Source organism: Acidovorax sp. Leaf160, assembly GCF_001424265.1.
Taxonomy (GTDB): domain Bacteria; phylum Pseudomonadota; class Gammaproteobacteria; order Burkholderiales; family Burkholderiaceae_C; genus Paracidovorax.
Genome location: NZ_LMOV01000011.1, coordinates 1 through 56,129, shown reverse-complemented (window position 1 = coordinate 56,129; position 56,129 = coordinate 1). Strand labels below are relative to the sequence as shown.

The window sequence follows — 56,129 nt, the reverse complement described above, 5'->3', positions numbered from 1 at the left end:
GTCCATCAGGGTCAGGTACGGCGCAGCGAAGCTCCATTCTTCGTCGCTGACATCTGTCGGGTAGGGCTTGCGGGGCATCTGCAAACTCTACCCTTGGCTTCGTGATCAGGGAGCAAAGTTCATAACACGCTCTATGCCCAGCAGCGGGGCTGCGCCGGCTTCGTGATTGACGGTGCGGTGCGTGACACCGCCGCTTTCGAGGCAGCGGATTTCCCTTGCTACGCCCGGGGCGTGAGCCACCGGGGGCCCTACAAGCTCGGGCCCGGAGCCATCAACGTGCCGGTGACGGTCGCAGGCCAGGTGGTGCTGCCAGGCGACCTGCTGGTGGGCGACGAAGACGGGGTGGTCAGTTTTGCTGCGGACGACGCGCCCGCACTCCTGCAGGCGGCACTGCGCACGGCAGCACACGAATCGGCTGTGAAAGCCGAGATCGCCAATGGTCAGGTGCGGCAATCCTGGCTCGACAAGGTGCTGGTCCCGGCGGGCCTGGCCGGCACACCCTCGCCATGACGCCACCGACCGCAACCCATTCCAACCAGCACCGGAGACACCAGATGCCCTCTCACCGACACACCCCAGTTTCCCGCCGCACCGCCCTGGCCTGCGCGCTGCTGGCCTCGCTGGCAGCCGCGCTGCCGGCCCAGGCCGCCGACTATCCGACCGAGCGCCCGATCCGGCTGGTCGTGCCGTGGGCACCGGGCGGCGCGACCGATGCCATCGCGCGGGTGCTGGCGGTTCCGCTGGGGCAGGCGCTGGGCCAGTCCGTGGTCGTGGACAACCGCCCCGGCGCGGGCGGCAACATCGGCACGGGCCAGTTCGTGCGCGAGAAGCCGGACGGCTACACGCTGGTGATGGCCACCAGCTCCACCAATGCGGTGAACCCGCACCTCTACAGCAAGCTGCCGTTCGACCCTGCGAAGGACTTCACGCCGGTGGCCTTTGTGGCGTCGGTGCCCAATGTGCTGGTCGTGCGGGCCGCGTCGCCCTACAAGACGCTGGCCGAGCTGCTGGCGGCGGCACGCGCCCAACCGGGCAAGCTCTCGTACGGCTCGGCGGGCAACGGCTCGTCGCAGCATCTGGCGGGCTCGATGCTGGTTCGCGCCACGCAGGTGCAGATGACGCACGTTCCCTACAAGGGGAGCGGGCCGGCTGCGAGCGACCTGATGGCCGGGCACCTGGACATGATGCTGGACACCGGCTCGCTGCCCCACGTGCAGGGCGGCACGCTGCGGGCGCTGGCGGTCGCGTCCAGGAAGCGCATGGCTGCCCTGCCCGAGGTACCCACCTTCGAGGAAGCCGGCGTGACGGGAGGCATCCAGGCCTCGGCCTGGTACGGTGTCATGGCGCCCGCAGGCCTGCCCAAAGAGATCATCCTGCGGCTCAACCGGGAGATCAACAAGCTCCTCCAGCAGCCAGCGGTCGCACGGCATCTGCAGGAGTTCGGTGCCGAAACCAACCCGGGTACGCCCGAGCAGTTCCAGGCGTTCGCCGCCAGCGAAGTGGCGCGCTACCAGGCCATCGTGAAGGAATCGGGCGCGAAGCTGGAGTGAGGCAGAGCAGGGGCAGGAGCAGGAGCAGCAGCAGCACGGCAGCGCGACAGCGTTGCCGGGTACGGCGCCGCGCAGCCATCGCTGCCTGCCTCGGTCACACCTCCAGCCACTCCTTGCGCACGTAGGTGTTGGCACGCAGGTCGGCGGGCGTGCCTTCGAACACGATGCTGCCGTGGCCCATGACCAGCGCCCGGTCGGAGATGGTCATGGCGATGGTGAGCTTCTGCTCGATCAGCAGCACGGACACCCCGCGCGACTTGATCTTGACCAGGTACTCCGCCACCAGCTCGACGATCTTGGGCGCGAGGCCCTCGGTGGGCTCGTCGATGATGATGAGTTCCGGGTCGCCCATCAGCGTGCGGCACAGGGTGAGCATCTGCTGCTCGCCCCCTGACATGACGCCGGCCTCGGTGTGTTGCCGCTCCTTGAGGCGCGGGAACATCTCGTACATGTCGTCGAAGCTCCAGCGGCTGCCGCGGCCATTGCCTTTCTGGCCCAGCAGCAGGTTCTGGTGCACGGTCAGGTGCGGAAAGATGTCGCGGCTCTCGGGCACGTAGCCGATGCCGCGGTGTGCGATCTCGTAGGCCTTGCGGCCCTGCAGGCTCTCGCCCTTCCAGGACAGGCCCCCTTCCCAGTGCACCAGGCCCATGATGGCCTTGGCGGTGGTCGAGCGGCCCGATCCATTGCGCCCCAGCAGCGCGACGATCTCGCCAGGCTGCACGTTGAACGAGACGCCATGCAGCACGTGGCTCTTGCCGTAGTACCCGTGCAAATTGTCGATGTGAAGCATTCAGTGGCCCCCTTCCTGCTGCGCGGCGATGACCGAGCCGAGGTACGCCTCCTGGACCCGGGGGTTGGCGCGCACAGCCTCGGGGGTGTCGTAGGCGATCACCTCGCCGTAGACCACCACGGCGATCTTGTCGGCCAGGCCGAAGACGACTCCCATGTCGTGCTCCACGGTCAGCAGCGTGCGGCCCACGGTCACTTCCTTGATGAGGTGGATGAAGCGGGTGGTTTCGCTCTTGCTCATGCCGGCGGTCGGCTCGTCCAGCAGGATGACGTTGGCGCCGCCGGCGATGGTGATGCCGATCTCCAGCGCACGCTGCTCCGCGTAGGTGAGGTTCATCGCGAGCGTGTCGCGCTTCTTGTCCAGGCGGATCTGCTGCATGAGCTGCTCCGCCCGTGCGTTCGCGTCGTCCAGCCGGGAGAGGAACTTGAGGAAGGTGTAGCGGTAGCCCAGGCTCCACAGCACCCCGCAGCGCAGGTTCTCGAAAACGCTGAGCTTGGGGAAGATGTTGGTGATCTGGAAGCTGCGCGACAGCCCCATGCGGTTGATTTCGTACGGCGCCTTGCCGTCGATGCGCTGGCCGTTCAGCAGCACTTCGCCGCTGGTGGCACCGAAGCGCCCGCTGATGAGGTTGAAGAGCGTGGACTTGCCCGCGCCGTTCGGGCCGATGATGGCCACCCGCTCGCCCGGCGCAACGGACAGGTTGGCGCCGCGGATGATCTCGGTCTTGCCGAAGCTCTTGCGCAGGTCGCGCAATTCGAGCGCCGGGGTGGCCGCCCGCGCATCGGCGGCGGGCTGGCCCGTGGTGCGGCGCGTGTCGGCGGTCATGGTCAGGTCGTCGCGGTTCATTCAGGCGCCCTCCCCGCGCTTCACGGCATGTTCGATCTCCTCCTGGATCACGCTCCAGCGGCGTACGAAGCGGCGGCGGCACATTTCGAAAAGGCCGATGCCGACCAGGAACAGCAGCCCCGCCCCCGCCCAGGTGCCGAAGGCACGCGCGTTGAGCGTGAAGCCCATGAACGGCAGGTTCGGGCCCAGTGCGGCATTGAGCTGCAGGTGGTAGGTCATCTCGACCATGGCGGCCGCCCCCAGCAGCGCCAGCAGCGCGGTGGCAGTGAGCGCCATGTAGGACGGCAGCAGCTGCTTGAGCTTGCCGAAGCGCGCAAGGCGCAGGTTCATCATGATCAGGCTGGCGATGCCGCCGGGCGCATACATCACCATGAAGAGGAAGGCGAGGCCCAGGTAGAGCAACCAGGCCTTCGACAGCTCGGACAGCAGCACCGAGGCCAGCACCAGCAGCACGGCGCCGATGATGGGGCCGAAGAAGAAGGTCGCGCCGCCCAGGAAGGTGAACAGCAGGTAGCCGCCCGAGCGCACCACGCTCACGCTGTCGGCCGCCGTGACGATCTCGAAGTTGATGGCCGCCAGGCCGCCCCCCACGCCCGCGAAGAAGCCCGCGATGATGAAGGCGTAGTAGCGCACGCGCTGGGTGTTGTAGCCGATGAACTCGACCCGCTCGGGGTTGTCCCGCACCGCATTCAGCATGCGGCCGAGCGGCGTGCCGGTGAACGCGAACATCAGCGCCGTGCAGATGAAGCAGTAGACGGCAATCAGGTAGTAGACCTGGATGGCCGGCCCGAAGCTGATGCCGAAGAAAGACTTGCCGTACACCCGGTCGGTGGTGATGCCGCCTTCACCGCCGAAGAACTCGGGGAACATCAGCGCCATGGAGGCCACCAGCTCGCCAATGCCCAGCGTGATCATGGCGAAGGTGGTGCCCGACTTCTTGGTGGTGACGAAGCCCAGCAGCACGGCGAAGAACAAGCCCGCCAGGCCGCCCACCAGCGGTATCAGCACCAGGGGGATCGGCAGCGCGCCCTTACCCGCCAGGTTCATCGCATGGATGGCGATGAACGATCCCAGCCCCGTGTAGACGGCATGGCCGAAGCTCAGCATGCCGCCCTGGCCCAGCAGGATGTTGTAGGACAGGCAGATGATGATGAGATAGCCGACCTGTGCCAGCATGGTCAGCGCCAGGCTGCTGGTGAAGATCCAGGGCGCGGCGATCAGCGCGAGCGCGAAGGCGGTCCAGATGACGAACCGGCCCACGTTCAGGGGCTTGAAGCGGTGGTAGCGCACGTCCGCAGGCTCGGCTACCGGGCGGGTCGAAGGCGTGGAAGGCGTGGAAGGGGATGGGTTGTAGCTCATTCGTCAGTCCTCCCGGGTACCCAGCAGGCCCTTGGGGCGGAAGATCAGGATCAGCACCAGGAAGAGGTACGGAAGAATCGGAGCGATCTGCGAGATGGTGAGCTTGAGCACCGGCCAGCCGAAGGTCTGCTCGGTGACCTGGACGCCGAAGCGGGCGAAGGCATGTACCAGCGAGTAGTCGAGCGCGACGGCGAAGGTCTGCACCAGGCCGATGAGCAGCGAGGCGATGAACGCCCCCGCGAGCGAGCCCATGCCGCCGACCACCACCACGACGAAAATGATGGAGCCGACCGACGCCGCCATGGCGGGCTCGGTGATGTAGGTGTTGCCGCCGATGACGCCGGCCAGCCCCGCCAGAGCGCAGCCCCCGCCGAACACCAGCATGAACACGCGCGGCACGTTGTGGCCCAGCGCCTCGACCATGTCCGGATGCTTCAGCGCCGCCTGGATGACCAGCCCGATGCGGGTGCGGGTGAGGAGCAGCCACACCGACACGAGCATCAGCAGCGCCACCAGCATGATGAAGGAGCGCGACTTGGGGAACTGGGTGCCGTAGAGCGTGAACAGCGGCCCCTGCAGCTGGCTGGGCAAGGCATAGGGCACCGTGGAGCGGCCCCAGATGAGCTGCACCAGCTCCAGGATGAGGTAGGAGAGACCGAACGTGACCAGCAGCTCGGGCACATGGCCGAACTTGTGCACGCGCCGCAGCGCGAAGCGCTCGAAGGCTGCGCCCATGGCACCGATCAGCAGCGGCGAGATCACGAGCGCCGGCCAGAAGCCGATCACGCCCGAGATCGAATACGCCAGGTAGGCCCCCAGCATGTAGAAGCTGGTGTGGGCGAAGTTGAGCACGCCCATCATGCTGAAGATGAGCGTCAGCCCCGAACTCAACATGAACAGCAGCAAGCCGTAGCTCACGCCGTTCAGCAACGAGATGACGAAAAACTCAAGGTTCATCGGAGAGATCGGAGGCTGAGGTGAAAAAAAGGCCCGAAGCGAGTCGGGCCCCGAATGGCTGAACGCAGTGTTCGTGTCAGGCGGGTCGCCTGACCTGCATCAGGATGGCCGCTTCATCTGGCACGAGGTGGGCGTGCTGGCGACGTAGGGCTCGTAGTACTTCACCGGAACGAAGGTGTAGCCGGTGTTCTCCGCATCGTTCGGGTACTTGCCGCCGGCCTTCTCCCACTTCGACACGAAGAGGCCCTGCTGCAGCTGGTGGTCGCTCTTGCGCATCTCGACCTCGCCATTGAAGCTGTTGAACTTCATGCCTTCCATCACCGCCGCCACCTTGACGGGGTCGGTGGACTTGGCCTTGACGAAGCTGTTGTCCAGGATGGCGAAGGCGTGGTAGACGGCGCCTGTGTACATGTCGTCGTTGAACTTGGCCTTGTAGTCCTTGACGATGCGGCCGATGTCGCCCGGCAGGTTCAGGTGGTTGTACGACACCATGTACACCCGGTTGGCGGACGCCGCGCCCATGGCCGTGGGGCTGCCGGTCACGCCGCCGTAGTAGGTGTAGAAGTTGACGTTGTTCAGGCCCGCATCGTTGGCGGCCTTGATGAGCAGCGCCAGATCGGAACCCCAGTTGCCGGTGATCACGGTGTCGGCGCCCGACTGCTTGATCTTGGCGATGTAGGGCGCGAAGTCGCGCACCTGCGCCAGCGGGTGCAGGTCGTCGCCCACGATCTGGACGTCGGGCCGCTTGCGCGCCAGGTTCTCCTTGGCGTACTTCGCAACCTGCTGGCCGTGCGAGTAGTTCTGGTTGATCAGGTAGACCTTCTTCACCTCGGGCACGTCCTTGATGAAGGTGGTCATCGCTTCCATCTTCATCGACGTGTCGGCATCGAGGCGGAAGTGCCAGTAGCTGCACTTGCTGTTGGTGAGGTCCGGGTCCACCGCGGCATAGTTCAGGAAGACGACTTCCTTGCCGGGGTTGCGGGCGTTGTGCTTTTCCAGGGCGTCCATGATGGCCAGCGCCGGGCCGGAGCCGTTGCCCTGCACCACGTAGCGTGCGCCCTGGTCCATCGCGGAGCGCAGCGCGCTGGTGGTTTCCTGTGGGCTCAGCTTGTTGTCGATGCCGATGATCTCGAACTTCACGCCCGAGGCGTTCTTCTTGCTGAACTCGTCGGCGATGAACTGGAAGCTCTTCAGCTGGTTGGTGCCGACCGCCGCCATCAGGCCGGACAGTGGGTCCAGCCAGGCGATCTTGACGGTTTCGCCCTTCTGGGCGAATGCGCCGCCAGCGCTCACCAAAAGGACGGATGCTGCTATTGATCTGATAGCGAAACCCATGGTCTGTCTCCTTTGTAAGGTCATCTCGTTGCCAACACGTTGCAGCGTATCGGCAAGGACCACGGTTCGTTTCAGGGAATGCCCGTAGCCGCTATCGCCCAAGCGACTACGGGCCGTGCGCGCGGTCAAAGACCTGGCAGTCGATAGTCGTTCAGTTGCTCGCGCAGCCGGGTCTTCAGCATCTTGCCGGTGGCCCCGATCGGGATGGCGTCGACGAACACCACGTCGTCCGGGATCTGCCACTTGGCCGTCTTGCCCTCGTAGAACTGCAGCAGCTCTTCCCGCGTGACCTCGGCGCCGGGCTTGCGCACCACCGCCACGATGGGCCGCTCGTCCCACTTGGGGTGCGGCATGCCCACGCAGGCGGCCATGGCCACGGCCGGGTGGCCCATGGCGATGTTCTCGATGTCGATCGAGCTGATCCACTCGCCGCCGGACTTGATCACGTCCTTGCTGCGGTCGGTGATCTGCATGAAGCCGTCCTCGTCGATGGTGGCCACGTCGCCCGTGGGAAACCAGCCGATGCCGTGCTCGTCCGGCACCAGCGGGTCGCCGCCCTCGCTCTTGAAATAGCTGGCGACGATCCACGGCCCCTTGACCAGCAGGTCGCCATAGGTCTTGCCGTCCCAGGCCAGCTCGCGGCCGCTGCCGTCCACGATCTTCATGTCCACGCCGAAGATGGCGCGGCCCTGCTTGCGCAGGATGTCCATCTGCGCTTCCTTGGGCAGCCTGAGGTGCTTGTTCTTGAGCGTGGTCAGCGTGCCCAGCGGGCTCATCTCCGTCATGCCCCAGGCGTGCAGCACGCGCACGCCGTAGTCGTCCTGGAAGGTCTGGATCATGGCCGGCGGGCAGGCGGAGCCGCCGATCACCGTGCGGTTGAGCGTGGAGAACCGCAGCCCGCCGGCCTTCATGTGGCCCAGCAGCATCTGCCACACGGTGGGCACGCCGGCCGCGAAGGTCACGCCCTCGGCTTCGATCAGCTCGTAGACCGACTTGCCATCGAGCGCCGGCCCGGGAAACACCAGCTTGCAACCGGTGAGCGGCGCGGAATACGGAATGCCCCAGGCATTGACGTGGAACATGGGCACCACGGGCAGCACCGCGTCGCGCGCCGAGAGGCACATGACGTCGGGCAGCGCGGCCGCATAGGCGTGCAGCGTGCTGGAACGGTGGCTGTAGAGCGCCGCCTTGGGGTTGCCCGTGGTGCCGCTGGTGTAGCACATGCCGCAGGCCGTGTTCTCGTCGAAGCGGGGCCAGGCATAGTCGGACTTCTGGGCGCCGATGAGCGTTTCGTAGCTGACCAGGCCCGGCACGCCGCTGTCCTGCGGCAGCCGGTCGGCGTCGCACAACGCGACCCAATGGCGCACCGTGGGGCAGCGGGCATGCACCGCCTGCACGAGTGGCAGGAAGGTCAGGTCAAAGCACAGCACCTGGTCTTCGGCGTGGTTGACGATCCAGGCGATCTGGTCAGGATGCAGCCGCGGGTTGATGGTGTGCATCACACGCTCGGAGCCGCTCACACCGAAGTACATCTCCAGATGCCGATAGCCGTTCCACGCCAGGCTGGCGACGCGGTCGCCCGCCTGCAGGCCCAGCCCGTCCAACGCGTTGGCGAGCTGCTTGGCACGCGCCGACAGGGCGCGGTAGGTCGTGCGGTGGATGTCGCCTTCCACACGGCGCGACACGATCTCGGCGTCGCCGTGGTGGCGCTCGGCGAATTCGATCAATGTCGACACCAGCAATGGTTGGTTCTGCATCAGTCCCAGCATGTACATGTCTCCTTGGATGAAGTGGATCGTTGTGACCGGAGCATCCTACCGTGCGCCTAACTGCTTTCTCTCGGTGATAGCCCGAGCCGTGCAAGGGCTGGTGCGGCGGCTGTCGCGCAGCGGACAAACCGGCCGCCCGAAGTCCCTGCCACCGTCTGGAGATCGCCCGTGCGAGACAATCCGCCGATGCCTTCCCATCCCACGATCGCAGAGGCCGCGCCCTCGTCCGGCCTGCGCTGGCACAACGGGTTCGCCGCCCTCGGCTCCGCCTTCTTCACCGAGTTGCAGCCCACGCCGCTGCCGGCGACCTACCTGGTCGCCACGAGCGAGAGCGCCGCCCGGTGGCTGGGTGTCTCGCCGCCCTGGCTGCGGTCCGAAGCCGCACTGCAGGTGCTGAGCGGCAATGCCACCCTTGCGGGCATGCGGCCGCTGGCGTCGGTGTACAGCGGCCATCAGTTCGGGGTGTGGGCGGGGCAGCTGGGTGACGGGCGCGCCATCCTGCTGGGTGAGACCGATGCCGGCATCGAAGTGCAGCTCAAGGGCGCCGGGCGCACGCCCTATTCCCGCGGTGGCGACGGCCGTGCGGTGCTGCGCTCGTCGATCCGCGAGTTCCTCTGCAGCGAGGCCATGCATGCGCTGGGCGTGCCCACGACCCGGGCGCTCAGCCTGACCGGCTCCCCCGCCCCCGTGTACCGGGAGGAAGCGGAAACGGCAGCGGTCGTCACCCGGTTGGCGCCCAGCTTCATCCGGTTCGGGCATTTCGAGCATTTCGCTTCGAGCGGCCGGCAGGCCGAACTGCAGCAGCTGGCGGATTACGTCATCGACCGCTACTACCCCGAATGCCGCAGCGCCGAGGCCACGGCCCACCTGGGCGGCAATGCCTATGCGGCCCTGCTGCAGGCAGTGAGCGAACGCACGGCCGCCCTGCTGGCGCAGTGGCAGGCCGTGGGTTTCTGCCACGGCGTGATGAACACCGACAACATGAGCATCCTGGGGTTGACCATCGACTACGGCCCCTTCCAGTTCCTCGACGCGTTCGTGCCGGGCCATATCTGCAACCACAGCGACCACCAGGGCCGTTACGCGTTCAACCGGCAGCCCAACGTGGCTTACTGGAATCTCTTTTGTCTCGGCCAGGCGCTGATGCCCCTCATCGGCGACACGGCGCATGCCCAGGCCGCACTGGAGTCGTACAAAACCGTTTTCCCGGCCCGGTTCCTCGCCCGCATGCGCGACAAGCTGGGCCTGCTCCAGCCCGGCCCCGGCACGGATGCCGACCAGAGCGACGGCGCCCTCGTCGACGCGCTGCTGCAGCTGCTGGCCCAGGGCGGCGTGGACTGGACCATCTTCTGGCGGCGGCTCTCGCAGGCGCGCGCCTCAGGCGACTACGAAGCCGCGGGCGATCTGTTCCTCGACCGCGATGGATGGAAGCGCTGGCTGCTATCTTTCAAGGAGCGCTCGGACCCTACGGATCAAGCCCTTGCGGCCGACCTGATGCTGAAGGCCAACCCCAAGTTCGTGCTGCGCAACCACCTGGGCGAAGAGGCCATCCGCGCCGCCACACGGGGCGACTTCACGGTGCTGCACACCTTGCAGTCCCTGTTGGAGCGCCCATTTGAGGAACACGCCGGCCAAGACGCCCACTGGGCCGACTTCCCGCCCGACTGGGCATCCACCATCGAGATCAGCTGCTCATCATGACCTTCTCCGTCGAAAAAACAGATGCCGAATGGCAAGCCCTGCTGAAAGACAAGGGCGCAGAGCCCGCCGCCTACCAGGTCACCCGCCACGCGGCGACCGAGCGGCCCTTCACCGGCAAGTACGAAGCGCACTGGGCCGACGGCAGCTACCACTGCGTGTGCTGCGGCGCCAAGCTGTTCGACTCGGACACCAAGTTTGACGCCGGCTGCGGCTGGCCCAGCTTTTCGCAGGCCGTGCCGGGTGCCATCGAGGAAATCGTGGACCGCAGCCATGGCATGGTTCGCACCGAAACCGTTTGTGCACAATGCGGGGCGCACCTGGGCCATGTCTTCGAAGACGGCCCGGCGCCCACCGGCCTGCGCTACTGCATGAACTCGGCGTCGCTCGACTTCGAGCCGCCCGAGGCTCGCTGAGGGCCCCACCGCAGCGCGCACCGGCAGGCCTTCACGCCCCGGCACCGAACCTTCGCCTCCGCCTTTCATGAAACTGCTGATCGACTTCTTCCCCATCATCCTGTTCTTCGTGGCCTTCAAGGTGTGGGGCATCTTCACGGCCACGGCCGTGACCATCGCCTCGTCGGTGGTGCAGATCGCCTACCTGCGCATCCGCCACGGCAAGGTCGAACCCATGCAATGGGTGAGCCTGGGGGTGATCGTGGTGTTCGGCGGCGCCACGCTGCTGTCTCACAGCGAGACCTTCATCAAGTGGAAGCCGACGGTGCTGTACTGGCTGATGGGCGCGGCGTTGATCCTCGGCCAGCTGATCTTCCGCAAGAACCTCATCCGCTCCGTGATGGGTGCCCAGATGCAGCTGCCCGACGCGGCATGGCGCACGCTGCAATGGAGCTGGGCCGGCTTCTTCGCGGCCATGGGGCTGATCAACCTGTGGGTGGCCTATACCTTCGACACCGACACCTGGGTCAACTTCAAGCTCTTTGGCGGCATGGGCCTGATGGTGGTCTTCGTCGTGGCGCAGGCGTTCTACATCAGCCGGTTCCTGAAGGAAGGCGAGAGCGAGACCCCGGGCGGGCCCGACGCATCCCGCAGCGTGGCGGCCGCCCCGAAGGACGCGCAGCCATGAGCGACCCCACGCCCGCCATGCCGCACGACATGCCGCCCGTCACCGCAGCGGCCATGCAGGCCCGCCTTGCGGAGGCATTGACCCCGACCCACCTGGAAGTGCTGGACGAAAGCGCCGCCCATGCGGGCCATGTCGGGGCCAACGGCACCGGCTTCGGCACCCATTTCCGCGTGCGCATCGCGTCACCTTTCTTTACGGGACGTACACGGGTGGCGCAGCACCGCCTTGTGTATGATGCGCTGCGGCTTTTCATTGACCAGGGCGCCCACGCCATCGCCATTGAAATCGTCTGATCTGCCCCTTGTCGGGCTGGCGGCCTTCCGCGCCGCGACCAACTTCCTTTTTGTGGATATGCGAATGAAGAAAAAGCTCTTGTCAGGCCTCGTGGCCGCAGCTCTGCTGGGCACCGTGGTTCTGCCGGTCTCTGCGCAAAACATCGCCGTCGTGAACGGCAAGGCCGTTCCCAAGGAACGTGCCGACGCGCTGAGGCAGCAGGTTGAGCGCTCGGGACGTCCCGTGACGCCCGAAGTCGAAGGCCAGATCAAGGAAGAAGTCATCGCCCGCGAGATCTTCATGCAGGAAGCGCAAAAGCGCGGCCTGGAAGGCTCTCCCGACTTCAAGGCGAACATGGAAATCGCCCGCCAGACCATCCTGATCCGTCAGCTGTTCGAAGACTTCCAGAAGAACAATCCCGTCACCGACGCCGAGATCAAGGCCGAGTACGACAAGTACGTCGCCGCCAACACCGGTAAGGAATACAAGGCCAGCCATATCCTGGTGGAGAAGGAAGATGAGGCCAAGGCCATCATCGCTTCCATCAAGAAGGGGGCTAAGTTCGGCGACATCGCCAAGAAGCAGTCGAAGGACCCTGGATCCGGCGCCCGCGGCGGCGACCTGGACTGGGCCAACGCCAGCACCTACGTTCCTGAATTCACCGAAGCCCTCATCAAGCTGAACAAGGGCCAGATGACGCAGACGCCGGTGAAGAGCCAGTTCGGCTGGCACGTCATCCGCCTGGACGACGTTCGCGAAGCACAGCTGCCGAAGCTGGAAGAAGTGAAGCCACAGATCGCTCAGCAGATGCAGCAGCAGAAGCTGATGAAGTTCCAGGAAGAGCTGCGCACCAAGGCCAAGGTCGAGTAATCAATCGCCCGGGCCTGCCCACCGCCCATCGCGGCGGCGGCGCTCCTCCTCATCAAAAGCGGCCATCGGCCGCTTTTTTCGTTTCAGGCCACTGGCGGGTGGCTCGACCGCATCATGCGCGTCGGGCACGTCGGGCGCATCGGGCACACCCCGACAGGCTGTTGCTCCATGTCCGGGGCCGCCCCGTCTTCGCGGCGTGGCTCGCCCAATGAAAAAACCCGGCGGGACGTGCCGTCCGGCCGGGTTGCATCAGCGGCCGGTCAACGACCGGCGCTGCTCGCCCATCAGTTCAGAGGGGTCTTCTTGCCGTCCTTGTACACGTACAGCGTGATGGCGGGGTTCTTCATTTCGCCGTTGGGTTCGAAGGCGATGTTCGCGGTCACACCCTTGTAGTTGGCCTTGGCCAGCTCAGGAATGTAGACCTTCGGATCCCACGAACCAGCACGCTTCATGGCATCGACCAGCAGCATGGTGGCGTCGTAGGTGTAGGGGCTGTACACCTGGAACTGGTTGGGGTACTTGGCGTCGTACTTGGCCTTCCAGGCCGTGCCGCCAGGCATCTTGGCCAGCGAGGCGCCGCCTTCGGCGCAAACCACGTTGCCGAGCGTCTTGGCGCCGGCAGCCAGTCGGGCGATTTCGGCCGTGCAGATGCCGTCGCCGCCGAAGTACTTCACGTTGGCCATGCCCAGCTGTTCCATCTGGCGCAGCATCGGGCCGGCCTGGGGGTCCATGCCGCCGAAGAACACGCCATCGGGGTTCTTGGCCTTGATGGCAGTCAGGATGGCCATGAAGTCGGTGGCCTTGTCGGTGGTGAACTGCTCGTCGACGACCTTGATGCCCTTTTCAGCGGCGATCTTCTTGAACACCGATGCGACGCCCTGGCCGTAGGCGGTACGGTCGTCGATGATGGCCACGTTCTTGAGCTTCAGCGTGTCGGCAGCGTAGGCAGCCAGGCCTGCACCCAGCGCGTTGTCGTTGGCGATGATGCGGAAGGTGGTCTTGTAGCCAGGCTTGGTCAGGTTGGGGTTGGTGGCCGCGCCGGTGACGTGCGGAATGCCGCAGTCGTTGTACACCTTCGATGCGGGGATGGTGGTGCCCGAATTCAGGTGACCCACCACGCCAGCGACCTTGGCGTCGCACAGCTTCTGCGCAGCGGCCGTGCCCTGCTTCGGATCAGCCGCATCGTCTTCCGCCTGGAGTTCAAACTTGACCTTCTTGCCACCGATGGTCACGCCCTGGGCATTCAGTTCCTCGACGGCCATGCGAGCGCCGTTTTCGTTGTCTTTGCCATAGTGGGCCTGAGCACCAGAAACCGGGCCGACGTGGCCAATTTTCACCACTTCTTGGGCGGTGGCCATTCCAGCGACCGCAGCGATAGCAGCGGCGACGGTCAGTTTCAACTTCAATTGCATATGGATCTCCATTAAGGGGTAGGCGCTGAGAAATTTGGTTGTGTCCCAACGCAGGCGAACATATCGCAATTTACGGGCCAGATCACTAGGGAACACGCGCAGGAGCGTCCGAAATCACAGGGAAATACCCTGTCAACTCAATGCGGCGTGGAGCCGTCCGCGGAGAGCTCTTCGGCCACGGCCTCGTACACCGCGTGGCGGACCACCGACTCGACCTCTTCGCGCAGGCGCGGCACCATCGAGCGGGTCTGTTCCTGCACCACCGTGGCGATCGCCTCGCGCAGGCGCTGGTCCAGCACCACGTCCACCCGCTGCATCACGCGGTGGACGATGTATTCCTCGATGCCGGCAGGCAGTGCCGTGGCAGGCGCCGCCGCCTGCGCTGGCCGGGCCGGCGTCTCCACAGGCATGGGTGCCATGGCCCGTGCCGGGGCGGGCGCAGGAAGCGGGCTGGCCGCCCAGGTCGAGGCTGGCGTCACAGGCGCGGCGAAGGACGGAGAGCGCTGGACCCGGTCCTCCACCGACGGCGCAAGCCGATCCTCCGCCAATGCCGCGGGAGACTCCGCGCCAGTGGGACGCGCGGAGGCTGGCGTCGGCGTCGGAGTTGGCGCCGGCACAGGCGCTGACCGCACAGCCTCCGGCACCGCCGGCTGATCCAGCCGCACCACTTCGGTGAGCGTCGGCACGAATCTGGGAGGGCCCTTCGGGGGCGGCGGCGTCGGGGTCATCAGGCGCCTTTCAGGACCAGGTCGTGGCGCACGATCTGGTAGCCGCGCGCAGCGTAGTGCCGCCAGCGGTCACGTGCTGCCTGACGGTCCTGCTCGTCGATGCTGCTCACGACTTCGATCAGCTTGGAAAAGCGGCTGAATGCAGGCGGCACTACCGCGCCCATGTTCAGCAGCACGTCACTGTGCGGGGCGGCGCCTGCATCCCGCGCCAGCAGCACGGGCGATGCACGCTGGGTGTCTTCGTCGGCGTCGTCGCGGCAGTGGGCGACGAAGTCGGTCGCGCCCATCGCCCAGAGCATGCGATCGAGTGGCTCCAGCACCTCATCCGGCCCGGTGATGACCAGCCGCGCATCGCCCCGGCTCACCTTGCGGGCGAACCGGCAGGCGTACGCCAGCTTGTCGGGCGCATTGAAGTGGAAGGCGATCTCGGTCATGGTGCCCCGCCCGCCTCAACGAGCGGCAGAGCGCGCGGGCTTGCTGCCCGCCGCAGCGGCAGCCGCAGCCGCAGCCGTGCGCCGGCCTGCGGCCTTGGGGCCTGCTGCGGCCGGTGTGCGCGCCACGTCCAGCAGGTAGTGCATCAGCAGGCCGACGGGCCGGCCCGTGCCGCCCTTGGCCGCCCCGCCCTTCCAGGCCGTGCCGGCGATGTCCAGATGCGCCCAGGGCGTGTCGCCAACAAAGCGCTGGAGGAACTTGGCTGCGGTGATGGCGCCACCGGCGCGGCCGCCCACGTTGCCCAGGTCGGCGAAGTTGCTCTTCAGGCTGTCGGCGTATTCGTCGTCCAGCGGCATGCGCCAGCAGGGGTCGAGCGCCGCGTCGCCCGCCTGCTCCAGCTGGCGGGCCAGGCCTTCGTCGGTGGCAAAGAGGCCGCTGCGCAGGCCGCCCAGGGCCACCACGCAGGCACCCGTCAGGGTGGCGATGTCCACCAGGGCGGTCGGCCTGAAGCGGGCCGCATAGGTCAGCGCGTCGCACAGCACCAGCCGGCCTTCGGCGTCGGTGTTGAGCACCTCCACCGTCAGCCCGTTCATAGTGGTCACCACGTCGCCCGGCTTGACCGCGCGGCCATCGGGCATGTTCTCGCAGGCCGGGATGAGGCCGACGACGTTGATCGCGGGCTTCAGTTCGGCCAGCGCCTTGAAGACGCCCAGCACGCTGGCCGCACCGCCCATGTCGAACTTCATCTCGTCCATCTCAGCGGCCGGCTTGATGGAAATGCCGCCGGTGTCGAAGGTGATGCCCTTGCCCACCAGCACGACCGGGGCGACGCCCTTGCCCGCGCCGTTGTAGTGCAGTTCGATGAATCGCAGCGGCTCTTCCGAACCACGCGCCACCGCCAGGAACGAGCCCATGCCCAGGCGGGCGACTTCGGCCGGGCCGTGGACCTTGCACTGCATGTTGGGCGCCTTGGCCAGCGCCTTGGCCGCTTCGGCCAGCAGCGTCGGGGTGGCATGGTTGGCGGGGCGGTTGGCCCATTCGCGGGCGAATTCCACCCCGACGGCGACACCGCTGCCGCGCAGGAACGCCTCGCGCGCGGCAGCGGCATCCGGCACGCCCAGCGTCACCCGGGCCAGCACGCGGGGTTCGGCCTTGGACTTGGTGGCGGTGTAGGCGTAGCTTGCGTCCGCCAGCGCCATCACGGCAGCGCACACGGCGTCAGGCTGGGCGGCTCCGGCAAAGACGATGGCCGCACGCTTGACCTGGGGAGTCTTCAGTGCGGCGGCGCAGCCCTGCAGCGCCTGGCGCACATGGCGGGGGCTTCCATTGCCGGCTCCGGCCAGCACCAGGCGGCGGGCGGTCACCGCGGGCGCCTGGTAGAGCGACAGGTGCTTGCCGGGCTTGGTGTCCAGGTCGGCCTGCTTGAGCGCATGCGCCACCAGGGTGGAGAGCGCATCGGAGCCGGGCCTGAAGCCTTCCGGGACGAGCACGACCAGCAGGTCGCACTTCTCGGCAGCGGCGGTGGCAAGGGGCAGGGTCTTCAGTTCGAAGTTCATAATCGGCGTTTTCCTTCGAGCCCATGTTATTCGATTCATCCATCCGCAAGGAGCTGGCACGCAGCTTCGGGGCCACGCTGGTGGTGCTCGTCACCGTGGTCATGACGATGATGCTGATCCGCACGCTGGGCCAAGCCGCCCGCGGCAGCGTCAATCCGTCCGACGTCATGCTGGTGATGGGTTTCACGGTGCTGGGGCAGTTGTCCACCATCCTCACGCTCAGCCTGTTCGTGGCAACGGTCAGCACGCTGTCGCGCATGTACCGCGACAGCGAGATGGTGATCTGGTTCGCCAGCGGCCGCGGCCTGCTGAGCCTGCTCAAGCCCCTGTTGCGCTTTGCCTGGCCGGTGATGCTGGTGGTGGCCGCGCTGTCGCTGGCCATCTGGCCCTGGGCCAACCGGCAGGTGCAGGAGCTGCGCGCGCAGTACGAGCAGCGCAGCGACATCGACCGCGTGGCGCCGGGTGAATTCCAGGAATCGGCCAACGGCTCGCGCGTGTTCTTCATCGACCGTGCGACGTCCGACGCAGGCGAGGCCTCCAATGTGTTCATCGCGACGAACGAGCACAACCGCGAGACGGTCACCTCCGCCCGCAGCGCGCGCCTGGAAGTGCGCAACAACGAACGGCTGGTGTTGCTGAGCGACGGCCAGCGGCTGGAGAACACGCTCGACAAGCCCTCCATCAAGGTCAGCGACTTCGAGGAGTACGGCACCCGCATCGGCTCCGCGTCCTCCCGGTCTTCGGACGAATCCGCCGTCAAGACGCAGGACACGCTCGATCTGCTCAAGGAGCCCACGCCCGTCAACATGGCGGAGCTGGGCTGGCGGCTCGGGCTGGCGCTGGCGGCGCTCAACTTCGTCGTGCTGGGCCTGGCCATCGCCGTGGTCAACCCCCGGGCCGGACGCAGCGGCAGCATGGTCTTCGCCCTGTTCGCGTTCATCACCTACTACAACCTCATGACCGTGGGCCAGAGCTGGGTGGCCGTCGGGCGCCTGGGCGTCGGGCCTTTCATGCTGATGCTGCACGGCGGCACGCTGGCCTTCGGCGTGGTCCTGCTGGCCTGGCGCCACAACCACTGGTCCCTGCGCACGCTGCTGGCGGGCCGCCGTCGTCCATGAAAACCATCCGCCGACTCATCTACCGCGAAGCGGCCACCGGCGTGGCCTTCGTCACCCTCGCCTTCCTCGCGCTGTTCTTCTTCTTCGACATGGTGGACGAGCTGCGCTGGGTGGGCCGCGCCAGCGAGGCAGGCTACACGCTCTCCTATGCGCTGCTCTACGTCGCGCTCAGCCTGCCTGCCCACCTCTACGAGCTGCTGCCCATCACCGTGCTGATCGGCACCATCTTCGTGATGGCGCGGCTGGCGCAGAGTTCGGAATTCACCATCATGCGCACCAGCGGGCTGGGGCCCTGGCGCGCGCTGCGCACGCTGCTGGTGCTGGGTTGCGCGTTCGTCATCGTCACGTTCGCGGTGGGCGACTATCTGGCCCCGCTCAGCGACCGCGCGGCGCAGTTGGTGAAAGCCCGCCGCACGGGCCAGATCAGTGCCGGGGCCACCGGTGCCTGGCTGAAGGAGCGCCAGGGCGACCATTCGGTGGCAGTGAACGTGCGCGCGCTCGACCCCAATGGCCACATGCGCAACGTGCGGGTGTTCGAGTTCGACGCCCAGGGCCGCGTCGCCTCCACGGTGCAGGCGGAACGCGGCGAGTTCGCGCCCGAAGGCGACGGCTGGAACCTGGAAGGCGTGCGGCGCAACGTCTTCCACCACGGCAACGCCTCGCCCGGCGCGCCGACGTCCGCCTCCGGAGCGGGCGCCGCCGCGCCCCGGGTGGAGCGGCTTCAGGAGCCGAACTACCGCTGGCCCACGCGCATCAGCACCGACATGGTGGCGGCCTCGCTGCTCAAGCCCGACAAGATGGCCACCATCGACCTGTTCCAGTACATCCGCCACCTGGAGGCCAACGGCCAGTCGGCGCAGAAGTACGAGATCGAGTTCTGGCGCAAGGTGTTCTACCCGCTCAGCTGCCTGGTGATGGTGGTGCTGTCGCTGCCGTTCGCCTACCTGCATTTCCGCTCGGGCGGCATCGCCGCGTATGTCTTCGGCGGGGTGATGGCGGGCATCAGCTTCTTCCTGCTCAACAATGTATTCGGCTATGCGGGCAACCTGCAGAACTGGTCTCCCTGGCTCACGGCGGCAGCGCCGGGGCTGATCTATTCCCTTCTTTCACTCGGCGCCTTCGGCTGGCTGGTGCTCAGGCGATGACCCCCATGGAATCCTCTTCTCACGACGGCGTAGTCCTCTTCGCCCACGGCTCCCGCGACCCGCTGTGGAGCCAGCCCATGGAAGCCGTCGCCGCCCGGATCGCGGCAGACAGGCCGGCCCTGGCAGTCGCCTGCGCGTACCTGGAACTCAGCGAGCCCGACCTTCCCACCACGGTGGCCCGCATGGCGCGGGCCGGCGTGCGCCGCATCACCATCGTGCCGATGTTCCTCGGGACCGGCCGGCATGCCCGCGAGGACCTTCCGGCCCTCGTGCAGGCGCTGCGCACCGATCACCCCGGGCTGCAGTTCCACGTGCAGCAGGCGATTGGCGAGGACGAGCGCATGACGGCCCTGATGGCCGAGATCGCCGCGACGCCCTTCGCTTGAACCCGCGTCGGACGACGTTGGCAGGCGGTGAGCTTAGAAGTCTGCAGCATAATGTTGCGACTTTTTAGCCGCAATCAGATATGAACCTGCACCAGTTCCGCTTCGTTCAGGAAGCCGCCCGCCGCAACCTGAACCTGACCGAGGCCGCCAAGGCGCTGCACACGTCGCAGCCCGGCGTCTCCAAGGCCATCATCGAACTGGAAGACGAGCTGGGCGTGGACATCTTCGCGCGCCACGGCAAGCGGCTCAAGCGCATCACCGAGCCCGGCCAGCATGTGCTCAAGAGCATCGAGCTGATCATGCGGGAAGTGGGCAACCTCAAGCGCATCGGCGAGCAGTTCAGCGCGCAGGACAGCGGCACCCTCAGCATCGCCACCACCCACACGCAGGCCCGCTACGTGCTGCCGATGCCGGTGGCCAGGCTGCGCGAGGCCTATCCCAAGGTCAACATCAGCCTGCACCAGGCGACGCCGCACGAGGTGGCGCGCATGGTGATCGACGAGGTGGCCGAGATCGGCATGGCCACCGAATCGCTCGCCGATTACCCCGACCTGGTGACACTGCCCTGCTATGAGTGGCAGCACGTGCTGGTCATACCCACCCACCACCCGCTGGCGCAGAAGGAGCGCATCGGGCTGGACGACATCGCGCACGAGTCGCTCATCACCTACCACCCCTCGTTCACCGGCCGGGGCAAGATCGACCAGGCATTCGCCGCGCGCAAGCTGCAGCCGCGCATCGTGCTGGAGGCCATCGACTCCGACGTGATCAAGACCTATGTGCGGCTGGGGCTGGGCGTGGGCATCGTGGCCGAAATGGCGATGCGCGACGATCCGCTCAACGACCTGGTGGTGCGCCCCGTGGGCCATCTCTTCGGCCAGAGCGTGGCCCGGGTGGCGTTCAAGCGCGGCGCCTACCTGCGCAATTTCGTCTACAAGTTCGCCGAACTGCTGAGCGACCGGCTCAACCGTGAACTGATCTCCCGCGCCATGACCGGCCACGTCAACGACTACGAACTCTGACAGCGCGCCGGCGTGCCCGGCATGCCGCCCGCTCCAGCTCCCTTCGGCCCAGCTTCCTCCGCTCCCGCTTTTTCAGCGTCCCATGAACCCCATGCACCACGCCGCATCACCCTCGCCCCGCACGCCCGCCGTGCCCACCAAGCTCCCGCAGGTCGGCACCACCATCTTTTCCGTGATGTCCGCACTGGCGCTGGAACATGGCGCGGTGAACCTGGGCCAGGGCTTTCCGGATTTCGCCTGCGACCCGGCCCTGGTCGATGCGGTGACCCAAGCCATGCAGGCCGGCCACAACCAGTATCCGCCCATGCCAGGCGTGCCGGCGCTGCGCCAGGCCGTGGCCCGCAAAATCGAAGCGCTGCACGGCCGCGCCTACGACGCGAACACGGAGATCACCATCACCGCCGGCGCGACGCAGGCGATCCTGACGGCCATCCTCGCCACCGTGCGGCCGGGTGACGAGGTCATCGTGCTGGAGCCCTGCTACGACAGCTACGTGCCCAACATCGAACTGGCGGGCGGCACCGTGGTGCGCGTGCCGCTCACGCCCGGCACGTTCCGCCCCAATTTCGACGCCATCGGCGCCGCGCTGTCGGCGCGCACCCGCGCCATCATCGTCAACACGCCGCACAACCCCAGCGCCACCATCTGGTCCGACCAGGACATGCTGACGCTGCAGGAACTTCTGGCCCCCACCGACGTGCTCCTGATCAGCGACGAGGTCTACGAGCACATGGTGTTCGACGGCGTGGAGCACCAGAGCGCGGCGCGCTTTCCTGGCCTGGCGGCCCGCGCCTTCATCGTGTCCAGCTTCGGCAAGACCTTCCACGTCACCGGCTGGAAGGTCGGCAGCGTGGCCGCGCCTGCCCCGCTGATGGCCGAATTCCGCAAGGTGCACCAGTTCAACGTGTTCACCGTCAACACGCCCATGCAATACGGGCTGGCCGCCTATCTGCACAACCCGGCCCCCTATCTGCAGCTGCCGGCCTTCTACCAGGCCAAGCGCGACCTGTTCCGCCAGGGCCTGGCGGGCTCGCGCCTCCAGCTGCTGCCCAGCACCGGCAGCTACTTCCAGTGCGTGGACATCTCCGCCGTCAGCGACCTGAGCGAGGCCGACTTCTGCCAGTGGCTGACGCGCGAGATCGGCGTGGCAGCGATACCGCTGTCGGCTTTCTACGGCGACGGATTCGATCAGCGCGTGGTGCGTTTCTGCTTCGCCAAGCAGGATGCGACGCTCAGCGAGGCACTGGTGCGGCTGCGCCGCCTGTAGGCAGCCACAGCAGCCACGGCGGCGGCACTGCCGCAGCGCGGCACGGCACGGCGCTGAGCCGGGGGTCAGAGCAGCACGATGTCGTACTGCTCCTGCGCCATGGCGCCTTCCGCCTGCAATGAAATGGGCTTGCCGATGAAGTCCGACAGCCCCGCCAGATGCTGGCTCTCCTCGTCGAGAAACAGTTCCACCACGTGCGGCGACGCGATCACGCGGAATTCGCGCGGATTGAACTGCCGCGCCTCGCGCAGGATCTCGCGCAGCACGTCATAGCACACGCTGCGCGCGGTCTTCACCTGGCCAGAGCCCTGGCAGTGCTTGCAGGGCTCGCACAGCATGTGCGCCAGCGACTCGCGGGTGCGCTTGCGGGTCATCTCCACCAGCCCCAGTTGCGAGAATCCGCCCGACATGGTCTTCACCCGGTCGCGCGACAGCTGCTTGCGGAACTCGGCCAGCACCGCTTCCTGGTGGTCTTCCCGCGCCATGTCGATGAAGTCGGCAATGATGATGCCGCCCAGGTTGCGCAGCCGCAGTTGCCGGGCAATGGCGCCGGCCGCCTCCAGGTTGGTGCGGAAGATCGTGTCGTCGAAATTGCGGGCGCCCACATAGCCGCCCGTGTTCACGTCCACCGTGGTCAGCGCCTCGGTCTGGTCGATGATGAGATAGCCGCCGGACTTGAGATCCACCCGCCGGCCCAGCGCCCGCGCGACCTCCTCGTCGATGGCGTAGAGGTCGAAGATGGGCCGCTCGCCCCGGTAGAGCTGCAGCTTGGGCACCGCCGCGGGCATGAATTCGCGGCCGAAGGCCTGCAGCGCCGCGAACTGTTCTCGCGAGTCAAGCCGGATGCTGGTGGTCTCTTCGCCCACCAGGTCGCGCAGCACGCGCTGCAGCAGGCTCAGGTCCTGGTGCAGCAGCGAGGTGGCGGGCAGCCGCAGCGCGGCCTGCTTGATGCGCGCCCAGGTCTTGCGCAGGTAGGTGATGTCCTCGGCCAGCTCGGCATCGGTCGAATCCTCGCCATTGGTGCGCAGGATGAAGCCGCCGCCCGCGCCGCCGCCGTGCGCCTTGTCGGCCACCAGCGCCTGCAGGCGCGCGCGCAGGGCGTCGCGCTCGGCAGCCGGAATCTTCTGCGATATGCCGATGTGGTCGTCCTGCGGCAGAAACACCAGCAGCCGGCCCGCCACACTGATCTGCGTGGAGAGCCGCGCGCCCTTGGTACCGATGGGATCCTTGATGACCTGCACCATGATCGACTGGCCCTCGAACACCTGCTTCTCGATGGGTACGGGCGGCTCGCCCTTGCGCGCGAACATCGGCGCCTCGCCGCCCTCCTGCCGCTGCCACACGTCGGCCACGTGCAGAAAGGCGGCGCGCTCCAGGCCGATGTCGATGAAGGCGGACTGCATGCCCGGCAGCACGCGGGAGACCTTGCCCAGGTACACGTTGCCGACCAGCCCGCGCTCCAGCGTGCGCTCCACGTGCAGTTCCTGCACGGCGCCGTGTTCGACGACGGCCACGCGGGTTTCCTGGGGCGACCAGTTGATGAGAATGTCTTGTTGCATGGTCGGAAGGGAAAGCACCGGCAGCCGCCGGGGGGAAAGTTCAGACGGCGAAGCCGGCTTCGCGCAGCAGTTGCGCCGTCTCGTACAGGGGCAGGCCCATGATGCCCGAATAGCTGCCGGCCAGGTGTTCCACGTGCGCGGCCACGCGGCCCTGGATGCCGTAGGCGCCCGCCTTGCCGAGCGGCTCGCCGCTGGCGACGTAGGCGTCGATCTGCGCCGGCGTCATGGGCGCGAAACGCACCGTGGACACCGACAGCGCCGCCCTCCGCCGCCCGGCCGACTGCAGGGCCACGGCCGTCAGCACCTGGTGCTCGCGTCCGGCGAGCTCGGCCAGCATGCGTGCGGCATCGGCAGCGTCGTCCGGCTTGCCGAAGATGCGGCCCGCCAGCGCCACCGTGGTGTCGGAGCACAGAATGGGCGCTGCCGCCAGCCCGCGCCGGGCGTGCCGCGCCACGGCGGCCTCCAGCTTCAGGCCGGTGACGCGCTGGACGTAGGCGTCGGGCGCCTCACCCGGCAGCACGGCCTCGATGGCTTCGGCGTCTTCCGGCAGGTCGCCGTCGGCATTGGGCAGCAGCAATTCGGTGCGCACACCGATCTGCTCGAGCAGCTGCCGGCGGCGCGGGCTCTGGGATGCGAGATAGAGGAAGTCGGCCATGGCTCTGGATTTGGGGGTCAAAACAGCCTCTCGCGCCCGTCTATCCAACGCATTCAGCTATTAAATTTATAGCAAACCGGCGAGCACCTTCAGGTCGAGGCGCCCAACCGACGGCCGCTCATTCCCGGTGATACGGGTGGCCGGCGTTGACGGACCATGCGCGGTAGAGCTGTTCGATCAGCAGCACGCGAACCATGGCGTGCGGCAGCGTCAGGTCGGACAGGCGGATGCGCTCGTGCGCCGCCTGCCGGAAGGCAGGCTCCAGGCCGTCCGGCCCGCCGATGACCAGCGCCACGTCGTCGCCGCTCAGCTGCCAGTCCTTCAGCCGTTGGGCCAGCGCCTTGGTGGTCAGGTTCGTGCCGCGCTCATCGAGCACCACCACGCGCATGCCGCGCGGAATGGCGGCCTCGATGCGCTCGCGCTCGGCAGCGTAGAGAGTCTCCAGCGTCTTGGAGCCGCGCGGCTCGGTCTTCACGGCCTTGAGCTCGACCTTCAGCTCGGGCGGAAACCGCTTGGCATAGTCGTCGTAGGCCGTTTGCGCCCAGTCGGGCACGCGCTGGCCCACGGCCACGATCAGCAGCTTCATCGGTGCTCGGCCCGTGCCTGGAGGTCAGTCAGGACTTGCGGGCTGGAGCCTTCTTGGCGGGCGCCCGGGCCGGTGCCTTGGCCGCGGCGCGGGGCGCCGAGCGTGCGCCCGTCTTGGCGGGGGCGGCCTTCTTGGCGGCCGGCTTCACGACCAGGGTCTTGATGGGCTTGGCTGCCGTGTTGGCGGGGGCCTTCGCTGCCGGTTTGGCTGCCGTTTTTGCGGCGGTCTTGGCGGCGGTCTTCACCGGCGCGCGGCTGGAGGCAGCGGCCTTCTTGGCAGGGGCCTTGGCCGTCGTCTTGGCGGCAGCAGTGGTGGTCTTGCGGCCCGCAGCCGGTGCGGCCTCTGCCGTCGCCGCCTTGGCCTTGGACACGCCGGGCTTGCGGGCCGGCTGCTCGGGCTTGGCGGCCACGGCAGCCTTCTTGCGCTTGGGCTTGTCGCCGCCCTCCGCCACGGCGGGCTTGGGCGCGCCCAGCTTCAGGCGCACGGGCTTGTCGCCCCAGATCTCTTCCAGGCGGTAGTACTGGCGGATGGCGGGCTGCATGATGTGCGCCACGGCCGCGCCGCAGTCGACGATGATCCACTCGCCGTTGTCTTCACCTTCGATGCGCGGCTTCGGGAAGCCGGCCTCGCGCACGGCGTCGCGCACGCTGGAAGCCAGCGCCTTGGTCTGCCGGTTGGAGGTGCCCGATGCCACGATCACGCGCTCGAACAGCGGCGACAGGTGCTCGGTGTTGAACACCTGCACGTCTTGCGCCTTGACGTCCTCCAGGCCATCGACGATGGCGCGCTGGAGCTTGGTGACGTCTTTCTTGGCGGCGGTTTCCGATTGGCTGGAGGTGGTCATCAGGCTGTGTTCAGTGAAGAAGGAAATGTATTTATAGCGGGCTGGCGGGACGTCGGCCAGTAGGACCGATCCCTGCACGTGCCGGCGCCGGGCGCCGGAGCCAGTGCCTTTTGCGCTCCCGGCGCAATGGCATCAGGCGGTTGCAGCTATCAAAATTATAGTTGATGGCCTTCGGCGGCCTCGATCCAGTCGCGGCGCTGCAGGAACCGGGCGGTCAGTTCGGCCTCGGGAGATCCTGCCGGGTCCTCGCGCTGGTAGGCCCAGGCGGCCAGCGGCGGCATCGACAACAGGATGGATTCGGTGCGCCCGCCCGACTGCAGGCCGAAGTGGGTGCCGCGGTCCCACACCAGGTTGAACTCGACGTAGCGGCCCCGGCGGTAGAGCTGGAATTCGCGTTCGCGCTCCCCGTACGGCAGCCCCTGGCGGCGCTCCACGATGGGCAGGTAGGCACCCAGGAAGGCGTCACCCACCGACTGCATCATCGCCAGGCTGGCGTCGAAGCCCGGCTCCGAGAAATCGTCGAAGAAGATGCCGCCGACCCCCCGCTGCTCGCCCCGGTGCCTGAGGAAGAAGTAGTCGTCGCACCATGCCTTGAAGCGCGGGTACTTGTCGGCTCCGAAAGCGGCCAGCGCGGCCCGGCAGCTGCGGTGGAAATGCACCGCGTCCTCGTCGAAGCCGTAGATGGGCGTCAGATCCATGCCGCCGCCGAACCAGCAGACCGGCGCCGCGCCGGGGTGGCCGGCGGCGATCATGCGCACATTCATGTGCACGGTCGGCACATAGGGGTTGCGCGGGTGGAACACCAGCGACACGCCCATGGCCTCGAACGGCGCGCCGGCCAGCTCGGGCCGATGCGCGGTGGCCGAGGGTGGCAGGCGCGGCCCGCGCACGTGCGAGAAGCCGCAGCCGGCCCGCTCGAACACGCGCCCGCCTTCCAGGATGCGGGTGATGCCGTCGCCCTGCAGCGGCTCGCCCGGCGGCTTGGCCCAGGCGTCGGAGCGAAAACGCGCACCGCCCTCCTCCACCCGGCCTTCCACGCCTTCGATCGCATCGGTGATGCGCGCCTGCAGGCCCACGAGGTAGCCACGCACGCGCGCGGCCACGTCGCCGGCATGCAGCGGGGGGGCATCGAAAGCGGCGCCAGTGGGCTGCATCAGCTCTTGATGGCGCGGTGGCCGATGTCGCGGCGGTATTGCGCGCCGTCGAAGTGGATGCCGCGGGCCACGTCGTACACCCGCTGCTGCGCCAGCTTGACGCTGTCGGCCAGCGCCGTGACGCAGAGCACGCGCCCGCCCGTGGTGCGGGGCACGCCCGCTTCGTCGAGCGCGGTGCCCGCATGGAACACCACCGCGTCGTCGGCATCGGCGGGCAGGCCGGTGATGGCGTCACCCTTGCGCGGGCTCTCGGGGTAGCCATGCGCGGCCATCACCACGCCCAGAGCGGGGCGGCGGTCCCATTGCATCTCCAGCTGGTCGAGCTTGCCGTCCACGGCGGCGGCCAGCACATCGACCAGATCGCTCTTCAAGCGCATCAGGATGGGCTGGGTTTCCGGGTCGCCCATGCGGCAGTTGAACTCCAGCGTCTTCGGATGGCCGGTGGCGTCGATCATCAACCCGGCATAGAGGAAGCCGGTGTAGGGAATGCCGTCCTTTTCCATGCCCCGGATGGTGGGCAGGATGATCTCGCGCATGGCGCGGGCATGCACGTCGGCCGTGACCACGGGCGCGGGCGAATACGCGCCCATGCCGCCGGTGTTGGGGCCTTCGTCGCCGTCCTTGAGCCGCTTGTGGTCCTGGCTGGTGGCCAGGGCCGCCACGTTCTTGCCGTCGCACAGCACGATGAAGGAGGCCTCTTCGCCCTTGAGGAACTCCTCGATCACGACGCGAGCGCCGCCTGCGTTGTGGCTCACGCCGTACTTGTTGTCCACCAGCATGAAGTCGACCGCGTCGTGTGCTTCCTGCAGCGTCATGGCCACCACCACGCCCTTGCCGGCGGCCAGGCCGTCGGCCTTGACCACGATGGGCGCGCCCAGCCGGTCCACGTAGGCGTGGGCCGCCACCGGGTCGGTGAAGGCCTCGTACTCGGCCGTTGGAATGCCGTGGCGCTTCATGAAGGCCTTGGAGAACGCCTTGGAGCTTTCCAGCTGGGCAGCGGCCTTGGTCGGGCCGAAGATGCGCAGTCCATGCGCGCGGAACTCATCCACCACGCCGGCGGCCAGCGGGGCTTCGGGCCCGACGACGGTCAGCGAGATCTTCTGCGCCTGCGCCCATTCGCGCAGCGCCCGCACGTCGGCGATGTCCACGTTTTCCAGCTTGGAATCGAGTGCCGTGCCGCCGTTGCCGGGCGCCACGAACACCTTCGTCACCCTGGGCGACTGGCTGATCTTCCAGGCCATTGCGTGTTCCCGGCCGCCGCCACCAATCACGAGAATTTTCATAATGCTGCGTTGTGATAGACCTCTTGCACGTCGTCCAGGTCTTCCAGGACGTCGAGCAGCTTCTGCATGCGGGCAGCATCGTCGCCTTCCAGCTCGATGGTGTTGTCGGCGCGCATCGTGACCTCGGCCACCTCGGGCACCAGGCCGGCGGCCTGCAGGGCATTCTTGACCGCTTCGAAATCACCGTAGGCCGTCAGCACCTCGATGGCCCCGTCTTCGCCGGTGACCACGTCTTCGGCGCCGGCCTCCAGGGCCAGCTCCATCACGCGGTCCTCGTCGGTGCCCGGAGCGAAGATGAGCTGGCCGCAGTGCTTGAACTGGAACGCCACCGAGCCTTCCGTGCCCATGTTGCCGCCGTACTTGCTGAAGGCGTGGCGCACGTCCGCCACGGTTCGCACACGGTTGTCGGTCATGGTGTCAACAATGATGGCCGCGCCGCCGATGCCGTAGCCCTCGTAGCGAATTTCTTCGTAGTTCACGCCCTCGGCGTTGCCGGTAGCCTTGTCGATGTTGTACTTGATGCGGTCGGCCGGCATGTTGGCGGCCTTGGCCTTGTCGATCGCCAGGCGCAGACGCGGGTTGGCCGACACGTCGCCGCCACCGGCGCGTGCCGCCACCGTGATTTCGCGGATGATCCGCGTCCAGATCTTTCCGCGCTTCTCATCCTGCCGCCCTTTGCGGTGCTGGATGTTCGCCCATTTACTGTGTCCTGCCACGGGTGTCCTTCGGGGTGCTGGTATTGATTTAATCTACTGGCCGCGATTTTACTTTTGACTGCCTACCCATCATGGCCGAACCTCTTCTGATCGCCCGATCGGGCACCGCCGAATGCCAACTCCTGCCCGGCCTCGCCAACCGGCACGGGCTCATCACCGGCGCCACCGGCACCGGCAAGACGGTCACGCTGCAGACGCTGGCCGAAGGGTTCTCGCGCATCGGCGTGCCGGTCTTCATGGCCGACGTGAAGGGCGACCTCACCGGCATCAGCCAGCCCGGCCGCATCGGCGACAAGCTGGCCGCCACGCTGGCCGAGCGCGGCCTGCCGCTGCCCGAGCCCGTCGCCTGCCCCACGGCGGTGTGGGACGTCTTCGGCGAACAGGGCCACCCGGTGCGCGCCACCATCTCCGACATGGGGCCGCTGCTGCTGGGCCGCATGCTGAACCTGAACGACACGCAGCTGGGCGTGCTGAACCTGGTGTTCAAGATCGCCGACGACAACGGCCTGCTGCTGCTCGACCTGAAAGACCTGCGGGCCATGCTCACGCACGTGGGCGAAAACGCCAAGCAGTTCACCACCGAGTACGGCAACATCAGCGCCGCCAGCGTTGGCGCCATCCAGCGCGGTCTGCTGCAGATCGAGACCCAGGGCGGCGACCGTTTCTTCGGCGAGCCGATGCTCGACATCAACGACCTGATGCAGACCGTCGGCGGCCAGGGCGTGGTCAACATCCTTGCGGCCGACAAGCTGATGAATTCGCCGCGCCTCTACGCCACCTTCCTGCTCTGGATGCTGTCGGAGCTGTTCGAGACGCTGCCCGAGATCGGCGACCCCGAAAGGCCCAAGCTCGTCTTCTTCTTCGACGAGGCCCACCTGCTGTTCAACGAAGCGCCCAAGGTACTCGTCGAGCGCATCGAACTGGTGGTGCGGCTGGTGCGGTCCAAGGGCGTGGGCGTCTATTTCGTCACCCAGAACCCGCTGGACATTCCCGACAGTGTGCTGGCCCAGCTGGGCAACCGCGTGCAGCATGCGCTGCGCGCCTTCACCCCGCGCGACCAGAAGGCGGTGAAGGCCGCGGCCACCACCATGCGGCCCAAGCCGGGGCTGGACATCGAGGCGGCCATCAGCGAGCTGGCCGTGGGCGAGGCGCTGGTCAGCTTCCTCGATGCCAAGGGCCGGCCCAGCGTCACCGAGCGCGTCTTCGTGCTGCCCCCCGGCAGCCAGATCGGCCCGATCACGCCGCAGCAACGCCAGGCGCTGCTGGCGCAGTCGCTGGTGGCCGGGGTGTACGAGAAGGCGGTGGACCGCGAATCGGCCTACGAGAAGCTGCGCGGCCGCGCCGACGTGGCAGCGGACAACGCGCCCGCCAAGGCGAAGGCCGATGCGGCGCAGGACGGCGGCGGCATGATGGGTGGGCTTAACGACGTGCTGTTCGGCTCGACGGGCCCGCGCGGCGGCAAGCGGGACGGCCTGGTTCAGACCATGGCCAGGTCCGCCGTGCGCACCATGGGCACGTCGCTGGGCAAGGAGATCCTGCGCGGGGTGCTGGGCAGCATCTTCGGCGGCAAAAAGCGCTGACACGGTCGCGCAGCCCCGGGCCTGCGGGCCCAGGGGTTCAGGGCGTCAACACCAGCCGGTGCGCGTAGCGGGCGGGCTGCAACTGCAGGGGACGCATGCCGCCCTGCGACCACGCCCCGGCCATGTCGCGGTAGCGCGGCGAGAACACCAGCCCGCTCTGCCCGGTCTGGTAGATGAACAGCGACTGCTCCGGGTCTCCCAGGTCGTACACCGCGCGCAGCGAGGGCGCGTGGCGGCTGGCGAAGGGGTCGTGCTTTTCCGCCGGGTTGTACTGGCCCACGTTGACCGTGTAGGCATCGCCCGGCGACGGCACGCGCACGTCGAACCAGCGGGCCAGCGCCGGCACGTTGCCGAACGGCCGGTGCACGCTGAGCGCGGGGTGGGCCGCGCCCCACCGCCAGCGGGCGGGGTCGCTGCCGTGGAGCGCGGCCAGGCGGTCCAGCGCCCGATTGAACGCAGCACCCGCCTGCTGCGGGCAGGTCAGGGGTTGGCACCACCAGCCGTCGCCCCGCTGCAGCATGCCTTCGATACCAGCCCGGAAGTCGCGCCGGCCGTAGAGTGCCGCGAAGCGCTCGGCCCCGATGCGCGGCGCCACCAGGCCGCGCGCCAGTTCGTCCGCCCAGGCGGCAAAGATCAGCGGAGCGGCGCGGTCGGCGCGCATGTCGCCGTCCCAGCCCTGCAGCAGCGCCCGCGCCTGCGCAGCCAGGGCGTGGTCGGTGGGCGCGGCCACCAGGTGCGGCAGCAGCTGGAGCGCCGCCAGCGACACCGTGTCCTGCTGCAGGGCGCGCAGACTAGCCATGTCGTGGCGCGGCGTGGCCTCCAGGCGTCCGGCGATGCGGTTTTGCCGATACGGCAGCGACCAGTCGGCCGTGATGAAGTGGGGATAGCCGGGCGGCGTGATGCGCTGGTTGGCGGTGGCCAGCCAGCCGTGGGCGGCGCCGTCGTCCTGCGGGGTGTCGGCCAGGGGCAGCCACCCCTGCCAGTCGTAGCGCGCGTCCCACCCGGGGGCGGGCGCGACGCCGCGCAGGTCGTTGCCCGCGCCGCGCACCGGCACGCGACCCATGGCCTTGAAGCCGATGGCGCCGTGGACGTCGGCCGCCACCACGCTCTGCATGGGCGAGTGGTAGTGGGCGAAGGCCGTGAACAGCTCGGCCACCGACCGGGCCTGGTTGGCCAGCAGGCCGGCCAGCACCGTCTGGTTGTCGTCGTCGAGCGCGCTCCAGCGCAGGGCGAGCACGTGGCGATCCAGGTCGATGACTCCGCCATGGAGGGCGGGCTGCGCATCGCTCAGCACCGGCCCATGGCGGGTGGCGCGCACGCGGTGGCGCACGTCCGGCTGGCCTTTTACGCGGATGGTTTCCTCGCGCTCGGCGAACGTGGCCCAGCCGTCCGGCGTGCGGTAGCGCTTCGGGTCGGCCGGGTCGATCTGCTCCAGGTACAGGTCCTGCACGTCGGGGGCGGTGTTGGTGAAGCCCCAGGCCGCCCGCGCCGTGCGGCCCAGCACCACGAAGGGCAGGCCGGGCAAGGTGGCGCCCACCACGTCCATGCCGGCGACGGCGCTGCCGTCACCCGCCACGCCGGCAGGCGCCTTCAGACGCGCGAAATACCAGAGGGCTGGCGCCCCCAGGCCGAGGTGCGGATCGTTCGCCAGCAGCGGCTTGCCGCTGGCAGTGCGGCGGCCCGCCACCACCCAGTTGTTGCTGCCCCGCCCGCCCGGGTCGCCGGCCTGCGCGGCCAGGTCATGGGCCCAGGGCACCGGCAGCGGCGGCTGCGCCCCCTGCCCGTGCGCAGCTGCCACGGGCCCGGCGGGCGTGCGGTACACACCCAGCTCGCGGTACAGCGCCTGCAGGTCGACGGAAGTCGCCGGCGCCTCGCCCGGATACGGCGGCATCAGCTGCCAGAGCCGGTCGGTGGGCAGCGTGCGCACCAGCGACAGGCGCGCGAATTCGGTGCCCCAGTTGCCGCCCAGGTCCAGCGCCATCATCAGCGCCCAGCCCACGCTGTCTTCCGGCGACCACGGCGTGCCCTGGGCACCGCCCGGCCGCGCGCCCAGCAACAGGAATTCGGGCGGCAGCGCCTGTGCTCGGTGCTGGTGGAACGATGCGATGCCGCGGCTGTAGGCCTGCAGCGCCTCGCGTGCGAACGGCGGCAAGCCGGCGTACTGGCGGCGTGCCGCGCCGGCGATGTCGAGCGTGCGCATCAGCCGATCGGTGTCCAGCGCGGCGGGGCCGAACAGTTCCGACAGCTCGCCATGCATCAGGCGGCGGTTGAATTCCAGCTGCCAGGTGCGCTCCTGCGCATGCACGTAGCCCATGGCGAACCAGGCGTCGAAGGGCGTGGCCGCTTCGATGTGGGTGACGTCGGCGCCGTCGCGCCGCACCTGCACGGGCTGCGTCAGGCCCGGGGTCTGCATGCGGCCGTCCAGCGCGGGGAAGCTGCGCAGCACGTAGAGGGCGGCCGCAGCGCCCGCCAAAAGCACCACGGCGACCAGCGCCACGGCACCGCGGCCGATCCACCGCGTGGTTCGCGAGATGCCCATGCCAGCCATGCTCACCCTTTCTTCCGCGCCCTCCTGCGGGCAGCGCTCAGTGGGTATGACCCCAGTAGATCAGCGCATCGCGCCCTTCCACCGACAGCGACACCGGAGCGCCCACCGGCAGCAGCACCTTGGTGGCCACATGGCCGAACGGCAGGTTGGTGAGCACCGGCGCCTTGATCTGGGTGCGCAGCCAGTCGACCACGCTCTGCAGCTTGAAGCCCTTGTCGTGCGGCGTGAGCGCGTAGTCGCTGAACTGCCCCAGCACCACGGCCTTCTGGCGGGCCAGCACGCCGGCGTGCAGCAGCTGCGTGAGCATGCGCTCGACCCGGTAGGGGTGTTCGTTCACGTCTTCCAGGAAGAGGATGCCGCCGCGCACTTCGGGCAGGTACGGCGTGCCCACCAGCGAGGCCAGCACCGCGAGGTTGCCGCCCCAGAGCGTGGCGTTCTTCACGTAGATGTCGCGCACGGCGGGCTGGCCGTCGGCGCGGGGCTTCTCGGCGTTCATGCGCCAGCCGGTGCCTTCGCCATGGCCGGTGAACAAATCATCCAGGCAGGCCATCATGATGTCGTCGGGCTCGCCTTCGCACCCTAAGTCGCCCACCAGCGCCGGGCCGGCCCAGGTGGTGGCGCCGGTCTGCGCCAGCAGGGCCGTCTGGAGGTAGGTGAAATCGCTCAGGCCCACGAACCGCGTGCCGCCGGCCACGGCCTTGGCCACGGCCTTGTAGCGAATGCCCGGCAGGATGCGCGAGAGGCCGTAGCCGCCGCGCGAGATGAGCGCCACGTCGGCCCCGCTCGCGGCCGCGCGGTGGATGGCGGCCAGACGCGTGGCATCGTCGCCCGCGAAGCGGGTGTGGCTCGCCAGCGCGTCGGCATCGATCTCGACCTCGTGGCCCATGGCCTTGAGGCGGGCCACGCCGCGCTTGAAGCCGGCCTTGTCGCGCACCGCGCCGGAAGGCGAATAAATGTAGATGTGCTGCGGGCCGTGGTGGTGGCCGCAGACCGAGGGATGGTGATCGAGGGACAAGGCGTTCAGGCCGTGCACGGCCTGCTCCAAAAAGAGCGATGGGTGGGCGCACCGGCCGGGCGTCGGGCCCGGGCGTGGTGGCATCAAGGGCGAAAGTATTCCACAGCGCGTGCGGCCAGGGCGGCGCCGTCCGGCGACCCGCCTGCCAGCGTGTCGGGGAACGGCACGCCCCCCGGCAGCGCCCTGGGCCACTGCCCCACCGCGCGGGGCCCGGCCCGATGGCCGGCATCGGGAAACGGCGCGGCCCAGGCCGGGTCGGTGTCGCCCTCCTGCACATCCGGGCTGACCAGCAGGCCGGCAAAGCGCCCAGGCAGCGCCGCATGCAGCGCCGAGGCCAGCGCCGCCATGCCGGGCGGCGCCACCAGCACGGCGGGCCCCAGGCCCAGCCCATCGGCCCATTCGGCCAGCACCCGGGTATGCCAGGCGAGCGTGTGCACCGCAGGCTTCTTGGGCTTGTCGCTGCGCCCGAAGCCGATCAGGTCGGGCGCCAGCACACGGTCGCCCGCCGCGAGGAAGACCGGCAGCATGCGGCGCCACGCATGGCTCCAGGCCGTGCGGCCGTGCAGGCAGAGCCAGGTGCGCGCGGCGTCCGGCGGTCCTTCGTCCAGATAGTGCAGGCGCAAACCGGCAAGCGCCGGCAGGTCGCTCACGTAGCGCGGCAGACAGGGGTCGCCAGACAGTGCCGCAAACCGCGCTTCGGGCGTGCGCAGGGCATCGTCGCGCAGCGGGTGGGCGGCCAGCGCCCGGGCCCGCTGCTGCTGGCGGCGCTGCTGGAAGAAGTCGCTCAGCAGCGCGGCGCATTCGTCCGCCAGCACGCCCCCCTGCAGCGCGGTCTGGTGGTTGAGCCGGGGTTCGGCGAACAGGTTGACCACCGAGCCGGCGGCACCGGTCTTGACCTCGGCCGCACCGAACACCACGCGCGGCAGCCGCGCATGCAGCATGGCGCCGCTGCACATGGCGCAGGGCTCCAGCGTCACGTAGAGGGTGCAGCCGTCCAGCCGGTAGTTGCCGAGCCGCTCGGCCGCCGCCCGCAGCGCGGCGATCTCGGCATGGGCCGTCGGGTCGTGGCGGGCGATGGGCGCATTGCGGCCGGTGGCGATCACCTCGCCGTGCCGCACGACGATGGCGCCCACCGGCACTTCGCCCGCCTCCGCGGCGGCGCGGGCCTCTTGCAGCGCCAGCCGCATCCAGGCGGCGTCGTCGGGCGCCTCGGCGCCGGCAGTGCGTTCACTCATCTTTTTATAGCATCAGACCGAGTATTGACGGGCGCCAGAGCCGTTTTTCACTTGGATTCATCGTCTGGCATGGGGCGGGCCTGCTGCATCAGCGTGTCCATCTGCTGGCGCACCTGCTGCTGGATCTGCTGGGTCTGGTCGCGCACCGATCCGGCGGGCGCGCTGGCGGGCGCCCCGGGAACGGCCGGCAGCGGCTGGGTTGCCGCATGCGGCGCCTGCGCCTGCCGCTTGGCCAGCACCGCCACGATGGCCAGCGCCACCACCAGTCCGATGAGTCCGAAAGTCCTGAGCACCGCGCACCGCCTTCTGTTCGTTCGCGCAGCCCGGAAATGGGCTGGCGGTCGCCACTGTAGCGGCAGGCCTCACCGGCCCGCAGCAAAAACGGCCGCAGAAGCGGCCGATCGGGCTGGGCCGGGGCAGCGGTGGCGCCCCGGGCGGGTCAGTTCAAGCCGACGCGGGCGTTGTCCGGGTAGTGGTAGAGCGTGACCGCAGGATGCGTGAGCTCGCCCTTGGGGGTGAACGACACATTGGCCGTCACGCCCTTGTAGTTCGCCTTGCCGATGAAGGGCGTGTACTTGCGCGGATCCACCGAATCGGCACGCTTCATCGCGTCTGCCAGCACCATGGCGGCGTCGTAGGCGTAGGGGCTGTAGATCTGGAACTGGCCGGGGAACTTGGCGTCGTAGCGCTTCTTCCATTCGGGGCCGCCCTGCATCTTGGCGATGGAGGCGCCGCCGGTGGCGCAGGTCACGTTCTTCAGCGCGGCGACCTTGCTGGCCAGCTCGGGCAGCTTTTCGGTGCAGAGCGCGTCGCCACCGAAGAACTTCACCTGGCCCATGCCCAGCTGCTCCATCTGGCGCAGCATCGGGCCGGCCTGCGCATCGAGGCCGCCGTAGAAGACGCCGTCGGGCTTCTTGCTCTTGAGCGAGGTCAGGATGGCCATGAAGTCGGTGGCCTTGTCGTTGGTGAATTCCTCACCCACCACCTTCAGGCCCTTTTGCTGCGCGGTGGCCTTGAAGACCTGCGCCACGCCCTGGCCGTAGGCCGTGCGGTCGTCGATGATGGCCACCGTCTTGAGCTTGAGGTGATCGGCCGCATACAGGGCCAGCGCCGCGCCCAGCGCGTTGTCGTTGGCGATCAGGCGGAAGGCCGTCTTGTAGCCGGGCTTGGTGAAGTCGGGGTTGGTGGCCGATGCGGTGATGTGCGGCAGGTCGCACTTGTCGTAGATGCCGGACGCGGGGATGGAGGTGCCCGACTGCAGGTGGCCCACCACGCCGGCGACCTTCTGGTCGCACAGCTTCTGCGCCACGGCAGTGGCCTGGCGCGGGTCGCCCGCGTCGTCCTCGGCGGCCAGCTCGAACTTGATTTTCTTGCCGCCGATGACCAGGTTCTGCGCGTTCAGGTCGTCCACCGCCAGGCGCACGCCGTTCTCGGTGTCCTTGCCGATGTGGGCGATGCCGCCCGAAATGGGGCCGGCGTGGCCGATCTTGACGACCTGCACGTCCTGGGCATTCGCCGCGGCAGCGGCGGTCAGGGCGCAGGCCAGCGCGGTCAGTTGCAGGGGGAAACGCAGGCGGGAAGCAGTGGACTGGGCGAACATTCGGTCTCCGTGGCTGGCTGGACAAAAAGAAGCGTGACGGCCGGTGCCGCCACGTGCGTATGCTAACCATTAGCTCGCGGTGGAGGCACCAAAACCAGGCAATACCCCGCTCGACAGGCCCCATTCCGGTGCATGTGCAGGGTTCACCCGCGCCTGCCGGCACCCCGCCGACGGGTGCCGACCGGTGCCTGACGCGGGGCCGCGCCCGCCCTGCCTGCGCTGCGGTTCGCGCCGCCAGGGCCGGCGGCCCGTGCGCCGCACAGCCTGCCCTGGGATAATCCGGCCCCATGTCCCTGCTGCCCCACCAGATCGAACTGCTCTCCCCCGCCCGCGACGCCGACATCGGCATCGAGGCCGTGAACCACGGCGCCGATGCCGTCTACATCGGCGGCCCCGCCTTCGGGGCGCGGGCCGGCGCCGGCAACGACATGCGCGACCTGGAACGCCTCATCCGCCACGCGCACCGCTTCGGCAGCCGCATCTTCATCACGCTCAACACCATCCTGCGCGACGACGAGCTGGAAGGCGCGCGCCAGATGGCCTGGCAGGTCTACAACGCCGGCGCCGATGCGCTCATCATCCAGGACATGGGCCTGCTGGAGCTGGACCTGCCGCCCATCCAGCTGCACGCCAGCACGCAGGCCGACATCCGCACGCCCGAGAAAGCGCGCTTCCTGCAGGACGCGGGGCTCTCGCAGATCGTGGTGGCCCGCGAGCTGGACCTGGGCGAGATCGCCGCCGTGCGCGCCGCCACCGACCCGGCCCGCACCACCATCGAATTCTTCGTGCATGGCGCGCTGTGCGTGGCCTATTCGGGCCAGTGCTACATCACCCACGCCCATACCGGCCGCAGCGCCAACCGGGGCGACTGCAACCAGGCCTGCCGCCTGCCCTACGAGGTGCTGGACGCGGGCGGCCGCATCATCGCGCACGAAAAGCACGTGCTGTCGATGAAGGACAACAACCAGTCGGACAACCTGCGCGCGCTCATCGATGCCGGCGTGCGCAGCTTCAAGATCGAGGGGCGCTACAAGGACATGGGCTACGTGAAGAACATCACCGCCCACTACCGCAAGCTGCTGGACGAGATCATCGAGGAGCGCGAATTCACCGCGCAGCCGCTGGCGCGCTCGTCCTCGGGCCGCACCACCTTCAGCTTCACGCCCGACCCCGACCAGAACTTCAACCGCGAGTTCACCGACTACTTCGTCAACGGCCGCAAGGAAGACATCGGCGCGTTCGACACGCCCAAGACCCCGGGCCGCGCCATCGGCTGGGTGACCAAGGTGGGCGAGAACTTCGCCGAGCTGGAGCTGTCCAGCGCCGATACCGTGCTGCACAACGGCGACGGCCTCTGCTACTACGACCTGCAAAAGGAACTGGTGGGCCTGCAGATCAACCGCGCCGAGGCCATCAACGCCAAGAAGGGTCTGTGGCGCGTGTTCCCCAAGGACCCGATCGCCGGCTTCAAGGACCTGCGCCGCGGCCTGGAGGTGAACCGCAACCGCGACATGGAATGGGTGCGCACGCTGGACAAGAAATCCAGCGACCGCCGCATCGGCCTGTGGGCGCAGTTGGCCGAGACTCCGGACGGCTTGCGCCTGACGCTGACCGACGAGGACGGCTTCACCGGCAGCGCCGCCATCGTGCAGCCGCACGAGCCCGCCACCGACGCCGCCCGCGCCGAGGCCACGCTCCGCGAGCAGCTCGGGCGCTTCGGCGCCACCGTGTTCTTGGTGCACGACGTCGCGCTCACGCTGTCGCAGCCCTGGTTCGTGCCGGCTTCGGCGCTCAACCAGTTGCGCCGCGACGCGGTGGCCGCACTGGAAGCCGCGCGCACGGCCGGCTTCGTGCGCCTGCCGCGCGCCACGCCGGTGGAGCCGCCCGCGCCCTTCCCCGAAGACACCCTGAGCTACCTGGCCAACGTCTTCAACCACAAGGCGCACGACTTCTACGTGCGCCATGGCGTGAAGGTGATCGATGCGGCCTACGAGTCGAAGGAAGAGGAAGGCGAGGTGAGCCTGATGATCACCAAGCACTGCGTGCGTTTCTCGATGAGCCTCTGCCCCAAGCAGGCCAAGGGCGTGATCGGCGTCAAGGGCACCATCAAGGCCGAGCCGCTGCAACTGGTGAACGGCAAGGAAAAGCTCACCCTGCGCTTCGACTGCAAGCCCTGCGAGATGCACGTGGTGGGCCGCATGAAGAAGTCGGTGCTGAACCAGCATGCCCGGGAGATGCAGGCCACGCCGATGCAGTTCTACCGCACGCGGCCGGCGCCTGCATCGCTCTCCTAGCGACAGCGCCCTCCCCACGACACGCCGGGGCGACAGGCTTGCAGGGCCGTGCAACGCGGCCATCGACGGCGAGCGCATAAGCTCATCGCCAAAGATTCGACGACCTCGTGCCGGCACGGCGCCAGAATGGCCGCGACCCCTGCCCGACCCCTACCCGACTCCTGCGCCGGGGCGGCAGGACCGCATCCACCCCCCTTCAGGAGACCTGCGCGCATGAAGATCGAAACGCTTGCCGTCCACGCCGGCTATTCGCCCGACCCGACCACCAAGGCGGTGGCCGTGCCCATCTACCAGACGGTGGCCTACGCCTTCGACAGCGCCCAGCACGGCGCCGACCTGTTCGACCTGAAGGTGCCGGGCAACATCTACACCCGCATCATGAACCCCACCAACGACGTGCTGGAAAAGCGCGTCGCGGCGCTGGAAGGCGGCATCGCCGCGCTGGCGGTGGCCTCGGGCATGGCGGCCATCACCTACGCCATCCAGACGATCGCCGAAGCGGGCGACAACATCGTCTCGGCCGGCACGCTCTATGGCGGCACCTACAACCTCTTCGCCCACACGCTGCCGCAGCAGGGCATCACCACGCGCTTCGCCGACCCGCGCAACCCCGCCAGCTTCGCCCCGCTGATCGACGAACGCACCAAGGCGATCTTCATCGAATCCATCGGCAACCCGCTGGGCAACGTGACCGACATCCGCGCGCTGGCCGACATCGCCCATGCGCATGGCGTGCCGCTGATCGTGGACAACACCGTGCCCAGCCCCTACCTGCTGCGGCCCATCGAACACGGCGCGGACATCGTCGTGCATTCGCTCACCAAGTACCTGGGCGGCCACGGAAACAGCGTGGGCGGCGCCATCGTCGATAGCGGCAAGTTTCCGTGGGCCCGGCACAAGGCGCGCTTCCCGCGCCTGAACGAGCCCGATGCGAGCTACCACGGCGTGGTCTATACCGAAGCGCTGGGCGAGGCCGCCTTCATCGGCCGCGCCCGCGTGGTGCCGCTGCGCAATACCGGCGCGGCCCTGGCGCCGCAGAACGCCTTCCTGATCCTGCAGGGCATCGAGACCCTGGCGCTGCGCATGGACCGCATCTGCGACAACGCGCTGGCACTGGCGCGGTCGCTGCAGGCGCACCCCAAGGTCGAGTGGGTGCGCTACGCCGGCCTGCCCGACCATCCCGACCACGCCCTGGTGCAGCGGCAGCTCGGCGGGCGGGCATCGGGCATCCTGTCGTTCAGCCTCCGGCAGGACAGCGTCGACCCGCGCGCGGCCGGGGCGCGCTTTCTCGACGCGCTGCAGCTCTTCACGCGGCTGGTCAACATCGGCGATGCGAAGTCGCTGGCCACGCACCCGGCCTCCACCACGCACCGCCAGCTCGACGCGCAGGAACTCGCGCGGGCCGGCGTGACGGAGGGCATGGTGCGGCTGTCGGTGGGCATCGAGCACATCGACGATCTGCAGGCCGACCTGGCGCAGGCGCTGGCGGCGGTGTGAGGCCAGGCCGGAGCGCCGGAGCCGCTGCGCGGCCCAGGTGGCGCGATACTCGGGGGATGATGCATCACCGCACTCCCCTCGCCCGCCGCGCCGCAGCGCTGGCGGCCACCGTGTCCCTCGGCCTGCTGCTGGCCGCCTGCGGCAGCGGCCCTTCGGGCGCCGACAAGACGGAAGAAGACTTCATCGCCTACCGCAAGTCGCAAGACCTGATCGTGCTGCAGCAGCAGATCAGCCCACCGCTGGACGAGCCGCTCAAGCTGCTCGAATCGCCGGCGCCCCGCTATCCGTCCTACCTGATCACGCTCGGCACGCGCGGCGACGTGGTGGTCTCGTTCGAAGTTCTGCCGAGTGGCCGCGTGGGTGACGTGAAGGTGTTGCCCGGCACCGATGAGTCGCTGCACAAGCCGGTGGTGGATGCGCTGCGCGGATGGAAGTTCGCGCCCCTGAAGCGCGACGGCAAGCCGGTGCGGGTTCGCCTGCAGCAGACCTTCAAGATGGCGCCCTGATCGCGAACGCCACTGGCATTGCCGGCGTCGCCGGGTGCCCCAGCAGCTTCGCCGCGCCATGCCCTCCGTGCTTCAGGCGTCGCGTGCCAACCGGATGCCGCTCACCTGCCAGCGCGCCGTGGCCGGGAAGAAGTTGCGGTAGGTGGCACGCACATGGCCGGCGGGCGTCACGCACGAGCCGCCCCGCAGCACGTACTGGTTGACCATGAACTTGCCGTTGTATTCGCCCACCGCGCCATCGGCGATGCGAAAGCCCGGGTAGGCCGCATAGCTCGACTGCGTCCATTGCCAGGCGTCCCCGAAAAGCTGCGCGAGCGGCATGTCGCCAGTCAACTGCGTCCCCTGCGTGCCTTGGCTGCCTTGATTGCCTCGGTTGCCTTGGGCAGCGCGCGGGTGCCACTCGCCACTGTCGGCGAAATGCCCCGTGGAGCTGTCCGCGCCGGCAGCCGCCGACTCCCATTCGGCCTCGGTCGGCAGGCGCGCGCCGGCCCAGCGGGCATAAGCATCCGCTTCGTAGTAGGACAGGTGCACCACGGGGCGGTGGGGTGCCAGCGGGCTGGCGCCGCCCAGGGTGAATTCCTCCCAGGCAGCGGCACTCGCAGCGGGCACGGGGCCATCCGGCCGGGCTGGCGTCGGTGACTGCACCGGCCGCCAGTAGAGCGGATGGTTCAGCTGGTTCGACTTGCGCCAGTCCCAGCCTTCGGCCAGCCAGTGGGCCGGCTCCTGGTATCCGCCGTCTTCGACGAACGCCAGGTATTCGCCGTTGGTGACCAGGCGCGAGGCGAGCTGGTAGGGCTGCAGGCAGACGCGGTGGCGCGGCGACTCGTTGTCGAACGCGAAGCCGTCTCCGCTGTGGCCGATGTCCACCACGCCGCCGTCGAACCGCCGCCAGCCGAGCGGCAGCGCGGCCGGGTGCAACACCCCGCCCGCCGCGGGCGTGGCGCGCTGCTGCTGTTGCTCGTACGACGGCCAGAGCGGGTTGCACGACAGCAGGTGCTTGACGTCGGTCAGGATCAGCTCCTGGTGCTGCTGCTCGTGCTGCAGCCCCAACTCGACCAGTGCCTGCAGCGCGGCGTCGTCCGCCCGTTCCTGCAGCAGCTTGGCCATGCGGCCGTCCACGTTCATGCGGTAGGCCAGCACCTGCGGCAGCGCCGGCCGGGTGAGCAGGCCACGCTGCGCGCGCGGATGCTGTGCCCCCAGACCGTTGTAGTAGGAATTGAACAGCACGCGGAACGCGGGGTGGAAGGGCTGGAACCCACGCTCGTACGACTCCAGCACGAAGGTCTCGAAGAACCAGGTGGTGTGCGCCAGGTGCCACTTCACCGGGCTGGCGTCGGGCATGGACTGCGCGCAGCAGTCCTCATCCGTCAGCGGCATGGCCAATGCGGCGGTGGCCTGGCGTACGTCGTTGTAGCGTTGCGAGATGGCGCTGGGGCGGACTTGGCGCAACGGCGCACCGCCATGCGATGGAAGGGATCGGGTCATGGCGGTGCTGGCGTGAGTGGAGGGAAAGCGAGAAAGGCAAGAACGGGGGAAGGTCGCCGCGTCAGGGCCGGGCGTGGACCATGGCGTACCAGCCGCGCTCGTCGGTCCAGGCCTGGGCGCGCGAGAAGCCGGCGCTCGCCAGCAGCGCGGAGAACCCCGGCAGCGTGTACTTGTAGCTGTTTTCGGTGTGGATGCGTTCGCCCGCCGCGAATTCGCGCTTGCCACCGGGCCAGCGCACGCAGGCGCCTTCGCGCGCCTCCAGATGCATTTCGATGCGCGACTGGGCATCGTTGAAGAACGCGCGGTGCGTCCATTCACCGGGTGCGAAGTCGCTGCCGATCAGCCGGTTGACGTGCTCCAGCACGTTCAGGTTGAAGGCCGCCGTCACCCCGGCCGCGTCGTCGTAGGCCGCTTCCAGCACGCCCACGTCCTTGCGCAGGTCGACCCCGATCAGCAGCGCGCCGTCGCTGTCCACCAGCGCGCGCATGTGGCTCAGCAGTTCCTTCGCCTGCGCGGGATCGAAGTTGCCGATCGAGGAGCCCGGGTAGAACACCAGCCGGCGGGCACGGGGAATGTCGGCCGGCAGGTTGATGGCCTGGGTGATGTCGCCCGCCACCGCATGCGTGATGAGTCCCGGCACGGCGGCTGCCAGGCGGGCCACGCCCTCGCACAGAAAGTCGGCGGAAATGTCGACGCCCACGAAGCGTTCGGGCTGCAGCAGCTGGCAGAGCGTGCGGGCCTTCTCGCAACTGCCGGCCCCCAGTTCGACCACCGTGGTGCAGGGCCTGACAGCTTGCGCCATCGCCTCGCCGTGCGCATGCATCACGGCGTATTCGGTGCGCGTGGGGTAGTACTCGGGAACGCGGGTGATTTCCTCGAACAGCTCGGAGCCGCGCTGATCGTAGAAATACTTGGGCGAAATGCTGGCAGGCTGCTGTGACAGCCCCTGGATGATGTCGAAGTGCGCTGGATAGAGCATGGCAGTCTGGGGGCTGTGAAGGGGAGATGAAGGGGTGGCGCGACAGGTCGCCTGGCGGCATGGATGATTGGGTCATGCCGATATGACAGGATTGCAGAAGCACAGGCCTGCGGCTGTAGGACGTGCCCGCTTACCGCAGCGATTTCATCTGCGGACCCCGGGGGCGCCCTCGGCCTCTGCTAGGTTCGGCAGATGGATTCCTTCACGCAGATCGCACTCGGCTCCGCTGTCGCCGTCGCCGCCATGGGCCGGCGCACCGCGCCGTGGAAGGCCGCGCTCTGGGGCGCCGCCGCCGGCACCCTGCCCGACCTCGACACCTTCATCGACCATGGCGACGCCATCGCCAACATGGTGCTGCACCGGGCCGAGAGCCATGCCCTGCTCTACCTGAGCCTGCTGTCGCTGCCGCTCGGCTGGCTGGCGGCACGCGTGCACGGTCAGCAGCTGCTCTGGCGCCGTTGGTGGTTGGCGCTCTGGCTCGCACTCATCACCCACACGCTGCTGGACTGGATGACCGTCTACGGCACGCAGCTGCTGCGGCCCTTCGACGACACGCCGCTGGGCGTCGGCAGCATTTTCATCATCGACCCGGCCTACACGCTGCCGCTGACGGCCGGCGTGGTGCTGGCGCTGTGTCTGCGCGGCGGGCGCGGCCTGCGCTGGAATGCGCTGGGCCTGGCGCTCAGCACGGCCTATCTGGCGTGGAGTTTCGCCGCCCAGCAATATGTGGCGCAGGTGGCGCGCACGGCCCTGGCCGAGCGCGGGGTGAACGCCGAGCGTGTGCTCGTCACCCCCACTCCGTTCAACACGGTGCTCTGGCGGGTGGTGGCGATCACGCCCACGCAGTACCTGGAGGGCTTCTATGCACTGGCCGACGGCGACCGCCCCCTGCAGTGGACGACGCACGAACGCGGCGCCGACCTCATCGCACGCTATGGCCAGCACCCGCAGATCCGCCGCATCGCAGACTTCAGCCGGGGCTTCTGGCGGCTCTCGCAGGACGAGCGCGGCCACCTCTTCGTGACCGATCTGCGCATGGGCCAGGAGCCGGCCTACACCTTCCATTTCGATCTGGGCCCGGCGCCCGCGGTCGCGGCCGGGGGCGGATCGGTCACCCAGCGGTGGCAGCGCCCGGACATCGCGGCCGCCCTGCCCTCGCTCTGGCGGCGCATGTGGGGACACGGCGGCGGCAGCGGGCTGTTCGGCGCGGCGGACGCGCCGGGCTGATGTCCAGCCATTTCCGGCTCCCGCGCCGGTGGACTGGACTTTATTTGCTATTTATTTCATAGCAAACCAGATGACCACCGGACCGAGGCGCGCCACGCGCCAGAAGGCTCAGAAGCGCCAGCCCAGCCCCACGCCGGCCAGCACGGGATTAATCTTGAGCGTGCCCACCTGCTGGCCGGCCGCGAACACATCGGTCTTGATGAACACCTTCTTCACGTCGAAGTTCAGGTACAGGTTCTTCGCCACGGGGATGTCCACCCCGACCTGCAGTGCGCCGCCCCAGCTGCTGCGGTCGATGGACGGGCTCAGCGCGGCCTGTACGGCCGGATCGAACCGGACGCTCGAAAAGCGCGTGTAGTTCACACCGGCGCCCACGTAGGGCTTGAAGCCGCTCCACTGCGTGAAGTGGTACTGCGCCAGCAGCGCGGGCGGCAGGTGATTGAGCGTGCCAATCTGGCCCAGGCCGTCGGCGCGGATCTTCTGCTTTTGCGGCACCGTCAGGATCAGCTCCGCCGCCAGGTTGGGGCTGAAGAAATAGGTGATGTCCACTTCGGGCAGCACCTTGTCGTTGATCGACAGGCCCAGCCCAGTGGAGTCCTTGTTCACGCTGTCCAGGTGCACGGCGCGGGCGCGGACCAGCCAGGGGCCGTCTGCGGCCTGCTGGGCGAAGGCGGCAGCCGAAGTGAGGGCGCCCACGAGGGCGAGGGCCAGCCATTGCTTTTTCATAGGGAACTCGATGCGGTTGACCGGGGACGACCCCCGTGCCTGTATTGAGCGCCCCGCCAGCCGTGCGGGCCTTGCCGCAGATCAAACGCTATGGTGCCGTGCCGCGCCCTGGTTGATCTGCATCAGCCGGGGCGTGACGTCTGCGGCCCGTCCACCGGCGGTGGCGGCGGACGGGCTGCCGCTCAATGCGCGCTGGCGACGTCGTTTGCCGGCTTCTTGCCGCGCAAGCGCTGGATCAGCGTCACCACCCCCAGCACCACCGCACCAGCAACCACCCCCACCAGCGCGTTGAACAGGTGGCTGGCCAGGAAGGTCCACAAACCGCCCGCAGGCCACTGGGCGGCCAGCGCCGCCAGGCCTTCCACGCCGTGGGACACGGCGGGCACGCCATGCACCAGGATGCCACCGCCCACGAGGAACATGGCCGCCGTGCCGGCAATCGACAGGCCCTTCATCAGCCACGGCGCTGCGGCAACGATGCCGCGGCCCACGGCACGGGCGGCGCTGCTGCTTTTCTTGCTGAGCCACAGCCCCAGGTCATCGAGCTTCACGATGGCCGCCACCAGGCCGTAGACGCCGACCGTCATGACCACGGCGATGCCGGCCAGCACCATCACCTGTTGCGCGAAGGGCGCCTGGCTGACGGTGCCCAGCGTGATCGCGATGATCTCGGCAGACAGGATGAAGTCCGTGCGCACGGCGCCCTTGATCTTTTCCTTCTCGAAGGCGGCCATGTCCACCGGCGCGCCGGGTTTCGCCGCGCCGGATTTCGCCGCGCCGCTGGCATGTGCCACGGCCGCCGCCGGAGCGGTGACCGGGCTTGGGGTCGTGGCCGTGGCCGTGGCCGTGGCCGGCGCCAGTGTGTTGGCCTCCTTTTCCTGGTTCCCCGCTGGATCGTTGCGGTGCAGGAACTTGTGCGCCAGCTTCTCGAAGCCCTCATAGCAGAGGAAGGCGCCACCCACCATCAGCAGCGGCGTGACGGCCCAGGGCAGAAAGGCGCTGATCAGCAGTGCCGCCGGCACCAGGATGGCCTTGTTGACCAGCGACCCCTTGGCCACGGCCCAGACGACGGGCACTTCGCGCTCGGCCCGCACGCCTGCGACCTGCTGCGCGTTCAGCGCCAAGTCGTCGCCGAGCACGCCGGCCGTCTTCTGCGCGGCCACCTTGGTCATCATCGACACGTCGTCCGCCATCGCCACGCTCTTGCGGGCGGCGACCTTGGTCATCAGGGCCACGTCGTCCAGCACCGTGGCGATGTCGTCGAGCAGGGTGAGAAGGCTGGCACCGGCCATGGGAAAGGCTCCGCTGGGTTGGGAAACGGCCGATTATGGGATCGCCCGTTTGCCGCGCGATGCGTGCGAAGCGCGATGCAGCGCAGGACGGCGCCGCATCGTCGGGCACCTGCCCGCCTGCCCGCCTGCCGGCAGGACGGTTTGCGGGCACCGCCGCGCTGCGCTGCCGCCCTCCCCGTGTCTGCCGTGTCGCATCCAGACGGTGGCGGTCCAGCGGATGGCGCTGGCCGTCCGGTCAGTGCGGCAGAGTAGGCAGAGAGAGGCCTGGTGCCGCGCGCCCCGGCGGCGAAGGCGCTCGATTCGCCCGGCAGCCGGGCCTGCTCCAGCCCGCCTGGCAGCGCGCCGAGCGGACCGGCACCGCCCCGGCTCAGGCGATCAGCCGACCCACTTGCGGGCGTTGCGCCAGATGCGCATCCAGGGGCTGGCGGCGCTCAGGTCGCCGCTGGTCCAGCTCATCTGCACGTTGCGGAACACGCGCTCGGGGTGCGGCATCATGGCCGTGAAGCGGCCGTCGGCGGTGGTCACGGCCGTCAGGCCGCCCGCGCTGCCGTTGGGGTTCAGCGGGTACTGCTCGGTCGGCGCGCCGTGATGGTCCACGAAGCGCATCGCGGCGATGGCCTGCGCGGCGTTGCCCCGGCGGCTGAAATTGGCATAGCCCTCGCCATGCGCCACGGCGATGGGCAGGCGGCTGCCCGCCATGCCGGCGAAGAACAGGCTGGGCGACTCCAGCACCTCCACCTGCGACAGGCGCGCCTCGAAGCGCTCACTCTGGTTGGTGGTGAAGCGCGGCCAGGCCTCGGCGCCGGGAATGATGTCGGCCAGTTCGGCGAACATCTGGCAGCCATTGCACACGCCCAGGCCGAACGTATCGCGCCGGCCGAAGAAGCCCTGGAACTGCGCCGACAGGCGCTCGTTGAAGGTGATGGACCGCGCCCAGCCGATGCCCGCGCCCAGCGTGTCGCCGTAGCTGAAGCCGCCGCAGGCGACCACGCCCTGGAAGGCGGCGAGGTCGGCCCGGCCGGTCTGCAGGTCGGTCATGTGGACGTCGAAAGCCTCGAAGCCCGCTTCGGTGAACGCATAGGCCATCTCGACATGCGAGTTGACGCCCTGCTCGCGCAGGATGGCCACCTTCGGGCGGGCCAGGTTCAGGAACGGCGCGGCGACGTTCTCCAGCGGGTCGAACGTGAGCGCCACATGCAGGCCGGGGTCGGCCGGGTTGCCGGCGGCCGCGTGCTCGGCGTCGGCGCAGGCGGGGTTGTCGCGCTGCTGGCAGATCTTCCAGCTGACCGCATCCCACACCTGGTGCAGGTCGGCCAGGCGGGCGCTGAACACGCTCTTGGCGTCGCGCCACACCTGCAGCTCGCCCTTGCCCACGTCGATGGCGGACGACAGCGGGCGCGTCTTGCCGACGAAGTGGCTGAATTTCGACAGGCCATGTTCGCGCAGGGTCTGCATGACCTCGTTGCGCTCGGCCGTGCGCACCTGCAGCAGCACGCCCAGCTCTTCGTTGAACAGCGCCTTCAGCGTCATTTCCTCGCGCCGTGCGCTCACCTGCTGCGCCCAGTTCTTGGCGTCGCCGGTTTCCATGCGGCTGTCGCTGATGCCGTCGCCCTCGGTCACCAGCAGATCGACGTTGAGTGCCACGCCCACCTGGCCGGCGAAGGCCATTTCGGCCGCCGCCGCCAGCAGGCCGCCGTCGCTGCGGTCGTGATAGGCCAGGATGCGGCCCTGCGCGCGCAGCGCGTTCACGGCGTTGACCAGGTTCACCAGGTCCTTCGGGTCGTCCAGGTCGGGAGCCACGTCACCCGCCTGGTTCAGCACCTGGCCCAGGATGGAGCCGCCCATGCGGTTCTGGCCACGGCCCAGGTCCACCAGCACCAGCGTGGTGTCTTCCTCGGTGGCGTCGAGCTGCGGCGTGAGCGTGCCGCGCACGTCGGCCAGCGTGGCGAAGGCGGTGACGATCAGGCTGACGGGCGATGTCACCTTCCTGGCGATGACGGATTCGTCCTTCCCGCTGCCGGAGGGGCTCGTCCATACGGTGCGCATGGACAGCGAATCCTTGCCCACCGGGATGCTGATGCCCAGCTGCGGGCACAGCTCCATGCCCACGGCCTTGACGGTGGCGTACAGGTCGGCGTCTTCGCCCGCCTCGCCGCAGGCGGCCATCCAGTTGGCGCTGAGCTTCACGCGCGGCAACTCGATGGGCGCGGCCAGCAGGTTGGTGATGGCTTCGGCCACGGCCATGCGGCCCGAGGCGGGCGCATTGATCGCGGCCAGCGGCGTGCGCTCGCCCAGGCTCATGGCCTCGCCGGCGAAGCCCTTGAAATCGGCCAGCGTGACGGCGCAATCGGCCACTGGCACCTGCCAGGGGCCGACCATCTGGTCGCGGTGCGACAGGCCGCCCACCGTGCGGTCGCCGATGGTGATGAGAAAGCGCTTGGACGCCACCGTGGGGTGGGCCAGCACGTCGATCACCGCCTGCTGCAGCGCCACGCCGGTCAGGTCGATGGGTTGCAGCTCGCGGCGCACCGTAGCCACGTCGCGGTGCATCTTGGGCGGCTTGCCCAGCAGCACTTCCATGGGCATGTCCACCGGCAGCTTCTGCTCGCCCGATGCGACGGCCGTGTCGTCCAGCACCAGCTGGCGCTCTTCGGTGGCGGTGCCGATCACGGCGAAGGGGCAGCGCTCGCGTTCGCAGAAAAGGCGGAACTGCTCCAGCGATTCCGGCGCGATGGCCAGCACGTAGCGTTCCTGGCTTTCGTTGGACCAGATTTCCTTGGGGGCCAGGCCCGACTCTTCGAGCTGCACGGCGCGCAGGTCGAAGCGCGCGCCGCGGCCCGCGTCGTTGGTCAGCTCGGGGAAGGCGTTGGAGAGGCCGCCCGCGCCCACGTCGTGGATCGCCAGGATGGGGTTGGCCGCGCCTTGCGCCCAGCAGTGGTTGATGACCTCCTGCGCGCGGCGCTCGATCTCGGGGTTGCCGCGCTGCACGGAGTCGAAGTCGAGCTCGGCCGCGTTCGCGCCGGTGGCCATGGAGCTGGCCGCGCTGCCGCCCATGCCGATGCGCATGCCGGGCCCGCCCAGCTGGATCAGCAGCGAGCCGGCCGGGAATTCGATCTTCGTGGTCAGGCCCGCATCGATGGTGCCCAGGCCGCCCGCGATCATGATGGGCTTGTGGTAGCCGCGATCGACGCCGCCCACGGTCTGCTCGTATTCGCGGAAATAGCCCAGCAGGTTGGGCCGGCCGAATTCGTTGTTGAAGGCCGCGCCGCCCAGCGGGCCCTCGACCATGATCTGCAGCGGGCTGGCGATGTGCTCGGGCTTGCCGAATTCACCGCCCCAGAGCTTGGACACGGTGAAGCCGGTCAGCCCCGCCTTGGGCTTGGAACCCCGCCCGGTGGCGCCCTCGTCGCGGATCTCGCCGCCCGCGCCGGTCGATGCGCCCGGGAAGGGCGAGATCGCCGTGGGGTGGTTGTGGGTTTCCACCTTCATCAGCACATGGTTCAGGGCGCTACTCTTTTCATAGCTGCTCACGCCCAGTGCACCTGCGCCAGTGGCCGTTTTGGCGATGAAACGCTCGACCTGGGAGCCTTCCATGACGGAGGCGTTGTCCGAATACGCCACCACGGTGTGCTGCGGTGCCAGCTGGTGCGTGTTGCGGATCATGGCGAAGAGGCTCTTGTCCTGCTTCTCGCCGTCGATGGTGAACTGCGCGTTGAAGATCTTGTGGCGGCAGTGTTCGCTGTTGGCCTGCGCGAACATCATCAGTTCCACGTCGGTCGGGTTGCGCTTCAGCGCCGTGAAGGCGTTGACCAGATAGTCGATCTCGTCCTGCGCCAGCGCCAGGCCCCAGCGGGTGTTGGCGGCTTCCAGGGCAGCGCGGCCGCCGCCCAGCACGTCGACGAATTCGATCGGCGCGGCGGGCAGTTCGGTGAAGAGCGCGGCGGCGCCGGCGAGGTCTGGCACCACCGATTCGGTCATGCGGTCGTGCAGGAGCGCGGCGACCTGCTGGAGCTGCTCGGCCGACAGGCCGGGCGTGCCGCCCAGCAGGCCGGACTTGAGCGCCAGGCGGTATTCGGTCACGCGCTCGACGCGGCGGATTGCCAGGCCGCAGTTGCGCGCGATGTCGGTGGCCTTGGAAGCCCAGGGCGAGACGGTGCCCAGGCGCGGCGTGACGATGATGGCCGGGCCGTCCACGGGGCCGGCATAGGCGTCGCCGTAGGTCAGCAGCGCCGCCAGGCGTTCGCGCTCGGCCGGCGTGGGCGCGGCGTCGGTCGCCACCAGGTGCACGAAGCGCGCCGCAATGCCGGTGATCTTGGGATGGATGGCCTGGAGGGAGGGCTGCAGTTGCTGGGCGCGGAAGCTGCTGAGAGCGTTGCCGCCCTCCAGCTGGGTCATGTGCAAGGTCACGGTGGCGGCCTGTGTGAGGGGAGAGGAGAACGGGGGCGAAGCAGGTGGCGAGAGGCCGCTGAATGGGGCCGGCGCGCCGGAGGCGTTCGGAAAACCCGGCATTTTAACGGCGCCGCACGGCCTTGCCGCGCCGCCCCGGCATCGGCCGGGGGCGGGTGGGATAATTGCGCCATGAGCATCACCATCAAAGACGCGGCCGGCATTGCCGGCATGCGCGAGGCCTGCCGGCTGGCCTCCGAAGTGCTGGACTACATCACGCCCCACATCCGCCCCGGCATCACCACCGCCGAGATCGACCGCCTCGGCGCCGAATGCATGGCAGCCCAGGGGACCGTGTCGGCCACCATCGGCTACCAGCCACCGGGCTACCCGCCCTACCCCGGCCACCTCTGCACCTCGGTCAACCACGTGGTCTGCCACGGCATTCCCAACGACAAGCCGCTGAAGAAAGGCGACATCGTCAACGTGGACGTGACGGTCATCACCAAGGACGGCTGGTACGGCGACAACAGCCGCATGTTCCTGATCGGCGACTGCTCCATCGCCGCCAAGCGCCTGTGCGCCCTGACGTTCGAGGCCATGTGGCTGGGCATCCAGCAGGTCAAGCCCGGCGCGCGGCTGGGCGACGTGGGCCACGCGATCCAGAAGTTCGCCGAAGGGCACGGTCTGTCGGTGGTGCGCGAATTCTGCGGCCACGGCATCGGCCAGAAATTCCACGAAGAGCCGCAGGTGCTGCACTACGGCCGCCCCGGCACGCTGGACGAACTGGTGCCCGGCATGATCTTCACCATCGAGCCCATGCTGAACCTGGGCCGGCGCGAGATCAAGGAACTGGGCAACGACGGCTGGACCATCATCACCAAGGACCGCAGCCTGTCGGCCCAGTGGGAACACACCGTGCTGGTGACCGAAACCGGCTACGAGGTGATGACGCTCTCGGCCGGCTCGCCGCCGCTTCCGTCCTTCGTGACCGCCGCCACGACCTGACAGGCTTCGGCTTTCCTCGCCCGGCGGTGGCCGGGCAACGCGGGGGTGCTACTTTGTACGGATCTTGCATGCACCGCGCGCATGACTCGCAAGACCCAGACCACGCCCATGTCCGCCCTTCCCAGCCCGCCCGCGACGATCGAACTGCCCGCCCTGCGCGACGCCTACCGGGCGGACAAGGCGGCTTTGCTGGGGGCGCTGCAGCCCGGCGGCGTGTCCACGCGCGGCATCCGCTCCTTGCTGCTGAAGCTGTCTTCGCTGGCCGACGGCCTGCTGTGCCAGCTCTGGCAGCGTGCGGGCCTGCCTTCCACCGTGGCGCTGGTGGCGGTGGGCGGCTATGGCCGCGCCCAGCTGTTTCCCTATTCCGACGTGGACGTGCTGGTGCTGCTGCCCGACGCACTCTGCCCGGACCGCAGTGACGCCCCCCCCGGCGGCGCGGCCTGTGACGAGGACGGGGGCGACACGCTGCGCAGCGCCCTGGAGACCTTCATCGGCAGCTGCTGGGACACGGGCCTGGAGATCGGCTCCAGCGTACGTACCGTGGCCGAATGCCTGAGCGAATCCGCGGGCGACGTGACGGTGCAGACCTCGCTGCTGGAGTCCCGCCTGATCTGCGGCAATGCAGCGCTCTTCACCGAATTCCGCCGCCGCTACCTGGAGCAGATGGACGCGGCCGCCTTCCTGGTCGCCAAGACGCTGGAGATGCGCCAGCGCCACACCAAGTACGAAGACACCCCCTACGCGCTGGAGCCCAATTGCAAGGAATCGCCCGGCGGGCTGCGCGATCTGCAGACCATCACCTGGGTGGCGCGTGCGGCCGGGCTGGGCAGCACCTGGCGCAATCTCGCCGCCAGCGGCCTGGCCACGCCCTTCGAGGTGCGCCAGATCGAGCGCAACGAAGCGCTGCTGTTCCTGATCCGCGCGCGGCTGCACCTGGTGGCCGGGCGGCACGAGGACCGGCTGGTGTTCGACCTGCAGACCGCCGTGGCCGAATCCTTCGGCTACCGCTCCACCTCGCCCGACGGCAAGCGGCTGGCCATGCGCGCCAGCGAGACGCTGATGCGCCGCTACTACTGGGCCGCCAAGGCGGTGTCGCAGCTGAGCCAGATCCTGCTGCTGAACATCGAGGAACGGCTCTCGCCCTCCACCCACGAGCTGCGCCCGATCAACGAGCGCTTCTTCGAGAAGGCCGGCCTGATCGAGGTGGCGAGCGACGACCTCTACCAGAAGCACCCGCACGCCATTCTGGAAACCTTCCTGCTCTACGAAACCACGGGCGGCCTGAAGGACCTGTCGGTGCGCACGCTGCGGGCGCTCTACAACGCGCGCGGCGTGATGAACGCGGCCTTCCGCCGCGACCCGGTCAACCGCGCCACCTTCATGCAGATCGTGAGGCAGCCGGCCGGCATCACCCACGCCATGCGGCTGATGAACCAGACCTCCGTGCTGGGCCGCTACCTCTGGCCTTTCCGCCGCATCGTCGGGCAGATGCAGCACGACCTCTTTCACGTCTACACGGTGGACCAGCACATCCTGATGGTGCTGCGCAACGTGCGGCGCTTCTTCATGCCCGAGCACGTGCACGAATACCCGTTCTGCTCGCAGCTGGCGGGCGGTTGGGACAAGCCCTGGCTGCTGTATCTGGCGGCGCTGTTCCACGACATCGGCAAGGGTCGCGGCGGCGACCATTCGCAGATCGGCGCCGAAGAGGTGCGCCACTTCTGCCGTCAGCACGGCGTGGACAAGGCCGACACGGCGCTGATCGAGTTCCTGGTGCGCGAACACCTGTCCATGAGCCAGGTGGCGCAGAAGCAGGATCTGTCGGACCCGGACGTCATCGGCGCCTTCGCGCTGCGCGTGGGCAACGAGCGCAACCTGACCGCGCTCTACCTGCTGACGGTGGCCGACATCCGCGGCACCAGCCCCAAGGTCTGGAACGCCTGGAAGGGCAAGCTGCTGGAAGACCTGTACCGCGCCACGCTGCGCACCCTGGGCGGCCGCGCGCCCGATGCCGCCGCCGAGGTGGAAGCGCGCAAGCGCGAGGCGCTGGTGCTGCTGGCCCTGAGCGCGCAGCCGGCGCACGGCCACCTCAAGCTCTGGGACACGCTGGACGTGAGCTATTTCATGCGCCACGAAGCGGCCGACATCGCCTGGCACACCCGCCACCTGGCGCGGCTGGTGGGCGCCGACAAGCCGGTGGTGCGCGCGCGCCAGTCGCTGGTGGGCGAAGGTCTGCAGGTGATGGTCTATGCGGCCGACCAGCCCGACCTGTTCGCGCGCATCTGCGGCTATTTCGACCGCGCCGGCTTCAGCATTCTGGATGCGCGGGTCCACACGGCCCGCAACGGCTATGCGCTGGACACCTTCCAGGTCGTGGCCTCCACCCAGGCAGGCCACTACCGCGAACTGACGCACATGGTGGAGAGCGACCTGATGCGCGCCATCGCGGAAGGGGGCGCCCTGCCCGAGCCGACACGCAAGCGCCTTTCGCGCCGCGTGCGCAGCTTTCCGGTGGCGCCCCGCGTGACGCTGCGCCCGGACGAGAAGGCGCAGCGCTGGCTGATCTCGATCTCGGCTGCGGACCGCGCGGGCCTGCTCTACATGGTGGCCCGGGTGCTGTCGCAGCACCAGCTGAGCGTGCAGCTCGCCAAGGTCAGCACGCTGGGCGAACGGGTGGAAGACACCTTCCTGGTGCAGGGCCCGGAGCTGCAGAACAATGCCCGGCAGATCAAGATCGAGACGGAACTGCTGAAGGCGCTGGCCGACGGCTGAGCGGGCGGCGCCCGGGCTCAGTCGTCCTCGGCCGCGCTGATGCCCGGAAACAGCACCTCGGTGAAACCGAACCGGCTGAAGTCCCGCACCCGCATCGGGTAGAGCTTGCCCCAGAGGTGGTCGCATTCGTGCTGCACCACGCGCGCGTGGAAGCCCTCGGCCACGCGGTCGATTGGGTCGCCGAACGGATCGAAGCCGGTGTAGCGGATGCGCGAGAAGCGCGGCACGACGCCCCGCAACCCGGGAACCGAGAGGCACCCCTCCCAGTCCTCCTCTTCCTCGTCGCCCAGCGGGGTGATCACCGGATTGACCAGGGTGGTGCGCGGCACCAGGGGCCGGTCGGGGTAGCGCGGGTTGTGCTGGTCCGAGCCGAAGATCACCACCTGCAGGTCCACACCGATCTGCGGCGCAGCCAGGCCCGCTCCATGCACCGATTCCATGGTCTCCAGCAGGTCGCGCACCAGCGTGTGCAGTGCGTCGGTATCGAAGGCGGTGACGGGCTGCGCCACGCGCAGCAGGCGCGGATCGCCCATTTTCAGAATGGTGTGGATGGTCATGTGGAACGCGTTGCTTCAGGCGGGCCGCGAGCATAACGCCGCAGGCACAATCGCAGCATGCCCGCCCCGCACCAGCCGCCGCCGCAGCAGCAGCTGCCGCCGCCCCCTCCGCATGCCCCGCTGCCGCTTGTGGTGCGCTGGCTGCTGCTGGCCTTCGCGGGGCTGTGCCTGGTGATGGGCGTGGTCGGCATCTTCGTGCCGGGCCTGCCGACCACCGTGTTCATCCTCATGGCAGGTTGGGCCGCGGCGCGCAGCTCGCCCCGCCTGCATGCCTGGCTGTGGCGGCATCCGCTCTTCGGCTCGATGCTGCGCAACTGGGCCAACGGTGGCTGCGTGAGCCGCCGCGCCAAGTGGAGCGCCACGGCGCTGATGGCACTGTGCGCCGTGGTGCTGGTGGTGAGCAACGCGCCGCGCTGGGCTGCCGTCACGGCCAGCCTGTGCATGGCCTGCGTGCTGGCCTGGCTCTGGCGCCGGCCGGAGCCGCGCTGACCCGTGTGACCCGCGCTGACCCGTGTGACCACCGTGCAGGAAGCGGCGCCGGGCCCTTTGCAAGCCGGTGATGGCGCTGCCGCGGGCGTGTTCGGGGTGCCTTCGCATCGACGAAGTCAAAACCCCGTTTTTTGTGTATATAATCGCAGGCTTGTTCCTCGATAGCTCAGTCGGTAGAGCGCCGGACTGTTAATCCGTAGGTCCCTGGTTCGAGCCCAGGTCGAGGAGCCAGATTTTCAAGCCAGGTACCCTGCAATCGCATGGGGTGCAGGCAGCGTCAGTCAGTCAGTCAACAAGTCAGTATTCATACCGAACATTCCTCGATAGCTCAGTCGGTAGAGCGCCGGACTGTTAATCCGTAGGTCCCTGGTTCGAGCCCAGGTCGAGGAGCCAACGTTCAAAGGCCGCCCTTCAACAAGGCGGCCTTTTTCTTTGCCCTGACCCGTCCTACCCAGAGTTGACACCTGGGCCTTGCACAAAGGGCAGGAGTCATGGAATCGAGTGTCAAACGGACGCAGCGCGACTACACGCAAGCTTTTA

At 68.4% G+C, this 56,129-nt stretch carries 48 protein-coding genes, 2 tRNA genes and 1 pseudogene; 22 read left to right on the top strand and 29 right to left on the bottom strand.

Annotation, left to right across the window (positions count from 1 at the left end; translation table 11 throughout):
• A partial coding sequence (locus ASF94_RS21980; RefSeq protein WP_369818642.1) for a transposase occupies positions 1–78 on the bottom strand: 78 nt, incomplete at its 3' end.
• 63 nt (positions 79–141) lie between these two features.
• Between ASF94_RS21980 and ASF94_RS06565 the strand changes: the two are divergent.
• Positions 142–510 (top strand): annotated as a pseudogene (locus ASF94_RS06565) (RraA family protein); the annotation flags it as partial.
• A 44-nt stretch (positions 511–554) separates the two neighbouring features.
• Positions 555–1,550 carry a tripartite tricarboxylate transporter substrate binding protein gene (locus ASF94_RS06560; protein WP_056663349.1) on the top strand — a complete coding sequence of 332 codons (996 nt, stop codon included), beginning with the start codon at positions 555–557 and terminating at the stop codon, positions 1,548–1,550.
• A 94-nt stretch (positions 1,551–1,644) separates the two neighbouring features.
• On the opposite strand, the gene ASF94_RS06555 is transcribed toward ASF94_RS06560, so the two are convergent.
• The 6 genes from ASF94_RS06555 to ASF94_RS06530 form a co-directional block, all read right to left on the bottom strand.
• Positions 1,645–2,340, bottom strand: coding sequence for an ABC transporter ATP-binding protein (locus tag ASF94_RS06555; protein ID WP_056663347.1), 696 nt, complete (start codon positions 2,338–2,340; stop codon positions 1,645–1,647).
• A complete protein-coding gene (locus tag ASF94_RS06550; RefSeq protein WP_056663377.1) occupies positions 2,341–3,165 on the bottom strand; it encodes an ABC transporter ATP-binding protein in 825 nt (274 codons plus the stop codon).
• 21 nt (positions 3,166–3,186) lie between these two features.
• Positions 3,187–4,545, bottom strand: coding sequence for a branched-chain amino acid ABC transporter permease (locus ASF94_RS06545; RefSeq protein WP_056663344.1), 1,359 nt, complete (start codon positions 4,543–4,545; stop codon positions 3,187–3,189).
• Positions 4,546–4,548: 3 nt separating this feature from the next.
• Positions 4,549–5,502, bottom strand: coding sequence for a branched-chain amino acid ABC transporter permease (locus ASF94_RS06540; RefSeq protein WP_056663342.1), 954 nt, complete (start codon positions 5,500–5,502; stop codon positions 4,549–4,551).
• A gap of 99 nt (positions 5,503–5,601) precedes the next feature.
• Positions 5,602–6,837 carry a branched-chain amino acid ABC transporter substrate-binding protein gene (locus tag ASF94_RS06535; RefSeq protein ID WP_056663340.1) on the bottom strand — a complete coding sequence of 412 codons (1,236 nt, stop codon included), beginning with the start codon at positions 6,835–6,837 and terminating at the stop codon, positions 5,602–5,604.
• 125 nt (positions 6,838–6,962) lie between these two features.
• Complete coding sequence (locus tag ASF94_RS06530; RefSeq protein WP_056663375.1) at positions 6,963–8,606, bottom strand: 3-(methylthio)propionyl-CoA ligase; 1,644 nt, start codon at positions 8,604–8,606, stop codon at positions 6,963–6,965.
• A 186-nt stretch (positions 8,607–8,792) separates the two neighbouring features.
• Here ASF94_RS06530 and ASF94_RS06525 point away from each other — a divergent pair, with 186 nt between their 5' ends.
• From ASF94_RS06525 to ASF94_RS06505, 5 genes are all read left to right on the top strand, one after another.
• Entirely contained in the window at positions 8,793–10,307 is a 1,515-nt protein-coding gene (locus ASF94_RS06525; RefSeq protein WP_056663337.1) for a YdiU family protein, read from the top strand.
• Positions 10,304–10,720: a peptide-methionine (R)-S-oxide reductase MsrB gene (gene msrB / locus ASF94_RS06520; protein WP_056663334.1), complete on the top strand. Its 417-nt coding sequence runs from the start codon at positions 10,304–10,306 to the stop codon at positions 10,718–10,720. Before ASF94_RS06525 ends, msrB begins: the two co-directional genes overlap by 4 nt.
• 67 nt (positions 10,721–10,787) lie before the next feature.
• Positions 10,788–11,387 carry a septation protein A gene (locus tag ASF94_RS06515; RefSeq protein WP_056663331.1) on the top strand — a complete coding sequence of 200 codons (600 nt, stop codon included), beginning with the start codon at positions 10,788–10,790 and terminating at the stop codon, positions 11,385–11,387.
• A 29-nt stretch (positions 11,388–11,416) separates the two neighbouring features.
• On the top strand, positions 11,417–11,680 hold the full coding sequence (locus tag ASF94_RS06510) for a BolA family protein (RefSeq protein WP_369818641.1): 264 nt from the start codon (positions 11,417–11,419) through the stop codon (positions 11,678–11,680).
• Between the two features lie 64 nt (positions 11,681–11,744).
• On the top strand, positions 11,745–12,530 hold the full coding sequence (locus ASF94_RS06505; RefSeq protein WP_056663325.1) for a peptidylprolyl isomerase: 786 nt from the start codon (positions 11,745–11,747) through the stop codon (positions 12,528–12,530).
• A gap of 284 nt (positions 12,531–12,814) precedes the next feature.
• Here ASF94_RS06505 and ASF94_RS06500 read toward each other — a convergent pair whose 3' ends face one another.
• From ASF94_RS06500 to ASF94_RS06485, 4 genes are all read right to left on the bottom strand, one after another.
• Positions 12,815–13,942 carry a branched-chain amino acid ABC transporter substrate-binding protein gene (locus ASF94_RS06500; RefSeq protein ID WP_056663322.1) on the bottom strand — a complete coding sequence of 376 codons (1,128 nt, stop codon included), beginning with the start codon at positions 13,940–13,942 and terminating at the stop codon, positions 12,815–12,817.
• 137 nt (positions 13,943–14,079) lie between these two features.
• Positions 14,080–14,670 carry a hypothetical protein gene (locus tag ASF94_RS20715; protein ID WP_082493025.1) on the bottom strand — a complete coding sequence of 197 codons (591 nt, stop codon included), beginning with the start codon at positions 14,668–14,670 and terminating at the stop codon, positions 14,080–14,082.
• Positions 14,670–15,104, bottom strand: coding sequence for a DNA polymerase III subunit chi (locus ASF94_RS06490; protein ID WP_056663317.1), 435 nt, complete (start codon positions 15,102–15,104; stop codon positions 14,670–14,672). The genes ASF94_RS20715 and ASF94_RS06490 overlap by 1 nt, the downstream gene beginning before the upstream one ends.
• Positions 15,105–15,119: 15 nt before the next feature.
• Positions 15,120–16,658, bottom strand: a complete 1,539-nt coding sequence (locus ASF94_RS06485; protein ID WP_056663315.1) for a leucyl aminopeptidase — start codon at positions 16,656–16,658, stop codon at positions 15,120–15,122.
• Between the two features lie 23 nt (positions 16,659–16,681).
• On the opposite strand from ASF94_RS06485, the gene lptF reads away from it, so the two are divergent.
• The 5 genes from lptF (at position 16,682) to ASF94_RS06460 (ending at position 21,596) form a co-directional block, all read left to right on the top strand.
• Entirely contained in the window at positions 16,682–17,776 is a 1,095-nt protein-coding gene (lptF, locus tag ASF94_RS06480) for an LPS export ABC transporter permease LptF (protein ID WP_056663312.1), read from the top strand.
• Positions 17,773–18,921, top strand: coding sequence for an LPS export ABC transporter permease LptG (gene lptG, locus ASF94_RS06475; protein ID WP_056663310.1), 1,149 nt, complete (start codon positions 17,773–17,775; stop codon positions 18,919–18,921). The genes lptF and lptG overlap by 4 nt, the downstream gene beginning before the upstream one ends.
• Positions 18,922–18,926: 5 nt before the next feature.
• Positions 18,927–19,307, top strand: coding sequence for a sirohydrochlorin chelatase (locus ASF94_RS06470; RefSeq protein WP_056663369.1), 381 nt, complete (start codon positions 18,927–18,929; stop codon positions 19,305–19,307).
• A gap of 80 nt (positions 19,308–19,387) precedes the next feature.
• Positions 19,388–20,329 carry a CysB family HTH-type transcriptional regulator gene (locus tag ASF94_RS06465; protein WP_056663307.1) on the top strand — a complete coding sequence of 314 codons (942 nt, stop codon included), beginning with the start codon at positions 19,388–19,390 and terminating at the stop codon, positions 20,327–20,329.
• A 91-nt stretch (positions 20,330–20,420) separates the two neighbouring features.
• Positions 20,421–21,596 (top strand): pyridoxal phosphate-dependent aminotransferase, encoded by a 1,176-nt coding sequence (locus ASF94_RS06460; protein WP_056663365.1) that lies wholly within the window; start codon positions 20,421–20,423, stop codon positions 21,594–21,596.
• A 65-nt stretch (positions 21,597–21,661) separates the two neighbouring features.
• Here ASF94_RS06460 and rng read toward each other — a convergent pair whose 3' ends face one another.
• The 7 genes from rng to ASF94_RS06425 form a co-directional block, all read right to left on the bottom strand.
• Entirely contained in the window at positions 21,662–23,155 is a 1,494-nt protein-coding gene (rng, locus tag ASF94_RS06455; protein ID WP_056663304.1) for a ribonuclease G, read from the bottom strand.
• 40 nt (positions 23,156–23,195) lie between these two features.
• The gene (locus tag ASF94_RS06450; RefSeq protein WP_056663302.1) at positions 23,196–23,810 is read right to left on the bottom strand and encodes a nucleoside triphosphate pyrophosphatase; all 615 of its coding nucleotides are present in this window, start codon (positions 23,808–23,810) and stop codon (positions 23,196–23,198) included.
• A gap of 118 nt (positions 23,811–23,928) precedes the next feature.
• Entirely contained in the window at positions 23,929–24,396 is a 468-nt protein-coding gene (rlmH, locus tag ASF94_RS06445) for a 23S rRNA (pseudouridine(1915)-N(3))-methyltransferase RlmH (protein WP_056663299.1), read from the bottom strand.
• A 28-nt stretch (positions 24,397–24,424) separates the two neighbouring features.
• A complete protein-coding gene (rsfS, locus tag ASF94_RS06440; RefSeq protein WP_056663296.1) occupies positions 24,425–25,240 on the bottom strand; it encodes a ribosome silencing factor in 816 nt (271 codons plus the stop codon).
• 155 nt (positions 25,241–25,395) lie between these two features.
• The gene (gene hemF / locus ASF94_RS06435) at positions 25,396–26,394 is read right to left on the bottom strand and encodes an oxygen-dependent coproporphyrinogen oxidase (RefSeq protein ID WP_056663293.1); all 999 of its coding nucleotides are present in this window, start codon (positions 26,392–26,394) and stop codon (positions 25,396–25,398) included.
• Positions 26,394–27,677 carry a phosphoribosylamine--glycine ligase gene (gene purD, locus ASF94_RS06430; RefSeq protein WP_056663291.1) on the bottom strand — a complete coding sequence of 428 codons (1,284 nt, stop codon included), beginning with the start codon at positions 27,675–27,677 and terminating at the stop codon, positions 26,394–26,396. Before purD ends, hemF begins: the two co-directional genes overlap by 1 nt.
• On the bottom strand, positions 27,674–28,393 hold the full coding sequence (locus ASF94_RS06425) for a YebC/PmpR family DNA-binding transcriptional regulator (RefSeq protein ID WP_056663288.1): 720 nt from the start codon (positions 28,391–28,393) through the stop codon (positions 27,674–27,676). Before ASF94_RS06425 ends, purD begins: the two co-directional genes overlap by 4 nt.
• Before the next feature lie 71 nt (positions 28,394–28,464).
• On the opposite strand from ASF94_RS06425, the gene ASF94_RS06420 reads away from it, so the two are divergent.
• Entirely contained in the window at positions 28,465–29,973 is a 1,509-nt protein-coding gene (locus ASF94_RS06420) for a helicase HerA-like domain-containing protein (protein WP_056663286.1), read from the top strand.
• 37 nt (positions 29,974–30,010) lie between these two features.
• Here ASF94_RS06420 and ASF94_RS06415 read toward each other — a convergent pair whose 3' ends face one another.
• The 5 genes from ASF94_RS06415 to ASF94_RS06395 all read right to left on the bottom strand — a co-directional run bounded on the left by ASF94_RS06415 (position 30,011) and on the right by ASF94_RS06395 (position 36,371).
• Positions 30,011–32,512, bottom strand: a complete 2,502-nt coding sequence (locus ASF94_RS06415; RefSeq protein ID WP_056663362.1) for a penicillin acylase family protein — start codon at positions 32,510–32,512, stop codon at positions 30,011–30,013.
• Positions 32,513–32,558: 46 nt separating this feature from the next.
• Positions 32,559–33,554 (bottom strand): LD-carboxypeptidase, encoded by a 996-nt coding sequence (locus tag ASF94_RS06410; protein ID WP_369818640.1) that lies wholly within the window; start codon positions 33,552–33,554, stop codon positions 32,559–32,561.
• Positions 33,555–33,619: 65 nt separating this feature from the next.
• Entirely contained in the window at positions 33,620–34,771 is a 1,152-nt protein-coding gene (tadA, locus tag ASF94_RS06405) for a tRNA adenosine(34) deaminase TadA (protein ID WP_056663283.1), read from the bottom strand.
• Between the two features lie 47 nt (positions 34,772–34,818).
• Positions 34,819–35,064: a hypothetical protein gene (locus ASF94_RS06400; protein WP_056663280.1), complete on the bottom strand. Its 246-nt coding sequence runs from the start codon at positions 35,062–35,064 to the stop codon at positions 34,819–34,821.
• A 146-nt stretch (positions 35,065–35,210) separates the two neighbouring features.
• A complete protein-coding gene (locus tag ASF94_RS06395; protein WP_082493023.1) occupies positions 35,211–36,371 on the bottom strand; it encodes a branched-chain amino acid ABC transporter substrate-binding protein in 1,161 nt (386 codons plus the stop codon).
• A 287-nt stretch (positions 36,372–36,658) separates the two neighbouring features.
• Between ASF94_RS06395 and ASF94_RS06390 the strand changes: the two genes are divergently transcribed.
• The 3 genes from ASF94_RS06390 to ASF94_RS06380 all read left to right on the top strand — a co-directional run bounded on the left by ASF94_RS06390 (position 36,659) and on the right by ASF94_RS06380 (position 40,668).
• A complete protein-coding gene (locus ASF94_RS06390; RefSeq protein WP_056663278.1) occupies positions 36,659–38,665 on the top strand; it encodes a U32 family peptidase in 2,007 nt (668 codons plus the stop codon).
• A 213-nt stretch (positions 38,666–38,878) separates the two neighbouring features.
• Positions 38,879–40,162 carry an O-acetylhomoserine aminocarboxypropyltransferase/cysteine synthase family protein gene (locus tag ASF94_RS06385; protein ID WP_056663275.1) on the top strand — a complete coding sequence of 428 codons (1,284 nt, stop codon included), beginning with the start codon at positions 38,879–38,881 and terminating at the stop codon, positions 40,160–40,162.
• 56 nt (positions 40,163–40,218) lie between these two features.
• Positions 40,219–40,668 (top strand): energy transducer TonB, encoded by a 450-nt coding sequence (locus ASF94_RS06380; protein ID WP_056663272.1) that lies wholly within the window; start codon positions 40,219–40,221, stop codon positions 40,666–40,668.
• 72 nt (positions 40,669–40,740) lie between these two features.
• Here the strand turns inward: ASF94_RS06380 and egtB are convergent, their stop codons facing one another.
• Together egtB and egtD are read right to left on the bottom strand one after the other, a co-directional pair.
• Entirely contained in the window at positions 40,741–42,153 is a 1,413-nt protein-coding gene (egtB, locus tag ASF94_RS06375; protein ID WP_056663269.1) for an ergothioneine biosynthesis protein EgtB, read from the bottom strand.
• 61 nt (positions 42,154–42,214) lie between these two features.
• Positions 42,215–43,132 (bottom strand): L-histidine N(alpha)-methyltransferase, encoded by a 918-nt coding sequence (gene egtD / locus ASF94_RS06370; protein WP_056663266.1) that lies wholly within the window; start codon positions 43,130–43,132, stop codon positions 42,215–42,217.
• A 192-nt stretch (positions 43,133–43,324) separates the two neighbouring features.
• Here egtD and ASF94_RS06365 point away from each other — a divergent pair, with 192 nt between their 5' ends.
• The gene (locus tag ASF94_RS06365; RefSeq protein WP_056663263.1) at positions 43,325–44,359 is read left to right on the top strand and encodes a metal-dependent hydrolase; all 1,035 of its coding nucleotides are present in this window, start codon (positions 43,325–43,327) and stop codon (positions 44,357–44,359) included.
• A 108-nt stretch (positions 44,360–44,467) separates the two neighbouring features.
• On the opposite strand, the gene ASF94_RS06360 is transcribed toward ASF94_RS06365, so the two are convergent.
• The 3 genes from ASF94_RS06360 to purL form a co-directional block, all read right to left on the bottom strand.
• Positions 44,468–45,085: an OmpW family protein gene (locus tag ASF94_RS06360; protein ID WP_056663260.1), complete on the bottom strand. Its 618-nt coding sequence runs from the start codon at positions 45,083–45,085 to the stop codon at positions 44,468–44,470.
• Between the two features lie 182 nt (positions 45,086–45,267).
• Positions 45,268–46,377: a DUF808 domain-containing protein gene (locus ASF94_RS06355; RefSeq protein ID WP_056663257.1), complete on the bottom strand. Its 1,110-nt coding sequence runs from the start codon at positions 46,375–46,377 to the stop codon at positions 45,268–45,270.
• Positions 46,378–46,752: 375 nt separating this feature from the next.
• Entirely contained in the window at positions 46,753–50,784 is a 4,032-nt protein-coding gene (gene purL / locus ASF94_RS06350) for a phosphoribosylformylglycinamidine synthase (RefSeq protein ID WP_056663254.1), read from the bottom strand.
• 171 nt (positions 50,785–50,955) lie between these two features.
• Here purL and map point away from each other — a divergent pair, with 171 nt between their 5' ends.
• The gene (gene map / locus ASF94_RS06345) at positions 50,956–51,771 is read left to right on the top strand and encodes a type I methionyl aminopeptidase (RefSeq protein ID WP_056663252.1); all 816 of its coding nucleotides are present in this window, start codon (positions 50,956–50,958) and stop codon (positions 51,769–51,771) included.
• Positions 51,772–51,879: 108 nt separating this feature from the next.
• Positions 51,880–54,543, top strand: a complete 2,664-nt coding sequence (locus ASF94_RS06340; protein ID WP_056663352.1) for a [protein-PII] uridylyltransferase — start codon at positions 51,880–51,882, stop codon at positions 54,541–54,543.
• Between the two features lie 17 nt (positions 54,544–54,560).
• Here ASF94_RS06340 and def read toward each other — a convergent pair whose 3' ends face one another.
• Positions 54,561–55,100 carry a peptide deformylase gene (gene def / locus ASF94_RS06335; protein ID WP_056663250.1) on the bottom strand — a complete coding sequence of 180 codons (540 nt, stop codon included), beginning with the start codon at positions 55,098–55,100 and terminating at the stop codon, positions 54,561–54,563.
• A gap of 57 nt (positions 55,101–55,157) precedes the next feature.
• Between def and ASF94_RS06330 the strand changes: the two genes are divergently transcribed.
• The 3 genes from ASF94_RS06330 to ASF94_RS06320 all read left to right on the top strand — a co-directional run bounded on the left by ASF94_RS06330 (position 55,158) and on the right by ASF94_RS06320 (position 55,982).
• Positions 55,158–55,589, top strand: coding sequence for a YbaN family protein (locus tag ASF94_RS06330; protein WP_056663245.1), 432 nt, complete (start codon positions 55,158–55,160; stop codon positions 55,587–55,589).
• Between the two features lie 155 nt (positions 55,590–55,744).
• Positions 55,745–55,820 (top strand) — tRNA-Asn (locus tag ASF94_RS06325).
• Positions 55,821–55,906: 86 nt separating this feature from the next.
• Positions 55,907–55,982, top strand: a tRNA-Asn gene (locus ASF94_RS06320).
• Positions 55,983–56,129: the final 147 nt, after the last annotated feature.

What these genes read in the sequence shown, in the direction of transcription:
- map (WP_056663252.1), top strand. Translation starts at nt 50,956, where the DNA reads ATGAGCATCACCATCAAAGACGCGGCCGGCATTGCCGGCATGCGCGAG.
- ASF94_RS06500 (WP_056663322.1), bottom strand. Translation starts at nt 13,942, where the DNA reads ATGCAATTGAAGTTGAAACTGACCGTCGCCGCTGCTATCGCTGCGGTC.
- ASF94_RS06380 (WP_056663272.1), top strand. Translation starts at nt 40,219, where the DNA reads ATGATGCATCACCGCACTCCCCTCGCCCGCCGCGCCGCAGCGCTGGCG.
- ASF94_RS06420 (WP_056663286.1), top strand. Translation starts at nt 28,465, where the DNA reads ATGGCCGAACCTCTTCTGATCGCCCGATCGGGCACCGCCGAATGCCAA.
- ASF94_RS06450 (WP_056663302.1), bottom strand. Translation starts at nt 23,810, where the DNA reads ATGGCCGACTTCCTCTATCTCGCATCCCAGAGCCCGCGCCGCCGGCAG.
- ASF94_RS06525 (WP_056663337.1), top strand. Translation starts at nt 8,793, where the DNA reads ATGCCTTCCCATCCCACGATCGCAGAGGCCGCGCCCTCGTCCGGCCTG.
- def (WP_056663250.1), bottom strand. Translation starts at nt 55,100, where the DNA reads ATGACCATCCACACCATTCTGAAAATGGGCGATCCGCGCCTGCTGCGC.
- rlmH (WP_056663299.1), bottom strand. Translation starts at nt 24,396, where the DNA reads ATGAAGCTGCTGATCGTGGCCGTGGGCCAGCGCGTGCCCGACTGGGCG.
- rsfS (WP_056663296.1), bottom strand. Translation starts at nt 25,240, where the DNA reads ATGACCACCTCCAGCCAATCGGAAACCGCCGCCAAGAAAGACGTCACC.
- ASF94_RS06510 (WP_369818641.1), top strand. Translation starts at nt 11,417, where the DNA reads ATGCCGCCCGTCACCGCAGCGGCCATGCAGGCCCGCCTTGCGGAGGCA.
- rng (WP_056663304.1), bottom strand. Translation starts at nt 23,155, where the DNA reads ATGCAACAAGACATTCTCATCAACTGGTCGCCCCAGGAAACCCGCGTG.
- ASF94_RS06395 (WP_082493023.1), bottom strand. Translation starts at nt 36,371, where the DNA reads ATGTTCGCCCAGTCCACTGCTTCCCGCCTGCGTTTCCCCCTGCAACTG.
- ASF94_RS06550 (WP_056663377.1), bottom strand. Translation starts at nt 3,165, where the DNA reads ATGACCGCCGACACGCGCCGCACCACGGGCCAGCCCGCCGCCGATGCG.
- lptF (WP_056663312.1), top strand. Translation starts at nt 16,682, where the DNA reads ATGTTATTCGATTCATCCATCCGCAAGGAGCTGGCACGCAGCTTCGGG.
- ASF94_RS06340 (WP_056663352.1), top strand. Translation starts at nt 51,880, where the DNA reads ATGTCCGCCCTTCCCAGCCCGCCCGCGACGATCGAACTGCCCGCCCTG.
- ASF94_RS06490 (WP_056663317.1), bottom strand. Translation starts at nt 15,104, where the DNA reads ATGACCGAGATCGCCTTCCACTTCAATGCGCCCGACAAGCTGGCGTAC.
- ASF94_RS06360 (WP_056663260.1), bottom strand. Translation starts at nt 45,085, where the DNA reads ATGAAAAAGCAATGGCTGGCCCTCGCCCTCGTGGGCGCCCTCACTTCG.
- hemF (WP_056663293.1), bottom strand. Translation starts at nt 26,394, where the DNA reads ATGCAGCCCACTGGCGCCGCTTTCGATGCCCCCCCGCTGCATGCCGGC.
- egtD (WP_056663266.1), bottom strand. Translation starts at nt 43,132, where the DNA reads ATGCTCTATCCAGCGCACTTCGACATCATCCAGGGGCTGTCACAGCAG.
- ASF94_RS06460 (WP_056663365.1), top strand. Translation starts at nt 20,421, where the DNA reads ATGCACCACGCCGCATCACCCTCGCCCCGCACGCCCGCCGTGCCCACC.
- ASF94_RS06545 (WP_056663344.1), bottom strand. Translation starts at nt 4,545, where the DNA reads ATGAGCTACAACCCATCCCCTTCCACGCCTTCCACGCCTTCGACCCGC.
- lptG (WP_056663310.1), top strand. Translation starts at nt 17,773, where the DNA reads ATGAAAACCATCCGCCGACTCATCTACCGCGAAGCGGCCACCGGCGTG.
- ASF94_RS06535 (WP_056663340.1), bottom strand. Translation starts at nt 6,837, where the DNA reads ATGGGTTTCGCTATCAGATCAATAGCAGCATCCGTCCTTTTGGTGAGC.
- ASF94_RS06365 (WP_056663263.1), top strand. Translation starts at nt 43,325, where the DNA reads ATGGATTCCTTCACGCAGATCGCACTCGGCTCCGCTGTCGCCGTCGCC.
- tadA (WP_056663283.1), bottom strand. Translation starts at nt 34,771, where the DNA reads ATGAGTGAACGCACTGCCGGCGCCGAGGCGCCCGACGACGCCGCCTGG.
- ASF94_RS06485 (WP_056663315.1), bottom strand. Translation starts at nt 16,658, where the DNA reads ATGAACTTCGAACTGAAGACCCTGCCCCTTGCCACCGCCGCTGCCGAG.
- ASF94_RS06530 (WP_056663375.1), bottom strand. Translation starts at nt 8,606, where the DNA reads ATGCTGGGACTGATGCAGAACCAACCATTGCTGGTGTCGACATTGATC.
- ASF94_RS06505 (WP_056663325.1), top strand. Translation starts at nt 11,745, where the DNA reads ATGAAGAAAAAGCTCTTGTCAGGCCTCGTGGCCGCAGCTCTGCTGGGC.
- ASF94_RS20715 (WP_082493025.1), bottom strand. Translation starts at nt 14,670, where the DNA reads ATGACCCCGACGCCGCCGCCCCCGAAGGGCCCTCCCAGATTCGTGCCG.
- ASF94_RS06470 (WP_056663369.1), top strand. Translation starts at nt 18,927, where the DNA reads ATGGAATCCTCTTCTCACGACGGCGTAGTCCTCTTCGCCCACGGCTCC.
- ASF94_RS06415 (WP_056663362.1), bottom strand. Translation starts at nt 32,512, where the DNA reads ATGGGCATCTCGCGAACCACGCGGTGGATCGGCCGCGGTGCCGTGGCG.
- purD (WP_056663291.1), bottom strand. Translation starts at nt 27,677, where the DNA reads ATGAAAATTCTCGTGATTGGTGGCGGCGGCCGGGAACACGCAATGGCC.
- ASF94_RS06560 (WP_056663349.1), top strand. Translation starts at nt 555, where the DNA reads ATGCCCTCTCACCGACACACCCCAGTTTCCCGCCGCACCGCCCTGGCC.
- egtB (WP_056663269.1), bottom strand. Translation starts at nt 42,153, where the DNA reads ATGACCCGATCCCTTCCATCGCATGGCGGTGCGCCGTTGCGCCAAGTC.
- ASF94_RS06540 (WP_056663342.1), bottom strand. Translation starts at nt 5,502, where the DNA reads ATGAACCTTGAGTTTTTCGTCATCTCGTTGCTGAACGGCGTGAGCTAC.
- ASF94_RS06390 (WP_056663278.1), top strand. Translation starts at nt 36,659, where the DNA reads ATGTCCCTGCTGCCCCACCAGATCGAACTGCTCTCCCCCGCCCGCGAC.
- msrB (WP_056663334.1), top strand. Translation starts at nt 10,304, where the DNA reads ATGACCTTCTCCGTCGAAAAAACAGATGCCGAATGGCAAGCCCTGCTG.
- ASF94_RS06385 (WP_056663275.1), top strand. Translation starts at nt 38,879, where the DNA reads ATGAAGATCGAAACGCTTGCCGTCCACGCCGGCTATTCGCCCGACCCG.
- ASF94_RS06515 (WP_056663331.1), top strand. Translation starts at nt 10,788, where the DNA reads ATGAAACTGCTGATCGACTTCTTCCCCATCATCCTGTTCTTCGTGGCC.
- ASF94_RS06465 (WP_056663307.1), top strand. Translation starts at nt 19,388, where the DNA reads ATGAACCTGCACCAGTTCCGCTTCGTTCAGGAAGCCGCCCGCCGCAAC.
- ASF94_RS06355 (WP_056663257.1), bottom strand. Translation starts at nt 46,377, where the DNA reads ATGGCCGGTGCCAGCCTTCTCACCCTGCTCGACGACATCGCCACGGTG.
- ASF94_RS06555 (WP_056663347.1), bottom strand. Translation starts at nt 2,340, where the DNA reads ATGCTTCACATCGACAATTTGCACGGGTACTACGGCAAGAGCCACGTG.
- ASF94_RS06330 (WP_056663245.1), top strand. Translation starts at nt 55,158, where the DNA reads ATGCCCGCCCCGCACCAGCCGCCGCCGCAGCAGCAGCTGCCGCCGCCC.